We start from the raw sequence: 57,671 nt of genomic DNA, 5'->3' as shown, positions 1-57,671 counted from the left end.
AAAAATTCATTGTATGAGCGTAAAGGAAAAAAAATATTGAGTTATTATGTGGTTGGAAATGCACCTTTAGAAATGCAATTTAGTTGTAATGCTTCAACGATTGTAGATATGGAGCTACTAGAAAGTTCTTTTGATTTAATGTCAAACCCATTATTTGAAATAACTAAAAGAGAAAATTGGATGATGCCTACTCCTTTTGTTTTAAACGATGCGGTGGTTATTAGACAAAAAATAAAGCCAAGTACGGTAATTGTGGACAATCGCTTAAATCCTACTCCAGTAAATCCTATTTCAAAAGTTGTAAAAGACAGCCCAACAATCCAATAATTAAAGGTAATAATGACAAAAATTAGTATTCTGGGTTGCGGTTGGTTGGGTATGCCTTTGGCGAAAGCCTTACTGCAAAACAACTTTTTAGTAAGCGGATCAACGACCTCTGAGGATAAATTAAAAGTTTTAGAACATCAAGGAATCATGCCTTTCTTGATTGCGCTTTCAGAAAATGAAACTATTGGAAACGTGACTGCTTTTGTAGAAAATTCTGAAATTCTGATTATAGATATTCCTCCAAAACTTCGAGGTTCAGAGAATGAAAATTTTGTATCCAAGATTAAAAATATGATCCCGTATATAGAGAGATCGCTAATTAAAAATGTGATTTTTATAAGTTCAACTTCGGTTTACGGAGATTATCCTGCTCTTGTATCAGAAGAAACAGTACCTCAACCAGATACGGAAAGCGGCAAGCAATTACTGCAAACAGAACAACTTTTACAAAACAATAGCCATTTTAAAACTACAGTATTGCGTTTTGGAGGTCTAATTGGCGATGACCGTCATCCCATAAAATTTCTGGCGGGGCGCGAAAATTTAGACCAGCCTAATGCGCCTATAAATTTAATCCATCAAGAAGATTGCATTGGTGTCATTCAAAAAATTATAACTACGCATGCTTGGAATGAAACTTTTAATGCGGTGGCGCCCTTTCATCCCTCACGTGAGCAATATTACACACAAATGGCCGTTGATTTGAATTTGGCCTTGCCAAAGTTTACTTCTTCAACTAATTCAGTTGGAAAAATAATTTTAAGTGGTCGTGTAGAAACGGTTTTAAAGTATACTTTTGCAAAACCAAATTTGTAACGTGAGAACTAAAATTAAGAATGTTGTTTCGTCGAAAGTTAGCGCTATTGGATTGCCTATATTGGCTTTGTGCTGGGTTAGTTTTTTTTGGGGAACCACTTGGATTGCTTCCAAAGAAGGCGTAAAACACATGCCTGCCTTGCAACTTGTAGCCATTAGACAGTTTCTTGGCGGTTTCCTTTATATTGCCTATTTTCTACTTAAAAAAGCACCTTGGCCAAAAGGGAAGCAGTGGAAAACGATCATCATTTTAAGCATCCTTAATTTTGTATTAAGTAACGGTTTAAGCACTTGGGGAGTTAAATATATAAGCAGTGGTCTTGGTGCCATTATTGGCGCAATTGTTCCTTTATGGATTGTCATCATCACTTTTTTTAGAGGCGAACGCCTGTCTCGCCTGTCCGTTGTTGGTTTAATCATAAGCTTTAGTGGTGTTTGTGTCATTTTTTACGACCATTTAAGTGACTTTTTAATTCCAAGTTTCAGATTTGGGATTATAATTTCGATAATTTCCACCTTGACTTGGGCATTCGGAACACTTTATACCAAGAAAAAAGCAGCCACTTTTAATCCTTATTTTAGTTTGGGTTTACAAATGTTCCTATCCAGTATTCTAGTTTTTGCATACACTGGTGCCACCGGAATAGCCGTGCCTTTAGGCGAAATTCCTGCGATTTCGTGGTGGTCGATTGCCTACTTGGTAGTCTTTGGTTCTATTCTTACTTTCATCGCTTTTATTTATGCCCTTCAAAACTTACCTGCAGCAATCAGCACCGTATATTCCTATATCAATCCAATTATAGCTGTATTATTAGGCGCTTTAATCTTTGGGGAAACCCTGAATGCAGCTATTGCAATAGGAGGAAGCGTTACTTTATTTGGATTGTATTTGGTTAATTATTCATTGCGAAAAGCCCGTAAAACGAGTACTGAAACCCTATAAAAACAAAAATCCCATTCGACTCAAATGACCGAATGGGATTTTTTATTAGATTTTTAAAACTGATTACCAGATTCTAACTCTTTTTTCTGGTGCAATGTACATGCCGTCATTTGCTTTGATATCGAATGCTTTATAGAACGTATCTATATTTTGCAAAGGAACATAAGCACGATACATTCCAGGAGAGTGCGGATCTGTTTTTACCTGGTTTTTCAACGCTTCATCACGCATTTTTGAACGCCAGATAGTCGACCAAGAAATAAAGAAACGTTGTTCTGGAGTATAGCCGTCAATTAATCCGGGATTACCATTTTCTTTCAGGTACAATTGTAAACCATCGTATGCCGCATTTACTCCACCTAAATCACCAATATTTTCACCTAACGTAAATTTACCATCTACGAAAGTTCCAGGTATTGGTTCCAAAGCGCTGTATTGAGCAGCAAGTGCTCCAGTCAAAGCTGAGAATTGTTTCAAATCATCGGCAGTCCACCAGTCTACTAAGTTGCCTTCCGCATTGTAACGGGAACCTGAATCATCAAAACCATGTGATATTTCATGCCCAATAACCCCACCGATTCCACCATAATTTACGGCTTCATCTGCTTGGTAATTGTAAAAAGGCGGTTGTAAAATAGCAGCTGGGAATACAATTTCATTGTTAGATGGATTGTAATACGCATTTACAGTTTGTGGAGACATTCCCCATTTCTCCTTATCAACTGGCTTATTCAATTCGGCTATATTTTCATTGAAACGCCATAAAGCCATACTTTTTGAATTCTCAAAATAGGTTCCACCTTCTTTTGGACTTTTAATAGTCAAAGCTGAATAATCTTTCCATTTGTCAGGATATCCAATTTTAATTCTTGATTTATGCAATTTAGCAAGCGCACTTACTTTAGTTTCTGCAGACATCCAAGACAAATTATTGATTCTGTTTTCGAAAGCTAAGAAGATGTTCTTGATCATTTTCTCCGCTTTGGCTTTGGCTTCAGCCGGAAATTTTTTCTCCACATATAATTTACCTAAGGCTTCTCCAACCGTTCCGTTGATCGTTTGCAAGGCTCTTTCGTCACGTGGTCTTTGACTTACTGCACCGGTTAATGTTCTTCCGTAAAATTCCCAGTTGGCATTTTCAATCTCAGTAGACAGTTGACTAGAAGCTCTATTTAATAAACTCCAACGCATGTAGGCTTTCCAGTCTTCTACTTTATTTTCTTTGAAAATAGTTTCTAGCGCCGTCATGTATTTGGGTTGCGATACAATTACGGTATCTACTTTAGCCAAACCAATTTTTGTGAAATAATTATTCCAATTGATTGACGGAGTTAATTTACTCAAATCACTCAATGTCATAGGATTGTATGACTTACGACGGTCTCTGCGCTCAACTCTGTCTAACCTTGGTTTCGACATCTCAGTTTCAAGAGCTAGAATTTTCTCTGCGTTTACTTTAGCAACGGCTGGGTTATCGCCCAGATATTGCAACATTTTAGCCACGTGCAAAACATACTTTGCCCGTTTCTCTTTAGAATCGGCATCATCAGAAACATAATAATCTCTGTCTGGTAAACCTACGCCGCCAGGACCTAAGTTAATCACATTTCTACTGCTATTCTTCGCATCTGTTCCTACGCCAGCACCCATAAATCCGATGCCGCCAATAGGTTCCATTTCAATTAATAAGGCTTCTAAATCTTTAGCGTTTTTAACCGCGTCAATTTTCTTAAGATAGGGTTTCAAGGGAGCAATACCCATCTTATTTCTTCCTACAGTATCTAATATCGATTTGTACAAGTTAATTGCTTTACCCTGATCGGTATTCGATTTGTAGCTTGGATTTGTTGTGGCTTCTTTTAAAATTGCCAATGCATCCGCATCGGTTCTTTGACGTAATTCATCAAAGCTACCCCAACGGGTTCTGTCTGCTGGAATTGCTGTATTATCCAACCAAGTTCCATTTACATAACGGAAGAAATCATTACTTGGTTTTACCTTTTTATCCATGTAATTTACATTGATACCTGGTTCCTTAGCTGCAGGAGTAGTTTGCGCTTGACTCACCGCAAAACCCATGATTGCGGGAATCACAAAAAGCAGTCGCTTATTGCTGTTTTTCTTCATTTTTTTTAGTTTTTTAGTTAACCTCACAAAGCTATCAATAAATTATTAAAGTTTTTGTTAAATTTTGTTGTTCAAATATCGATTAATGGACATAATAAATCCCATTTGCTCGAACATTTAGAGCAAGTGGGATTTTTATTAATCTCGTTGACACTACTACCAAATTTTCACTCGTTTGTCTGGTTGAATGTACATTCCATCGCCTGATTTTACGTCAAAAGCATCATAAAAGGCATCTACGTTTTGCACAGGTACATACGCCCTGTACATTCCAGGAGAGTGTGGATCCGTCTTTACTTGGTTTTTTATCGCTTCATCACGCATTTTAGTACGCCAAACCGTTGCCCAAGAAATAAAGAACCGTTGTTCTGGGGTGTAACCATCAATTAATTCCGGCGTTTCGTTGGCCTTTAAATACATTTGCAAACCATCATAAGCGGCATTAACACCACCTAAATCACCTATATTTTCTCCCAAAGTAAATTTCCCATCAACATGAATTCCAGGTAGTGGTTCTAGGGCACTGTACTGGTCTGCCAAAGCGGTTCCTAAAGTTGTAAATTGTTTTAAATCCTCGGCAGTCCACCAGTCAACAAGATTTCCATCTGCATTGTAACGCGCACCAGAATCGTCAAATCCATGAGAAATCTCATGTCCAATGACAGCGCCAATTCCGCCGTAATTTACCGCTTCATCCGCCTGATAATTGTAGAATGGTGGTTGTAAAATAGCGGCTGGGAAAACAATTTCGTTGTACGAGGGATTGTAATATGCATTTACCGTTTGCGGTGACATTCCCCATTCTGTTTTATCTACTGCTTTGTACAGTTTATCCAAGTCTTCTTGAAAGGACCAACGAGAAAGATTTTTTACATTTTCAAAATAGCTTCCGCCCTCTTCTGTACTAGCAATTTTCAAAGCGGAATAGTCTTTCCACTTATCCGGATATCCAATTTTAATGGCAATTTTATTTAGCTTCTCAACTGCTTTCACTTTCGTTTGCGCTGACATCCAAGACAAATCATTTATTCTGTTTTGGTAAGCCAAAACTACATTTTTGATCATTTTTTCCGCTTTTACTTTGGCTTCAGCCGGAAACATTTTCTCTACATATAATTTTCCTAGCGCTTCTCCAATAGTACTATTTACGGTTTGTAAAGCACGGTCCTCACGCGGTCTTTGCTTGATGGCTCCAGTTAATGTTTTTCCATAAAAATCAAAATTAGCCACTTCTATGTTAGTTGATAACTGACTAGATGCTCCTCGCAACAACGTCCACTTCATGTATTCTTTCCAATCCTCAACTTTATTTTGTGCCAAAATAGTTTGCAAAGCTTTCATATATCGCGGCTCACTTACAATCACCGTATCTAGCTTTGTGAAACCAATACTTGTAAAATACTGCTTCCAATCCAGCGCTGGTGTTATTCTTTGCAAATCTGCAATGGTCATTGGATTGTATTGTAATCTGCCGTCCCTTTGTTCCACACGGTCCAATCTTGGTTGTGACATTGCCGTTTCCAACGCTACAATTTTACGAGCACTTTCCTTCGCTTTTGTTGGGTTTTCACCAATGAACTGCAGCATTTTGGCCACATGCAATTCGTATTTTTCGCGTTTCTCTTTCGAATCTTTATCATCCGCTGAATAATAATCTTTATCCGGTAATCCTAATGACCCTGTACCTACATAAAGCGAATTTTTACTGCTGTTCTTATCATCTGCTCCAACATAAATTCCAAAAAAACCAATACCGCCGACTGGTTCCATTTCGCTTAAGACTTTTTGCAAATCTTTGGTATTTTTGATAGCGTCAATTTTAGCCAAATATGGTTTCAAAGGGTCAATTCCCTGCTTGTCTCTGGCAACCGTATCTAAAATTGATTTGAAAAGATTGATTGCTTTTCCTTGATCTGTAGTGGAATTATAGATTGGGTTTCTAGATGCTTCTTTCAAGATATCCATCGCATCCTTATCCGTTTTTTTCAATAATTCGTTGAAACTTCCCCATGAAGTTCGATCACTTGGGATTTCAGTTTTGTCCAACCACGTGCCGTTTACGTATCTAAAAAAGTCATCGCTTGGCTTCACCTTTTTATCAATGTTCATTACATTAATACCCGGTTCTTTTGCAGCTGGCGTGGTCTGAGCTTCACTTATTGCAAAACCCATAATTGCGGGAATCACAAAAAGTAACTGTTTATTACTTATTTTCTTCATTATTTTAAATTATTTAGTTATCCTCACAAAGCTATTAATAAAAAAGCGATTAGTTATGTACTTTAGACACAATAAGATTGTGTTAATTTGAATTAAAAATAAATCCCGTTTTCGTATTTTTGCATCAAAATAGTACCATGTCCGAGTTTTTAAAAAAATACCGTCTTTTTTTAGGCGTTTTCATTGTTTTTTCAATCATTGTTTTGACTTTATTTTATTCGGCTTTAAAGCCAAAAAAAACACTTCCCATTTACAATCCCGCAGATGTAAATCCGGAATTAGTAGATAGTACTGTTCAGTACAAAAGCAAGTACCACACTATTGCTGATTTTTCCTTTATCAATCAAAATGGAAAAACCATTACCCAAAAAGATTATGAAGGAAAAATATATGTAGCTGATTTTTTCTTTACCACTTGCGGATCGATTTGTCCCAAAATGTCGACTAATTTGTCTGAAATCCAAACTGCTTTTACCCATAATCCAAAAGTAAAATTACTTTCACATACTGTTTTTCCAGAAACGGATAGCGTTCCAGTTTTGAAGGCGTACGCCAAGAAGTATAAAGTTGATGCATCCAAATGGAACTTAGTAACTGGCGACAAAAAAGAAATTTATACCATGGCTAGGAAATCTTATTTAGCTGTAAAACTGGGGAAACCGAGCGAACTGTACGATATGGTTCACACCGAAAACTTTGTTTTAGTAGACACTAAAAGGAGAGTTCGTGGTTTTTATGACGGAACAAACAAAGAGGATATGAAACGATTAATTGCGGACATTACTTTTTTGAGTAACGAATAGCCTAGTGCCACAATAGCTATCCTTGAACTCGGTTTTTGTAATGAAAACCCCTTTATTTTAAGCTTGATTCATTTGCTTTAATAACCGTATAAATGTGACATATATCATTTGTGTTTGTTTTAAAATGTGTATTTTTGCAATCTTAATTCAATCTAAATAAGTTTTGCAAACAACGATCCATTCTCTCAAAAAAGGTGAAAAAGCCATTATAAAAGACTTTGACATCGATGCCGTTCCTTTAAAATTATTAGAAATGGGATGCTTGCCTGGGAATTTAGTAGAATTACTTCAAATTGCTCCTTTTGGAGATCCTTTGTATTTGAACATTAATGGATCACATGTGGCCATTCGGGTAGAAACTGCAAAAGAAATTGAAGTTGATATTATAAAAACCAACTTATGGTAAGCAAACAAAACATCAACGTCGCTTTAATTGGAAATCCTAATGTGGGTAAAACTTCTGTCTTTAATCAGCTCACTGGATTGAATCAACAAGTGGGGAATTATCCTGGAATTACGGTTGAAAAAAAGATTGGTTTTTGCAAATTACCTAACAATATCAAGGCGAATATTCTGGATCTACCCGGAACATACAGCTTAAACGCCAGTTCAATTGATGAAAATGTAGTCATTGAATTATTGCTCAACAAAAATGACAAATTGTATCCTGATGTAGCACTTGTTGTTACCGATGTGGAAAATTTAAAACGGAATTTATTACTTTTTACCCAAATAAAAGACCTCGAAATTCCAACTATCCTAGTCATCAATATGGCAGATAGAATGAAGTTCAAAGGGATCACATTGGATATTCCGTATCTGGAAGATCATTTAAAAACCAAGATTGCGCTAATTAGTTCCAGAAAAGGATACGGAATTGACGAACTGAAAAAATTGATTATCAGTTACCGAACCATTTCAAACGAACCTTGTTTGAGTGCCTCCGTAATCGACCCAGATTACTTCAATAGTTTGCGCAAAGCATTTCCAAATCAACTGCTGTACAAGTTGTGGTTGGTTATTACGCAGGACGTCAACTTCCTGAATTTAGAACGAAATGAAATTAGAAGTTCTTTTACTAAATCACATTCCGATTTAAAGCGACTCCAACAAAAAGAAACTATAAAACGCTATCAATTTATCAATGATGTTCTAAAAGAAGGATTGAAAATTGATGCCTCCGTTGCTAGAGATTACCGCAGCAGATTAGATCGTGTGCTAACCCATAAAGTCTGGGGATATGTGATCTTTTTTCTAATCTTATTTGTTATTTTCCAATCTATTTTTGAATGGTCTAAAATTCCAATGGATTTTATCGACAGTACTTTCGCATCATTGAGCACAATAGCCGCCGAAAAATTACCAGCCGGTGTTTTAACCAACTTAATTTCGCAGGGAATTATCCCAGGAATTGGAGGGATTTTGATATTCATTCCACAAATTGCCTTCTTGTTTATGTTTATTTCGATACTCGAAGAAAGCGGTTATATGAGCCGTGTGGTGTTCCTAATGGATAAAATTATGCGAAAATTTGGTTTATCCGGTAAAAGTGTTGTACCACTTATTTCAGGCACAGCCTGCGCTATTCCAGCGATAATGGCGACCAGAAATATTGAAAACTGGAAAGAACGTTTAATAACTATTTTAGTAACTCCTTTTACCACCTGTTCTGCTAGATTACCCGTTTACGCCATTATTATTGCATTAGTAATTCCTGACAATCGTATTTTTGGATTTTTGAACATGCAAGGAATGACTTTGATGTTGTTGTATTTACTGGGTTTTGGAATGGCAATTTTTTCCGCTTATATTTTAAATAAAATTCTGAAAATCAAAAGGAAAACATACTTTGTAGTTGAAATGCCCAATTATAAATTACCGCTTTTCAAGAATGTAGGAATCAATGTGATAGAAAAAACCAAAGCCTTCATTTATGGTGCAGGAAAAATTATTCTTGCCATTTCTATCGTATTATGGTTTCTAGCTTCTTATGGCCCGGGAGCGAAATTTAACAATGCAGAAAAAATTGTTATTGAAAAAAACCAAAACAAGCCACTGCCGCCAGCCGATTTTGAAAATGCTGTCGCTTCGCAAAAGTTAGAAAACTCATACATTGGTATCATGGGAAAAGCAATTGAACCTGCTATTTCACCGTTAGGATACGATTGGAAAATAGGAATTGCAATCATAAGCTCCTTTGCAGCAAGAGAGGTTTTTGTAGGCACATTAGCAACAATTTACAGCGTTGGAGGAAGTGATAATGAGGTAACAATAAAAAATAAAATGGCTGCCGAGGTCAATCCAGTTACTGGAGAGAAAATTTTCAATTTCGCATCAGGAATATCCTTGTTGTTGTTTTATGCTTTTGCCCTGCAATGTGCCAGTACACTTGCCATCACTAAAAAAGAAACCAATTCTTGGAAATGGCCTGTAGGACAATTAATTTTCATGTCAGGTTTTGCTTATGTAGTCGCTCTCATCGCCTATCAGATTTTGAAATAATTGACCCATAGTAGAACACCTAACCGGTCAACAAACGTTAAATATAATAAATTCATTATTTTTAATTTGTCTAAATAAGATTTGTGCTTTACTTTTGCACCGTAGAATCAATCTAAATAAAAATGAAAAATAATTTAATTGTAGCTTCTTTATTAGTTACATCCGTTATGTTTGCGCAAGAAAAAAAACTTTCTAAAACCCAAAAAGACAGCATTGAAAGTTTAAAAGAAGTTATCATTACCACTGATGCTATTATAGGAAGTAAGTTCAAAGCTAAAAACAAAGCAGGCTCAACTTATTTTATTTCTCCAAAAGAATTAAAAACCTTCAACTACGACGATGTTTCCCGAATTCTAAGAACAGTTCCCGGCGTTACAATTCAGGAAGAAGACGGTTTTGGATTGCGACCAAACATCGGTATGAGGGGTACTAGCCCTAATCGAAGCGAGAAAATCACTTTGATGGAAGATGGGATTCTTATTGCACCAGCACCCTATGCTGCTCCAGCAGCGTATTATTTCCCAACCGTAAGCAGAATGCAATCCTTTGAGATATTAAAAGGGGGCAGCCAGATTCAATACGGACCATATACTACAGGTGGTGCGATTAATATGGTTTCAACGCAAATTCCAAACCGTTTTTCTGGACGCGTCATCGCCAGCATAGGAAGCTTTAACACTAAGAAGACCTACGTAAATATCGGTGATGAACATAAAAATTTTGGTTACGTATTAGAATACAACAACCGAAATTCAGATGGATTTAAAAAAATTGACAATAGCTCCCGAAATACAGGTTTTCAGGCCAATGATTACGTGGCAAAATTCAGAATTAATACTGATGCTGATGCTAAAGTGTATCAATCTTTGACCGCTAAAATTCAATATAGTGAAGACTTGGCTAACGAAACCTATCTTGGTTTAACCGATGAAGATTATGCTAAGGATGCTTATCGAAGATATGTAGGTTCTAATGAAGATTTTATCGATACAGAACACAGTCAAATTATGTTGACTCACTTTATCAAGCCTTTTAAAAACTTTAGTATAACAACCAAAGCGTATCAAAACGACTTCAAAAGAAATTGGTATAAATTAGACGCATTAAAACTAGGGACATCCAAAATAAGCATCAATAACATTCTTACGGATCCCGAAAGATACAATGCAGAATACCGCGCCATAACGGGAGCTGACAACACAATTGACAACGCCTTATTAGTAAAAGCCAATAACCGTAAGTATCAAGCAAAAGGGATTCAAACCGTTGGAAACTATACTTTTGAAACTGGAAAAGCGAAACACGATATTGATTTTGGTATTCGCTACCATGAGGATTATGAAGATCGCTTTCAATGGGTTGATGGATATGCCATTCAAAATGGGGTAATGAACAGAACCAGCAACGGAACTCCTGGAACTGACGCAAATAGAATCACAAAAGCAGAAGCTATTGCAGCTCATATACTTTATAATTTGAACATTGATAGATTTACTTTTACTCCAGGAATTCGTTATGAAGATATCAAATTAAATTCACTAAATTACGGTACAAATGATATTAATAGAGTTGGAACTACCTTAGCAAAAGCAAATAACAACATCAATGTATGGATTCCAGGAATGGGGATATTGTACAAAATAAATGATGATTACAACTTATTTACAAGTGTTCACAAAGGATTTTCGCCTCCTGGTGTATCTGCAGGAGAAGATGCTGAAAACAGTTTAAATACAGAATTGGGTTTCCGTTTTAACAAAAACGCATTGCAAGGCGAGATTATAGGATATTACAATAATTTTTCAAACCTTCAAGGATCGGATTCGATGTCAGGAGGAGGAGCTGGAACTGGAGATCTCTTCAATGCTGGAGAAGCGATCGTAAAAGGAATTGAAATATTGGCTACCTATGAGGTAATTAACAACCGAGAAAAAGGCTTTAAAGTACCTGTTACTGTTTCCTATACTTTGACGGATACAGAATTGAAAAACAATTTCAACAGCACCATTTGGGGAACTGTAGAAAGCGGTGATGAAATTCCATACATCGCCAAAAATCAGTTGGCTATAACAACCGCATTTGAAACGGAGAAATTCAATTTTGCCCTTAGCGGAAAATACGTAGATGCTTTTAGAACAGAAGCTGGCGTTGGAACTATTCCAGCAAACATCAGAGTGGCTTCTAATTTCATTATCGATTTTTCAGCAAAATACAACCTAAACCAGCACATTAGCTTAATGGGAAATATAATCAATTTGTTGGATAAGGAATATGCCGTTTCAAGAGTTCCTGCCGGATTAAGACCAGGACAACCTTTTGGAATCAACTTTGGAATTATGGCACAATTATAAAATATTGTCATTAGTTTAACTCAAAAAAGCAACCGATACCGGTTGCTTTTTCTTATTTTTACAGTATGGATATTCAAGAAATTATAGCCTTTGCCGCACTAGCAGTCGCACTCGCTTTTCTGATTAAAAAATTCTTTTTCAAAAAGAAAAAATCGGACAAAAATTGTGGAAGTGGCGATTGTGGTTGCAGTTAATCCTGTTTATAATAGCCAATTTTTAGGCAATACTCTTTGGAATTAATTTTCTTTCCTTCTTTAGGATACGGCAATACCTGCATGGTTTTTATCTTCTTCTGTTTCCTTGGTAAGTACTTAGCAAACCACTCTTTATTTTCTTTTTCATTTTTCATTGCAAATAGCAACGTTGCATCTTCAATTAATTTTGAATCTTTATACACCGAAACAATCGCGGTGACTTCTCCAGCCCAAATGCAAGTTAGCCCTTCCGGACAACGGGAGTCAGTAACAATCGATTTTAAAACTAATTGAAAATCTTTTTGATTGGAACACACTTTTTGATCTATAGTTACATAATTGATCTTTTGATCTTTCGGGCTTTGCGCCAAAGCAAAAGTACCGATAAGGATAAAAAAGAATCGTATTGACTTTTTCATAGGCAGTTTTTGAAATATAAAACTACGCTTTCTTTTACTGAGAATCTTAAAAAAAAGATTTCTAGCCTAAAGCAACATCCAACACCATCATCACAATGAACCCACCAACGAATCCAAGCGTGGCGATATCCGTGTTTTTATCTTGTTGTGTTTCTGGGATTACTTCTTCAACCACTACAAAAATCATGGCTCCTGCAGCAAAAGCCAATGCATACGGCAAGATTGGCGTAAAAAACGTAACTGCAAAAGCCCCTAAAACCGCCGCAACTGGTTCTACCAATGCGGAAGATTGTCCGTACATAAAGCTTTTCCACCTACTCATTCCCATGCGTCGCAACGGCATAGCGACCGCAATTCCTTCCGGAAAATTCTGAATTCCTATACCAATCGCTAAAGTGACGGCCCCAGCAATAGAAGCTTCAGGAATTCCAGCAGCGACACCTCCAAAAAGAACTCCAACAGCCAAACCTTCTGGAATATTGTGTAGTGTAATAGCCGAAACTAACAATGTGGTGCGTTGCCAAGGAGATTTCACACCTTCTGAAACTTTAAAATTGATATGAAGGTGCGGCAATACTTTGTCTATTCCAAAAATGAACAGCGCGCCAAGAAAAAATCCAAAAGCGGCAGGAATAACTTTTTCAAAACCTTCACCGCCCGTCATTTCTATGGCTGGGGCCAATAAACTCCAGAAACTTGCTGCAACCATTACCCCGCCTGTAAACCCGAGCATTCCATCGAGAACGGTTCTATTCATGGTTTTAAACATAAAAACAAAAGAAGCTCCTAAAGCGGTAAGAAACCAAGTGAACAAACTCGCATACAAAGCGGCTAAAATTGGGTCGATACTCGTGAAATAATCAACAATTGATTGATACATAATTACTTGATATATAGATTACTGGCTATTTTATGTGAAATCGTTATTTCTTTGGTCTCCACCCGAATTCTAAAAGAGGAATCAAAGCTTTCCTTTTCGATAATCTCAATGTGAGAACCCAAAGCGATTTCTTGCTTGTCTAAATACTTTAGAAAATCAGAAGAAGTGTCTTTGACTCCCACACAAATTCCTACTCGGTTTTTATCCATTTCTGAAAGTAGCTGTTTTTCTATTTTTGTAATTCTTCCATTAGCATCGGGAATAGCATCTCCATGAGGATCCTCTGTCGGATTTCCTAAAAAATCATCCAATTTATTGATCAATTTTTCTGATTTAATATGCTCCAGTTGTTCTGCAAGATCGTGCACTTCATCCCATGAAAAATCTAGTTTTTCGACTAAAAAAGTTTCCCAAAGACGGTGCTTTCTAACAATCATTTTGGCTGCTAATTGTCCTTTTTCGGTAAGAGATACCCCTTGGTATTTCACGTAGTTAACCAACTCTTTTTCGGCAAGTTTCTTAAGCATATCGGTAACAGATGATGCTTTTGTTTCCATTTTTTCAGCAATGGCGTTGGTGCTAATACCAGCATCCGACACTGCCATAAGGTGGTAAATGGTCTTGAGATAATTTTCTTCTGAAAAGGTCATAGTATTATTTTGGATATTTTCCCTACATCTTATAACGATGTAGAAAATAAAATGTGTTGCTAAAATTATTTAACAATTAAAATTGCAACATAACTTCAGCGACAAATATACACAAAAAGAATACCAAAAATATTTTTTAGTCTAGTCTAAAACAATTTTTCTTTCTATAAACAATTCGGGCACAAACCAGAAAGGGTAAAATTGACTTCATTAACCTGATAATTGGGTGGTAGATCAAAAGTAGGCTCAACATGCTCTAAGCAAGTTACCAAGTGGCATTTTTCGCAACTGAAATGAATATGATTGTGGCAATGCGGAGCAGTATCGTGAAGGTGATGGCAACTCGCATATTTAATTGTTCCGTCTAAATTTACAATTTTATGAATCACATCTTCAGTTACCAAACGATCTAAAACCCTGTAAATAGTAACGCGGTCACAAATATTTTGGCTTAAAGCCTGAATCTCAGTATGCGATAAAGCGACTTCAGAATTTTTTATAATTTCTAAAATGGTCGTTTTGGCGGTCGTATTTCGAGTTGTTTTCATAATCGAATAAAATTTAAACGCAACGTTGTTGCGATAACAAATATATTTCTATATTTGCAACTGAATTGCATTAAGCAAATATACAAGAAAATGAAGAAAACTACATCATTAAAAATGGATATTTTAGGGATTAGCAGTGCAGGATTATGCTTAGTCCATTGTTTAATTTTCCCCTTAATATCTATACTTCCACTAGGGCTGTCGCACAATCCGTATATCGATTTAGCTTTTGCTTCTATTGGATTATGGGCGGTTTTGAACATCATAAAGAAAGTAAGTTTACTCGTTGCACTATTGCTTTTAACCTCAATCACCCTAATCATCTTGAGTGTGTTTATTGAAGTTTTTTTGGATTATCACACTAGTTTAATTCTGCTGGGAGGCATAGGGATGATCCTCGGGCATTTGATAAACTACAGCAATCATAAAAACACGCACTAATGAAAAAATTACCCGTAACCGTATTATCCGGTTTCCTAGGAGCAGGAAAAACGACTTTGCTCAATCATATCCTGCACAATAAAGAAGGTTTAAAAGTAGCCGTAATCGTAAATGATATGAGCGAGGTTAACGTTGATACTAATTTGGTAAAAGCAGAAAACACTTTGTCTCGCACAGAAGAACGACTAGTCGAAATGAGCAACGGCTGCATTTGCTGCACGCTTCGAGAAGATTTAATGATTGAGGTCGAAAAATTAGCAAAAGAAAATCGCTTTGATTACTTGCTAATTGAAAGCTCCGGAATCAGCGAACCCATTCCCGTGGCACAAACGTTTTCGTTTGTAAATGAAGAAGAAAATATCGATTTGTCCCGATTTAGTTATATCGACACCATGGTGACTGTAGTAGATGCGTTCAACTTCTTTAAAGATTTTGGTTCAGCTCAAACCCTCGAAGAAATCAAAGCAACGAACATTGAAAATGACAATAGAACAATTGTGAACCTGCTGGTCGATCAAGTGGAGTTTGCTAATGTGATTATACTAAACAAAACTGATTTGGTTACCCAAAAAGAATTGGAAACCCTGAAGGCTTCCATCCAGAAACTTAATCCTGTGGCAACAATAATCACCTCGGTTCTAGGGAAAGTGCCGCCAAGCACCATTCTAAACACTGGATTATTCAACTACGAAGAAGCGGAATCTTCTGCGGGTTGGATGCGGGAATTGGAAGGAATTCATACCCCTGAAACCGAAGAATATGGAATTTCATCTTTTGTGTTTAGAGACGAGCGTCCGTTCCATCCACAACGTTTTTGGCACTACCTCACCATCAATTTTCCACAGAATGTGATTAGAAGTAAAGGTCTTTGCTGGATTGCTTCCAGACCCGAACAAGCAATTAACTGGAGTCAAGCCGGCGGATCCATGAAAGCTGAAGGTGCCGGCGTATGGTGGGCAAGTATGCCTCTTGGTGAACGGGTGACTTTCAATAATTTTGTCGAATACCAAGATAGTATTGAAGAACGATGGACCGATAATTTTGGTGACCGACTGAACGAAATCGTATTTATCGGCATGGCATTAAATGAAACAGAAGTTCGAAGCCAACTCGATAATTGCCTATGCACGGCCGATGAAATTATGAATTTACAAGATGGATTTTTCTCAAGCAAAGATAATTTTCCTATTCCAAGAGCAGCCGTAACCAATGCCCTAACGGCGCTATTAAACGAATTAAATTAGTTATAAATCCCGATTGTTTTGGTTAATTATTGGGTGCTTAAGCGGTTCATATTCAGGGTGAGCCGTTTTTATTTTATAGATAAATTGCTACTATTTTTAGAATGTCAAATATTTTTTTTAGATTTGTCTAAAATTTAATTTAAATTAAATGAAAAAAATATATTTATTCTTGCTTTTTTTGACTTTAAACTTTGGCTACAGCCAACAAAAAGCGAGTATTTCAGGCTTTGTTTCTTCTAACGAAACCAGAATTAAAGCGGCACGACTTCTTTTAATCAAAACTGATCATACTGCACAAACGGATAGTTTAGGACATTTTAGCATAGAAAATATTGAAGAGGGGAAATATAAACTTACTATTTCGGCTGAAGATTACCTATCTCAGAGTATAAACATCATCATTAAAAAAAATGAGAATCTAAATATTGACATTGAACTTTCAACGGTTCAAAATCAACTCAATGAAGTGGTAATTTCAGGAACGCTAAAACCAGTAAAACGTTTGGAAAACCCTGTTCCTGTTGAGATCATAACGGCAACGTTTTTAAAACAAAATCCAACCAGTACTGTTTTTGATGCACTGCAAAATGTAAATGGATTGCGACCACAAAATAATTGTAATGTTTGCAATACCGGCGATATACGCATCAATGGACTAGATGGCCCGTACACAATGGTTACTATAGATGGCATGCCCATAGTCAGCGCCCTTGGGACAGTATATGGGTTGTCAGGAATACCCACTTCGATGATCGACAGAATTGAAGTGGTCAAAGGCGCAGCTTCTACTTTATATGGCAGTGAAGCAGTGGGAGGACTAATCAATATTATAACTAAAAGACCTCAAGCTGTTCCTGTTTTTACAGCTGATATTTTCTCCACTTCGTGGCTAGAGACCAACATTGATTTGGGTTATCGAACTACCATTGGCAAAAAGACCGACGCCTTGATTGGGGTAAATTATTTTACCTACAACAACCCTATTGATAACAACAACGACAATTTTACAGATTTATCGCTACAAAACCGAGTTTCTATTTTCAGTAAATTGAACTTCAATAGAGAATCCAAAAAGGAATTTAGCGTAGTATCAAGATATTTATATGAAGATCGCTGGGGAGGAGAAATGCAATGGAACAAAAGTTTTAGAGGCGGCAGTGCCGTTTATGGTGAAAGTATTTACACTTCACGCTATGAATTTTTGGGCAAATATGAACTTCCCATTAAAGAAAAAATGTACCTGCAATTTTCATTAATTGGTCACGACCAAAACTCTGTTTACGGCAATTCCACTTTTCTAGCTAGTCAAAAAATCGCTTTTGGACAACTGCTTTGGGATAAAAACTGGAACAATCATTCGGTGCTTTTGGGTACGGCATTTCGATATCAATATTATAATGACAATACGACCGCAACCATCAACGCTGATCATTCTAAAATTTATAGTGCCTTCGTACAAGACGAAATTAAATTTAGTGACAAAACAAGTGCACTACTTGGTTTGCGCTATGATTATAATGCCGCTCATGGCTCTATCGTGACACCTCGTTTCGCTTTTAAATACAAGCCATCCACAACTGATATTTTGCGGCTTAATTTTGGAACTGGATTTAGAGTTGTGAATCTTTTTACTGAAGATCACCAAGCCTTATCAGGAGCAAGAACCGTTATTCTACTAGCCGACATACAGCCCGAAACATCCTATAATTTAAATTTGAACTATTTAAAAAAGTACAATCTTATAAACGCTGGTGTCATTAACTTAGAACTCTCTTCTTGGTACACGTATTTTACAAACAAGATTTTTGCAAATTATGATATAAATCCTAACCAGATTATTTATGACAATTTAAATGGTTATTCTAGAATTTTCGGACTCAGTTCTAATGTAGATTGGATTACACCATTTGGCTTGAAAGCAACCATTGGCGCAAGTTATTATGATCCAATAACGAAGCAAAACAAACAGAAGTTCGTACCCTTATTCACGGAAAAATTTTCAATCAATTGGGCTATTAATTATGAAATTCCTTCTTGGTTTTTAGCCATTGATTACACGGGAAACACCACAGGATCGATGCGCTTGCCGCTTCTTGGCGCACTAGATCCAAGACGTGAAAAGTCTCTGCCGTTTAGTATTCAAAACATTCAATTTACATTTAAAAAAATTCATAATTTAGAAATTTATAGTGGTGTTAAAAACCTATTGAATTGGACGCCCAATCGTGGCAATCCTTTTTTAATTGCCAGAGCAAATGATCCCTTTGACAAAAATGTGCAGTTCGACAACACTGGAAATGTTGTACCCACTGCTGACAACCCTTATGCCTTGACATTTGATCCAACCTACGCCTACGGTCCCAATCAAAGCAGGCGAATGTTCCTTGGACTGCGGTACCATATTGATTAAATAAATATCATTTCCTACCTTAATTTAACGCTGAGAAGCATGTGTTTTACTTTTACCTACATCAAATTGAAAACCATTTTCGAGTAACTATCCATCAAAATTATTTTGTTTCACTATATTTTGTTTTCAGAAAACGATACTATAAAATTTGAAATTTGGTAAGGAGTCGAAATTACTTGCTGTAACCTTATAAATCACTAGTTTTCAATATATAACTTTAAACTATTGAGAGTAAACGGTAGTTAAACTTATACAAACTGTAATAAGAGCGTTTTAGAAACATCGTATTTTTACAGGAAACAAAGTCACTATGAAAACAAAGAAAATTATTTCGTCAGCAATTCTAGCAATTGCACTTTTTACTGGTATTAGCTCTTTTGCACAAAACGTTGTAGAAGTAGCCGTAGGTTCTGAAAACCATACGACATTGGTAGCGGCTGTGAAAGCAGCAGGCTTAGTCGACACTTTAACAGGAGCAGGACCATTTACTGTTTTTGCACCTACAAACGCTGCTTTTGACAAATTACCTACAGGTACAGTTGCAAGTTTATTAGAACCAGCAAACTTAAAAACACTACAAGGCATTCTAACATACCACGTTGTTGCTGGTAAAATTGATAGTAAAGCAGTTGTTGCAGCTATTAAAGCAGGAAAAGGTAAAGCTGTTTTGACGACTGTTCAAGGCGGAACATTAACAGCGTCTTTAAAGGGTGAAAATGTAATTGTTACAGATGAAAAAGGTGGAGTTGCAACAATTACTGCTGTAGATTTAGATGCGTCAAATGGTATAATTCATGTAATCGACACTGTTTTAATGCACAAATAGTATTTACTTATTTTACAATTGATCAACAAACCACGCTTTGGCGTGGTTTATTCTTTTAATACTGTCTCTAAAAAATTATATTTGCAAAGTGAAACAGTATGATTATATTTTTACAGGCGCAGGACTATCGGCTTTGATGACCGTATATAAAATGGTGCAATCCGGTTCATTTTCCGATAGCAGTATTTTGTTATTGGATGAGAATACCAAAAAAACCAACGACAGAACGTGGTGCTTTTGGAAAACGCAGGACTCCCCTTGGGAACTATCTATCTCAAAAAAATGGGATTTAGCTTTGTTTGCCAATGAAAATTTTCGCCGTGATTTACACTTGAAACCGTATCAATACAATATGGTAAAAGGGCTTGATTTTTACAACCAAGTATTTGATTTGCTTTCAAGACAAGACAACATCACGTTCCTCCATCAGAGAGTAATGGCCATAGAAGAATCAGAGACCATAGTTCTAGTACAAACTGAAAAAGATAGTTTTTCGTGTTCCAAATTATTCAATAGCATTTATAACAACCAAAAAGCCGCAAGTCAGACTACATATCCTTTGCTTCAGCAGCATTTTATTGGCTGGTTTATCAAAAGCGAACAGCCTGCTTTTAATCCGGAGCAAGCTACTTTCATGGATTTTTCGGTGGAACAAAAAGGAAATACGCGCTTTATGTATGTGTTACCAACGTCTAAAACAGAAGCGTTATTTGAATACACCTTGTTTTCGCACCAGCATTTAAAAAAGGAAGAATACGAAAACGAGATCCAGCACTACATTGAAAAATTGGGTGTCACAAATTATGAAATTTTAGAAAAAGAACAGGGTAGCATTCCTATGACCTGTTATCCTTTTTGGAAGGCAAATACAAAAAACGTTCTCAATATAGGAACTTCTGGTGGATGGACCAAAGCAAGTACGGGCTATACTTTTAAAAATTCTGATAAAAAATCATCTGAACTCGTGGCCTTTTTACAAAGGGAAACTGACTTTAGAAAATTTCATAAAAAAACCAAGTTCTGGTTTTATGACCTGCTACTATTGGATATTTTAGACCGAAAAAATGAATTGGGTTCTCACATCTTTTCTTCTATGTTCAAAAAAGGCAATCCCAGCTTGATTTTTAAGTTTTTAGATGAAGAAACCTCTTTGATAGAAGACATAAAAGTGATTTTGAAATGTCCCAAAACACTATTTATCAAAGCAATTTTCCATGTCGTTTTCAAATCAATCAAACTATAACAAAACTTTATAATTCATCTCTAAATCTTGAAGGTAAACTTTGTAACTTTGCAACTCAAAATAGTATTTATTTAAAATATAAAAGATATGTATCCAGAAGAAATGGTAAAACCAATGCAAGCGGAACTAACGACTGCCGGTTTTCAAGATTTACATAGTGCTGAGGCAGTAGAAAACGCAATGAAATTAGAAGGAACAACCCTTGTGGTAGTGAATTCGGTTTGTGGTTGTGCTGCAAGAAACGCACGTCCAGGAGCAAAAATGAGTTTAGAGGGTGGTAAAAAACCAGACCATTTAATCACGGTTTTTGCAGGAGTTGACAAAGATGCTGTAGATGCAGCCAGACAACACATGTTCCCTTTTCCTCCATCATCGCCCGCTATGGCTTTGTTCAAAAACGGAGAATTAGTCCACATGCTAGAGCGTCACCACATTGAAGGTCGCCCAGCAGAACTAATTGCTGAAAACTTGAAAGATGCTTTCAACGAGTACTGCTAATTAAATAAAGAGTCAAACTAAAACCACGTTCATTCGTGGTTTTTTTATTTGGAGCTGTTTCCTGCTTTCCGTTGCAATCTTTTTTCCCGCAAAAGAAGCGGATAAAAAAGGATTTTCACTACAATCAGGGCTAGAAATGGTCTGGATTAAAATTACAAACCTTAATAATTCCTGCAATCCCTTGCTATAACTCCGTTTTACTAATCAACTTACCAAATAATAATTAGTATCAAAAAGAACTCTCTATTTAGTGGTATCTATACTTTATGCGCCAATTCGAACCGTATAATAATGAAAATTCTTTTTGTTTTTACCTTATTCATACTGGGAATTAATGTCATAAACGCACAGCACATATTTCACTTGAAACGAACGGAAACTTAGTATCTCCTATACCTGATAGAGTTTGTTTGTGATTTTTTGCGAAAAGGTTAAGCATCTCCCTCAAGACTTAGCCACAAAAAAACTAATAATTTTAAAAAGTACACTTCCATATCTAGATACTAAATAAAACACTGTTCAATCTTTACGAGCGTCAATTAAAAATCCGCGCTATCTTTGCGGTAACCAACTGGATAAAATATGTCCAGCCCGAACAAGAAAGAAAGCGAAACGATGGCGGAAAAGTTTTGACTGCCAAACGACCAGAAATAAAAAAGAAAGTCAAGCATGAAAATTACAAAAACTAAAAAAAGCTGGGGTATCATTCTGTTATTATTTGTATTGATTGCATTATTTGCTATTTTTCCAGTGCCTCCGCAGGCTCCCATCCAGTATTATGATAGGGAAACTGGGGTATTAAATACCGAAAAAGTGGCTGCCGAAAAATGGCTGGTTTGGTTGTATAATAATCCTGTGGGCGAAGCAACATTGTGGGCGTTGGTTAAAAGAAAGTTAGTTTCATCTCTTTACGGTAATAAGATGGATCGCCCGTCATCGGCGAAAAAAATACAACCCTTTATTGCAGAATTTGATATCGATAGGAGCTCCTTCCAAAAACAAGAGTTCCTCTCTTTCAATGATTTCTTTACCCGGAAATTAAAAAATAATGCCAGACCAGTAGATAGTACGCTAACTAGTATAGTCTCGCCGGCCGATGGAAAAATATTGGCCTATGCCGACATAAGCAATAGCGATTTTATCATCAAAGGGTACCGCTTCGACATTTTATCGTTTTTAAATAATGCTGAACTTGCTAAAAAATACATTGACGGTGGCTTGGTGATTATCCGGCTCGCTCCTGCTGATTACCATCGTTTTCATTTTCCCATTAGCGGAAACGTATCATCAAACACTCGGATTGATGGTGAATATTATTCAGTTAACCCACTTGCTTTACGCAAAATGACTGAAATATTCTGTTTAAACAAAAGGGAATTTACAATCGTTACGAACCCTTTGTTTGGAGATGTTGTCATAGCTGAAGTAGGTGCGACCATGGTAGGAAGCATAGTCCAGACTCATAAAGGCGATTTTGTAAATAAAGGGGACGAGAAAGGATATTTTAAATTTGGGGGATCCACGGTAGTACTGCTGTTTGAAAAAAATAAAATTAATATCGATGCCGATCTATTGCTCAATACTTTAAAAGGACACGAAACTTTTGTCAAAGTAGGAGAAAGAATTGGTGTTTCGATGACTAGACCCTAATTTCTAAATTTGGATTGTAATCGGTACCCAATGCGCGAATAGTGGCAAAACGGTATCGAAGAAAAATTTTTTTTTTATGTTTTCACTAGTTCTCCACAAAAAAAAGGTTTTAAAAAGCATTATTTCATAGTTTATCACCGCCCACCTTGAGGACTACCTTTCTTTTTTCACCAAAGATTTAAGAGGTTTTCACGAATTTCTCCAGTAATGCTAATTCACCTTTTCTTTAATCTGTGCAATCTCTGGCAAAAATTAGTATTTATATTACTTACGGATAGTCAGATTATAGTTAGATGCCGCTTAAATAATTAGCAGTCGCTCCGGATGCTGATTAAAAATCTGTACTATTTTTGGAGTAAGCAATTGGAACGAAAAAATCCAATCTGTCGTGCATTAAAATCGGTATCTTTACTTTTGTGTGAAGCAGCTAACGATAGCAACTTCCTTTTATCGCGACGATTCCAAAAAGGACTAGGAGTGACAAACCGCTTTTGTAAATTAAAAAAACAAGCATGGACAAATACTTACGACAATTGATTACAGTAGAGTTTGACGACAAAAAAGAAATTTTTAGTGGCTTTCTAATTGATTGGACTGAAGAATGGATCTTACTTAAAAATAATCCGATCGATTTTATAATTGATGGTTATACCATATTGAAAAACAAAAATGTAAAGGCTATTATCCAAGATAAGGATCACGAATTTACCGAAAGAGTAATTAAACTAAAAGGTTTAAAAACAAGCGCTTCCGAAATAATTCCGCTTAAAGACGTGTTTTCCATTCTCTATTTTGTAGCAAGTAAATATGAGATTTTTCAAATTGCAACAAAGTCTGAAAAAGCACTATATCTTGGCAAACTCATAGAAATGGATGAGGAAGAGGTCGTAATAGACTTTTTAGGAACCGAAGGAAAATTTGAAGGCGAAATGAGTTTTAAGCCCAGCAAAATAAGAGTCATAGAATTTGATACCGATTATATTAATTCTTTGAAACTAATTGTTGAAGAAGAAAAGAAAAAGTAAAGACCAAATCTCCTCGCTAAACAGACCGTCCCAACAATTAGAATACGGAACTTCAACCAGCGCAAAATTCATTTCTAATTCATTTTCTTAAGGTCAGAAAGGAATAATGGTTAAGTTAAAATTTTTATAAAAAGAGCACTTGTTTCAACGATCGTTATTAAATATGATACTTTTAAAAAATGAAAAAAAATCTAATATTGCTTTGCGTTTTGGCGACACTTTTATTCTCTTGTAACAAGAAAAAGGATAGTAATGGAGCAACCGTCAACAACGACACCCATGCAACCGAAAAAAAATTCTCAAAAGCAGATTCTATAATTAATAAAGCCATCGAAGCACACGGCGGAAAATTATATACTACCGCCAACTACTCCTTCATTTTTAGAGGTAAAGAGTACCGTTTTAAGAATAATGGAGCTTCCTATGAATATTCTTCTGAAATTCAAAAGGGAGATTCTCTTATCAAAGACCAACTAACTCCTGAAAAGTTTGAACGGTCTATAAATAGCAAGTTACAATCTTTATCCAAAGAAGATTCTGCGAAGTATTCAGAGGCAATAAATTCGGTTATTTATTTTGCCACGCTTCCCTACAAACTTCAAGATGCTTCCGTAAATAAAAAATTCATTGAAGAAATCACAATCAAAGGACAGAAATACCATGCAATAGGTGTAACTTTTGGTCAAGACGGTGGCGGCAAAGATTTTGATGATGAGTATCACTACTGGATCAATACAACCACGCATAAAATGGATTACTTGGCCTATAATTACCGCGTGAATGAGGGTGGTGTTCGCTTTAGAGTGGCCTTTAATACCCGTGTAGTTTATGGTGTAACTTTTCAGGATTACATTAATTATGAAGCCCCTTTACAAACTCCTTTGAAAGACTTACCAAAATTATACGAACAAGGAAAACTAAAAGAAGTATCTCAAATACTGACGGAGAATGTCGTTAATAATCAAAAGTAAGCAACTGGATTACAAAATTTATGACCATTAAAAATTTAAACCATATTGCGGGCGAATCTCTGTAAGATTCAAAACTCTTTTGCATCGCATTTGCACGCGTATTCTGCTAGTGACCACTTACCATTACATCAATTTTTTTACCCCCAATCTATCATTAAGAAAAAGGAAGGTTCTCCACATCTGCTGCGCAACGTTTCCAACTTTGAGGTGGCGTTAAAAGGTCTCCCGGCCTTTCTGAAAACTCTCATGCAAGCAGATGTTGCTCACCATATAGAGATTCTTCGTTCCTCAGAATGACAAAATAACCGCAAAATCTTCGATTAATCCCATCTACCCTAGCCCAGATTGCAGCGGCATCCTCTTATTGTAGCGATAGCGGAAACAAGAGATACAGCGAAAAGCTGGAAGTAGCTCCAAAAAAAACAAACCATAAAAATAGTAAGGCGAATTAAGCCTAAATTGTTGATCATTGTAGCCCTTAGTTCCTTCAAAACTTTGCTCCTCTGAACCTTTTTACCTACTTTTGCAAAAAATATATTTCTCAACTTAAACTGTTTATAGCATGCAACTGTACAACACCTTAAGCGCAGAAGAAAGAGCCATCATGATTGATGATGCCGGAAAACAACGTCTTACGCTGTCTTTCTATGCTTATGCGCAAATCTCAAATCCAACACAATTTCGTAACGAATTATTTCTAGCGTGGAACTCTCTTGAAGTTCTGGGTCGAATTTATGTAGCCCCTGAGGGAATCAACGCCCAATTATCGCTTCCTGCAGATAATTTCTACGCGTTTAAAGATACTATCGAAGTGTATGATTTCATGAAAGGAATTCGTTTGAATATAGCCGTAGAACAAGACGATCACTCATTTTTGAAACTAACGGTAAAAGTCCGAGACAAAATTGTAGCTGATGGTTTGGTTGATGAGACTTTTGATGTGACGAATATTGGAATTCACTTAAAAGCCAAGGAATTCAACGACTTGCTAGAAGATCCCAATACCATTGTGGTGGATATGCGCAATCATTATGAAAGTGAAATTGGACATTTTACCAAAGCTATAAAACCAGATGTGAATACTTTTCGTGAAAGTTTACCCATTATCGAAGAACAACTTGCTGAACACAAACAAGACAAAAAACTATTGATGTATTGCACCGGAGGAATCCGTTGCGAGAAAGCCAGTGCTTATTTCAAGCACAAAGGTTTTGAGAACGTGTACCAACTGGAAGGTGGGATTATAGAATACACGCGCCAAGTAAAAGCTGAAGGTTTAGAAAGTAAATTCATTGGAAAAAACTTTGTTTTTGATCACCGCTTGGGCGAAAGAATTACAGACGATATTATCTCACAATGCCATCAATGTGGCGAACCTTGCGATGTGCATACAAATTGCGTGAACGAGGGTTGTCATTTGCTTTTTATCCAATGTGATTCTTGCAAGGAAAAAATGGAAGGTTGCTGTTCTGCTGAATGTGTGCGTGTGATTCACTTACCAGAAGAAGAGCAAAAAGCCATCCGAAGAGGGGTTAAAAACGGGAACAAGATTTTCAAAAAAGGAAAATCAGATGTTTTGACTTTTAAAAACAACGAAGAAACGCATGGTATTTTTGTTGCTGAAAAACCATCCCGAAGCGCTGGGACTGCCGTTAAAAAAGAAGTAAAAGTTAAAAAACAATATATTGGAAAAGGGACGCATTTTTTTCCAAAACCAAGTATTGGTCAATTTCTAATTGAAGAAAACGAAATCAAAATTGGCGACACCATTTTGATAAAAGGAACTACAACTGGCGAACAAAAACTAGTAATTAGCGAAATGCTAGTAAATGATTTAGTGCAAGAAAATGCAATTGCTGGAGATACATGTACGTTTAAATTACCATTTAGAATTCGATTGTCTGATAAATTATATAAGATTTTAGACTAAAAAAACCACTTTAAATCACTTCAAATTAACCCATTACAAATCAAATTGTAATGGGTTTTTTTATAAAAAATTTATGATTTATTGGCTCGGATAGGCGTTGTTCCATAAAATTAAAAAATACTATCTTTACAAATTAAACTTTTTAAGAACTTAAGTTGTGCTCGTCGCAACACTACATATAAGATTATGGCATGTACAAGTTGTTCAACTTCTGATGGTGGCGCACCTAAGGGTTGTAAAAATAATGGGACTTGCGGCACCGATAGCTGCAATAAATTAACGGTTTTCGATTGGCTTTCTAATATGAGTCTACCTAACGGCGAAGCTCCTTTTGACTGTGTTGAAGTTCGTTTTAAAAACGGCAGAAAAGAGTTTTATCGCAATACCGAGAAGCTGACTTTAAGCATGGGAGACATTATAGCTACGGTTGCCTCACCCGGTCACGATATAGGAATTGTTACTCTCACAGGCGAATTAGTAAAAATTCAAATGAAGAAAAAAGGAGTAAATCATTTGAGCAATGAAGTTCCAAAAATCTATAGAAAAGCATCTCAAAAAGACATCGACATTTGGTCTACTGCTCGCGATAAAGAAGAGCCAATGAAAGTTAGAGCGCGGGAATTAGCCATTGCTCAAAAACTAGAAATGAAAATTTCGGATATCGAATTTCAAGGTGATGGATCAAAAGCTACTTTTTATTATACCGCAAATGACCGAATTGATTTTCGTGCTTTAATTAAAGATTTTGCAAAGGAATTCAGCACCAGAATTGAGATGAAACAAGTAGGTTTCCGGCAGGAAGCAGCTCGTTTAGGCGGAATAGGTTCTTGCGGTAGAGAATTATGCTGTTCTACTTGGTTAACGGATTTTAGAAGTGTAAATACTTCAGCAGCACGTTATCAACAACTCTCATTGAATCCACAAAAACTGGCTGGACAGTGTGGGAAATTAAAATGTTGTTTAAACTATGAGTTAGACACTTATATGGATGCGTTGAAAGATTTTCCAGATTTTGAAACAAAATTGGTCACGGAAAAAGGAGATGCCATTTGCCAAAAGCAAGACATATTTAAAGGATTGATGTGGTTTGCTTACACCAATAATTTTGCCAATTGGCACGTGTTGAAAATTGACCAAGTCAAAGAAATTGTTGCAGAAAATAAGCTAAAAAACAAAGTTTCTTCATTAGAAGATTTTGCAATAGAAATTCTTGTAGAGCCAGAGAAAAACTTCAATAATGCCATGGGACAAGAAAGCCTAACACGTTTTGACCAACCTAAAGCAAAGAAGAAACCAAATAAAAAACGCAAACCCGCTGGCGAAAATACTATTGTGGCTAATAACAACAAACCCGCAAACAATAACCGTCAGACTCCAAATGACAAGAAGCCCACGGAGCCAAGAAAACCAATAATTATTACTAAAAATGTGGATAAAAAATAGCGCTTTACTTCTTTTGCTCGTAATCCTCTTTTCTTCATGTGATAAAAAAAGAGTTTTTGATCACTATAAGTCTGTTGGGACCACTTGGCACAAAGACAGTATTGTAACCTTCAATTTACCTGAACTGGACTCGACAAAGCGATATGATTTATTTGTCAATTTAAGAGCAAACAATGATTATCAGTACAATAATTTGTTTTTAATTGTGGCTTTGGAATTACCAAATGGTTTTACAAAAGTGGACACACTAGAGTACCAAATGGCCGATCCGCAAGGAACATTATTAGGAGAAGGATTTTCAGATATTAAAGAAAGTAAACTCTTTTACAAAGAAAATGTTAGGTTCCGCTCTAAGTACAAGGTTCACATCAAGCAAGCGGTTAGAGAAAACGGGAAAGTTCCTGGCGTAAAAGCGCTAGATGGAATTACCGAGGTCGGTTTTAGAATAGAAAAAAAAGAATAAAATAGTATTATGGCTATCAAAAAAAATAATAACCCAGCAAGAGGTAATGGAAAAGACATTACACACTATCAAAAGAAATTTTGGAAAATATTCTTTATAGGCCTAGGAAGCGTCGGTTTGTTTTTCTTATTTGCTTCTTGGGGAATCTTTGGCTCCATGCCTTCCTTTGAAGATTTAGAAAATCCCGATTCCAATTTAGCAACTGAAGTTATTTCCGCTGACGGAGTCGTGATCGGTAAATATTTCGAAAAAAACAGATCGCAGCTAAAGTATTCAGACTTGCCAAAAAACTTAGTACAAGCATTAATTGCTACGGAAGATGCTCGTTTTTACGAACATTCTGGCATTGATGGAAGAGGTACTTTAAGAGCCATTTCGAGTTTAGGAACTAGCGGTGGTGCGAGTACATTGACACAGCAATTAGCCAAACAATTATTCCACGGGGAAGGGTCAAAGTTTTTACCTTTTAGAATTGTACAAAAAATTAAAGAATGGATCATTGCCATCCGATTAGAAAGACAATATACTAAAAATGAAATTATTGCCATGTATTGTAATGTCTATGATTTTGGAAATAATTCGGTTGGAGTAAGTTCCGCAGCAAAAACTTATTTTTCAAAAGAACCAAAAGACCTTACAATAAGTGAGTCGGCCATATTGGTAGGAATGTTTAAAAACTCAGGCTTATACAATCCAATACGAAATCCACAAGGAGTAAAAAACCGCAGAAATGTCGTGCTTTTACAAATGGAAAAAGGGAAAATAATTTCGAATGAGGAAAAAGAACGACTACAAAACTTACCTATCAAATTAAACTTTAAATTAGAAACACATAAAGACGGAACGGCAACCTATTTTAGAGAATACCTTCGTGATTACATGAAAAAATGGGCAGAAGAGAATAAAAAATCAGATGGCTCAGATTATGATATCTACAAAGATGGTTTGAAAATCTACACCACTATAGATTCTAGGATGCAGTTACATGCCGAAGAAGCCGTTACAGCTCACATGGCGAACCTTCAGGAGGAGTTTTTCAAGCAATCTAAAGGCAACAAAAATGCTCCTTTTGTGAACATTTCTGCGGTAGAAACACAACGAATTTTAAATCAAGCGATGAAATCATCTAATCGCTGGGCGGTTATGAAATCAATGGATAAAACCGAGGAAGATATTGTAAAATCGTTTAGCGAAAAAACAAAAATGACTGTCTTTTCTTGGAAAGGAGAGAAAGATACCATAATGACACCCTTAGATTCAATACGCTATTACAAGCACTTTTTACAGTCTGGATTAATGGCCATGGAACCACAAACGGGAAATGTAAAGGCATGGGTAGGCGGAATTAATTATAAATATTTCCAATACGATCACGTAGGACAAGGAGCAAGACAAGTAGGCTCTACATTCAAACCATTTGTTTACGCAACGGCCATAGAGCAACTCAATATGTCCCCTTGTGACTCGATTATTGATGGCCCGTTTATGATTCGCAAAGGACGTCATCACGTCACCGAAGATTGGGAACCAAAAAATTCAGATAACAGGTACCGCGGAATGGTCACTTTGAAGAGAGGTTTAGCTAACTCTATTAACACAATATCTGCCAAATTGATGGATAAGGTAGGCCCTGAGGCTGTGGTTGATCTAGCGCATAAATTGGGGGTAAAATCTGAAATCCCTTTGCAACCATCAATTGCTTTAGGAGCAGTTGAAATAACGGTTGAAGACATGGTTGCTGCTTATAGCACCTTCGCTAATCAAGGGGTTTACATGAAACCGCAATTTATATCTAAGATTGAGGATAAAAGTGGTGTAATCATCTACGAACCAATCCCTGAGTCGCATGATGTTTTAAATAAAGATATTGCTTATGCAGTTGTCAAATTGCTTGAAGGTGTAACCGAGGGTGGATCGGGAGATCGTTTGCGAACCACTGGTGGAGGAAGCGGAGACAACCGTTGGACTGGTTATCCATACCAATTCAAAAACCCTATTGCAGGAAAAACAGGTACAACACAAAATCAATCCGATGGTTGGTTTATGGGAATGGTTCCTAATCTTGTCACGGGAGTTTGGGTAGGATGTGAGGATCGTTCCGCTCGTTTTAAAAGCATTACTTACGGTCAGGGAGCTACAGCAGCACTGCCGGTTTGGGGTTATTTTATGAAATTATGTTATGCTGACCCCGCTCTTAAAGTTTCTAAAGCAAACTTTGAAAGACCTGCAAATCTCTCTATAAAAGTAGACTGCTACGTTCCTAAAAAAGTAATAGATACCACTGTTGTAGAGCAGAACACTGATGAATTTGAATTATAAACTCCCCATTTCTCGTAGTCAAAACAAGGAGGAATTTCAACAAATAATTTGATCCTTTTAAAATAAAATTGGACCATAGCAACTCATTTTTATGATTAACAAAAAAGTAAACAACGTTCAAGACGCCCTTCAAGGAATTGAAAACGGAATGACTATTATGCTTGGTGGCTTTGGATTATGTGGTATTCCAGAAAATTCCATCGCTGAATTGGTAAAAAAAGAAAATACGGATTTAACGTGTATTTCAAACAATGCAGGTGTTGATGATTTTGGTCTTGGATTGCTTTTGCAAAAACGACAAATTAAGAAGATGATCTCTTCCTACGTGGGCGAAAATGCCGAATTTGAACGCCAAATGCTTTCTGGAGAATTAGAAGTAGATCTTATTCCTCAAGGAACCTTAGCAGAACGTTGCCGTGCGGCACAAGCTGGAATACCTGCTTTTTTTACACCCGCCGGTTACGGAACTGAAGTAGCTGAAGGGAAAGAAGTTCGCGAATTCAATGGAAAAATGCATGTTATGGAACACGCTTTCAAAGCTGACTTTGCCATTGTAAAAGCATGGAAAGGGGACGAAGCTGGAAACCTAATTTTCAAAGGAACAGCCCGAAATTTCAACCCAAGTATGGCGGGAGCTGCAAAAGTCACTATTGCCGAAGTCGAAGAATTATTACCTGCAGGAAGTTTAGATCCTAATGAAATTCATATTCCAGGAATACTTGTAAATAGAATATTTCAAGGCGAGAAATACGAGAAAAGAATTGAACAACGAACCGTGAGAAAAATTTTCTAATTATGGCTTTAGATAAAAATCAAATTGCAAAACGCATTGCGAAAGAGTTAAAACACAACTATTACGTGAATCTAGGAATTGGAATTCCAACACTTGTAGCCAACTATATCCCCGAAGGAATTGACGTTGAATTTCAAAGTGAGAACGGCATTCTTGGTATGGGTCCATTTCCCTTTGAGGGCGATGAAGACGCTGATTTAATCAACGCAGGAAAACAAACCATAACAACACTTCCAGGAGCTTCCTTTTTTGACTCAGCAATGAGTTTTGGAATGATCAGATCACAAAAAGTAGATTTAACCATTCTTGGCGCAATGGAAGTTGCCGAAAATGGTGATATTGCTAATTGGAAAATCCCAGGTAAAATGGTCAAAGGTATGGGAGGAGCAATGGACTTAGTAGCTTCTGCAGAGAATATTATCGTTGCGATGATGCACGTCAATAGAGCAGGAGATTCCAAAATTCTAAAAAAGTGTAGTTTGCCATTAACTGGTGTGGGATGCGTTAAAAAAGTCGTTACCGAACTTGCCGTCATGGAAGTGACGTCAAAAGGTTTTAAGCTATTAGAACGAGCGCCAGGCGTTTCAGTGGAACACATCATCGCATCTACAGCAGCAGATTTAATCATTGAAGGAGAAATTCCAGAGATGATTATCGATTAAAAGTGTACTATAAAATACAAGAGAGTCGGAATTTCTACTATTGAAATTCCGACTCTTTTTTTAAATTACAATTGTGGACTTGCTCTTTGAAGATAAGTTGAAAGGAAATTACTATTTGATCCTGCATTAGCGCAAACTGATTCAATAAAATTGACTACAGATTTTGTTTCGAGTGCAATCACTCCAGTTATAAATTATGCGAAACAACGGCGTACTTAGACTACGCAATTGATTCTTATGCTGCTACTAAAAAAACCACGTGGCAACAAAAATTGCTGTAATGACACAAATCAAATCAACTAAAAGCATTGTTCCTAATGCATAACGGGTGTTTTTGATATTAACCGAACCAAAATAAACGGCAATTACATAAAAAGTGCTTTCGGCACTGCATTGAAAAATACTACTCAATCTTGCCGTTAAAGAGTCGGCTCCAAAGGTATTCATAGAATCAATCAAAAACCCTCTAGATCCCGCAGAGCTAAAAGGACGCAGTAATGCTACTGGCAAAGCATCCGTAATTTGCTTATTTACTCCCATATTAGAAAAAATGAAAGCAATCCAATTGCTAATAATTTCAAATAATCCACTATTTCTAAATAACGAAATAGCCACCAACATTCCCAAAACATAAGGAAAAATAGTCACGCCGGTTTTTACCCCGTTGTTAGCTCCTACTACAAAAGAATCAAACACCGTTGTATTAGCAGTAGTAAATTTCTTTTCGTTTAAGAATGAAAAAATCAAAGTAAAAGCAATAATTCCTATCAAAATTAAAGCCGAAAGATTAGACGTAAAATAGTTTTTCCCAATCAAATCAAGATGATTCACGTACATCAACAATCCAATTATTCCTGCTATTAATGTAATCAATACGAGTACCAAAGAAGCACTTTTGAAATTAATTTTCTGTTTGATCCCAACAATTAGAAAAGCGGCAATCGTACCAATAAAAGAAGTGATGATGCAAGGCAACATGACATCCGCCGGATTGCTGGCATTTGCGGCAGCGCGATACCCAATAATAGAAGTAGCAATCAACGTAAGACCCGAGGCATGCAAACACATGAACATAATTTGAGCATCACTGGCTTTGTCTTTATCTGGGTTTATCTCTTGTAAACTTTCCATGGCTTTCAGGCCAAAAGGAGTCGCAGCTGAATCCAATCCCAAGAAATTAGCAGCGAAGTTTAACGTCATATAAGATATGGACGGATGGTCTTTAGGAATACTCGGAAACACTTTAACAAAAACAGGACTCAATCCTTTAGCTAGCTTTCCAGAAGCTCCAGAAATGATCAAAAGTTCCATTAAACCGCAGAAAAAAGCCAAATAAGCAATAAGCGGAATGATTAAATCCAACAAAGTACTTTTACAGGTTGGCAACAAGCCATCTGATTTTTGAACGCCACTATAAATTTTTACCGTTTTGTTTTTATAAACATAAGTCGTGTCCGCATTTAGCGTATCGCGATTGATAATCATGGTTTGTTCTGGAACTTTTCTAATGCTGTCTCTAATAAAGGCCGGAAGTTCTTCTACGAATTTTTCGGAAATTAGTATAGGATCATCTTTCTTTCCATTCAAAACGTGGTCAATAGTATAACTCTCTCCGGAAAACAAACTAAACATTACAAATACAATTGCTGAAATAAAAATGACCAACCAAAATCTACTCAATACCATAACTTATAATTTTTGTAAATGTAAAAAATTTAACCGCAAAGTACGCAAAGGGATTCGCGAAGTACACTACCCTTTTATAACTTAAAAAGTTGCTGTGATTGAAATTGTTCTTATACATGAATAATCTCTTCCTCAATCAGCAAATCTTCTCTGCGCAGCCGTAGGAAAATTTGTGCCACAGCGATGGTATCTTTTTCACAATAATTTACGATTCGATCAATATCTTTATCTACATAAAAAACATGACCTACTTGACTGCCATCGATATCGCCTTTTGGAGAAGGAATTCCCAGGACTTTACACATCAATTTTAAGGAAGTGTAATGCTTGTAATCACCAAACTTCCATAATTCTAAAGTATCGAGATGCGGAATTTCCCATGGTTTTTTTCCAAATAAATTCAGTTTGTTTGGAATCTCAATTTGGTTGATAATCATACGTCGTGCGAGGAAAGGAATATCGAATTCCTTAGCATTGTGACCACACAAGACATGTTGCGGCTGGTTGAAATGATTATTTAGAAGATTATTAAAGTCAAGTAGCAATTTCTTTTCTTCTCCAAAAAAAGAAGTTACTCTGAAATTTCGGATATCGCCTTTAATCGTAAAATATCCCACTGAAATACAAATAATTTTACCAAACTCGGCCCAAATTCCCGCTCGATCGTAAAAATCTTCGGGTGTATATTCATCCTTGCGCTGGTATTGGGTTTTGTGCTCCCAAAGGTCTTTCATTTCAGTATCTAATGCATTAAAATCTTTGGCTTCTGGAACGGTTTCTATATCAAGAAACAGAATATTATTAAGGTTTATTTTTTCGATCATCTTTGCATATTTGACCACAAATTACACAAATTTTCACAAATTAAAATAGCTTAAACTTTATTTAGTGAAAATTCATGCAACTCGTATTTATTTTATTGAAACAAACTTTGTTGTGTAGTTGGGTTTTCATGTTCCAATAACCATTTCTTACGCCATAAACCACCAGCGTAACCAGTAAGCGAACCATCTGATCCAATGACGCGATGGCAAGGAACAACAATCCAAAGCGGGTTTTTACCATTGGCTGAAGCCACAGCCCGTATGGCTTTCACATCTCCTAAACCTTTGGATTGCTCCAGATAGGTTTTTGTTTTTCCAAAAGGAATGTTTACTAATGACTTCCAAACTTTTTGTTGAAATTCAGTTCCTTTGGGATTGAGTAAAAAAGTGAAATCGGTTCTTTTAGAATCGAAATATTCTTGGAGTTGCTGCACCGCAATTTGTAAAAAAAGAGGGATTTCAGTTGAAGCAATTCCTTCATCTGTAACTGAAATTATGGCTACTCCATTTTCATCGCCAGTAATTGCGGCTATTCCTAGAGGTGTTTTGATGTAGGCTGTTTCCATTTTTTAAAGGTAAAAAATTAATCTGCATCAGCTGAATTTGAGCATAAAAAAACCACTCGCAATGACGAACGGTTTTTCTATTTAGCCCCGATAAAGGCATGATTCTTTTGTGTCATTCCCTAAATCTTTGTAATGGGAAATAGCTCCTAAAAAAGTAATTTATTTTAAATGTGAATAGACGTAGGCTTCTAAAGCTTGTAGTTCTTCATCAGACATGGCTTTGGTAATCACGAAATTTGCTCGCATGACTTCGTATTGACTTGGATCGACAATGGGTTCACCTTCTCCTTTTAAAAACGCGACCATATTTGCATTTTTATCTTTGTAAATCTTGGCAATATCCTGCAAACTTGGGCCTATTAACTTTTCAGCACCTTTATGACAGGATACGCAATTTCCTTTACCATTAAAAATTTCTTCTCCTAATTGTACTGGAGTTTGAACCGGAGTTTGCACTATTTCTTCAGATGTGGTTGGGTACAAGGGTTCTTTTTTGACTTCTTCTTTTTTACAAGAAGCGAACGCTAAAAACGCAAATAAAAACAAAGTCTTTTTCATGATATTTTCTATTGATGATAGGCTGTAAGTTACAAAATAATTACCAACCTACATACTTTGGAGGTTGAATTTGATTGAGATTCAAATAAATCAAAATTTGCGCACGATGGTGCGTGACATGATCTTGCATGACATTGAGTATTTGCAATTTTGACTTTGGACCAGCAAAAAAGTCTACTTTTTGAGAAAGTTCAGCCTCTTTTGTGTTTTGGATCCGAGCTTTTGCAGCATCAAATGAAGCTATAATATTTAGAATTATTTGCGCTTTTGAAAACCCAATAACTACCTCTTTGCTATCGTATTTTATCCCAGAAAAATGCGTTATAATTAACCAATTCACATTGTCCTGAATATGAAATAATTGCTCTCTAAACGACATTTCGCGTGCTGTGGGCTTGTAATCGTATTTCTCTTCAGGTATGGCTTGAGCTACCGCTACAAGATAGTCCTTAGAATTATCCCATTTTTCAACAAAAGTGGAAACTACCTCAACTTGAGCAAAAATGAAGTTTGAAACCAATAAAATCAATAATAATATCGGCTTTTTCATGTTTATTTATTTAAAAGTACGGCGGCTTCCTTGGCAAAATAAGTTGAAATTAAACTAGCCCCAGCGCGCTTGATACACATTAATTGTTCCATCATAATCTGATCGTGATCCAACCAACCTCTTTCGGCAGCGGCTTTGATCATCGCATATTCACCCGAAACATGGAAAACGGTTACAGGCACATTTACCGCATTTTTAACTTCGCGTACAATGTCTAGATATGCAATTCCTGGTTTCACCATGACCATATCAGCACCTTCCTCGACATCCATTAACGCTTCTTTTATGGCTTCGATACGATTGGCATAATCCATTTGGTACGTTTTCTTGTCTTTGGGAATATCTGTAGAATCTACTGGCGCGCTGTCTAAAGCGTCTCGAAACGGTCCGTAAAACGCCGAAGCATATTTAGCGGAGTAACTCATGATGCCTACGTGATGAAAACCGGCAGCATCTAGCCCTTGGCGCAAGCGCAACACACGACCGTCCATCATATCACTTGGCGCCACAAAGTCGGCTCCAGCTTGTGCATGCGAAACCGCCATTTTCACCAAAGCTTCATTGGTGGAATCATTTTCTACATCTCCCTGCGATATAATTCCGTCATGACCATAAATAGAATACGGATCTAGAGCTACATCGGGCATAACGATCATTTCTGGACAAGCCGCTTTGATAGCACGAATGGCGTTTTGCATTAATCCGTGCGGATTCCAAGCTTCTTTTCCGGTATTGTCTTTTAAACTTTCATCAACTTTGACATAGATATTCACCGCACGAATGCCTAAAGCGTAAATTTCTTTGACTTCTTTAACCGTTAAATCAATTGAACGACGAAAAATTCCAGGCATGGAAGGGATTTCTACTTGATAGTTTTCGCCTTCAGCAATAAACATAGGAAACATGAAATCACTTGGACTTAAAGTCGTTTCACGAACTATGGAACGAATGGATTTGTTTGTTCTTAATCTTCTACCTCTGTGTAATGGGAACATATGATTTATGATTTTAGATTAGCGATTGCTGATTTATGATTTAAAACTAAATATTGATAACAGAAAATCTGAAATCAAAAATCGTTAATCATCAATCTGCAATCCAATTTTTTGGATTTTCTAATACGTTTACTAATTTTTCTTCTTCGCTTCCGGCTTCTGCGTGATGATCGTAAACCCATTGCACATGTGGCGGCAAACTCATCAAAATACTTTCGATTCTTCCATTGGTTTTTAGACCAAATAAAGTGCCTTTGTCATGTACTAAATTAAACTCCACATAACGACCGCGACGGATTTCCTGCCACGTTCTTTGCTCTGGAGTATACGGTAAGTTTTTTCGTTTTTCTACTATTGGAACATACGCTTCGAGGAAACTATTGCCGACTTCAGATACAAAGTTGAACCAATTCTCCATACTCATGTCATCTGTAGCTTTGCAATAATCGAAAAACAATCCGCCAATTCCGCGTGCTTCATTTCGGTGAGCGTTCCAGAAATAGGCGTCACATTGTTTTTTATATTTAGGATAAAACTCGGGATTATGTTTGTCGCAAGTGGTTTTACAAGTCTGATGAAAATGAATGGCATCTTCTTCAAATAAGTAATACGGTGTTAAATCTTGTCCTCCACCAAACCATTGCTGAATCACATTCCCGTTGTCATCGTACATTTCGAAATAGCGCCAATTGGCATGAACGGTAGGTGTCATTGGGTTTTTTGGATGCAATACCAAACTCAGTCCGCAGGCAAAAAAATCGGCTTCACCCACATTGAACATCTTTTGCATCGCTTCGGGTAATTTCCCGTGAACTGCCGAAATATTAACGCCGCCTTTTTCGAAAACTGTTCCGTTTTCTATCACGCGGGTTCTTCCTCCTCCGCCTTCCGGACGTTCCCAAAGGTCTTCACGAAATTTGGCTTGACCTTCAACCGCTTCCAACCCTTGACAGATTTGGTCTTGAAGGTTTTGTATGTAGTTGTAAAATTGTTCTTTCATTATAAATTTACTTTTCCAGCAGCTAACTTATTTAATTTGTCAAACGAAAACGTCTTGCTTTCCTGCAAGGTTTCCAAAACCTTGTGGGTATAACTAGTAATGATAACCTTAATCTAAACACAGCTACTGAGTTAAAAAAAGCTTGCAGGATTGCCACAATATTACTCAAATGTGTGTTTTTTAGTTAAAAGATCATTTTTTTGATTGTGACAAAAAATGAAATTTTCTGAACCTCCAAACAGCTTCAACACTTCTTCTTTCTCTATTTTTGTTTCTTTATTCGAAATAAAAGCTTGATATGATGAATACTTATAATCCTGAAATTTTAAATCTAAGTGATGCTTTGGATTCAAATGCACATACATTATCAATTGTTTCAAATAATTTTCATCGTTTAGCATTATCCTCTTAAAATGTTTTTCGAATAAGCTTCCAGTTCTGTCTATATGTTTATTAAAAGCTTTAGCATAAGAATTAAAAAAATTAGAAAATGCCTGTGTCACTATTTTAGCATCTTTATTTAATCGGATAATCAAATGAAAATGATTATCCATTAAGCAATATCCAAATATTGAGATTTTACCCAATAAATATTTTGAAAGTTGTTTTAAAAAGAAAATTTTGTTTTCATCATTTTCGAAAATAGGAGCCCCATTAATTCCTTTATTGTAAATATGATAATAGCAATCTTTTTCTAAAACTTCTAATTTCATATCATACATTTTAAGTTGATCCTGCAAGGCTTTTTTAACCTTGTAGGTATAAAACATGTGAACAAAATTTTAAAAAACACCTACAAGGTTCAAAAGAAACCTTGCAGGAAATATAGTAAAATAAATATTATTGATTGTATTCCTTCACTGCATCAATAAACGCTTTCGCGTGATCCACAGGAATATTTGGTAAAATTCCGTGACCTAAATTCACGATGTATTTGTCTTTTCCGAATTCGTCAATCATTTCATGTACCATTTTCTTGATAACCGGAATTGGAGACAACAACCTAGATGGATCAAAATTTCCTTGCAACGTGATGTTTCCACCTGACAAGTATCGTGCATTTCTTGGAGAACAGGTCCAATCTACTCCAAGTGCAGCCGCTCTACTTTTTCCCATTTCGCCTAAGGCGAACCAACATCCTTTTCCGAAAACAATTACCGGTGTCTCATCAGCTAATGCTTCAATGATCTGATTGATGTATTTCCAGGAGAATTCTTGATAATCTACAGGAGATAGCATTCCACCCCAAGAGTCAAAAATTTGAACGGCATCTACGCCCGATTTTACTTTTTCTTTTAGGTATAAAATAGTCGTATCAGTGATTTTTTGTAATAAAACATGTGCTGCTTCTGGATGTGAGAAACAAAATCCTTTGGCTTTATCAAAACTTTTAGATCCTTGTCCTTCTACTGCGTAACACATAATTGTCCATGGTGAACCTGCGAAACCAATTAACGGCACCTCATCATTCAACATTTCTTTAGTCAATTTAATAGCCTCAAAAACGTATCCTAAAGTTTCATGTACATCTGGAACGATTACTTTTTCTACATCCTGAATCGTACGAATAGGATTGGGTAAATACGGACCAAAATTAGGTTTCATCTCTACTTCAATTCCCATTGCTTGTGGAATTACCAAGATATCTGAGAATAAAATCGCTGCATCCGGAGCAATTCTACGAATAGGCTGAACCGTAATTTCGGCAGCTAATTCAGGGGTTTGACAACGGGTGAAAAAATCATATTTATCACGCAAAGCGATAAATTCTGGTAAATATCTTCCGGCTTGACGCATCATCCAAACTGGTGGACGTTGTACTGTTTCTCCTTTTAATGCTCTTAAAAACAAATCATTCTTTAACATAATTCTATCTTTTATATTCCCCATCGTAGCGAGGTTATTGGATTTTTTAATTTTCAGCTGTAGGCTCGATACTTTCTTCCGGGTTGTAATATTGAATCACTTCAATAATTACGTCTTCGATTGTTGGGATTTCGGCAATTACAATATTTTTAACTTTGTTTAATTCTAATGCTTTTGCAGTAGTATTCCCTACGCAAAAGCAGATTTCCTTTTTGATTTTGTTGTTTGTCAAATAACTCTCCACAGCAGACGGACTAAAGAACATTATTCCGTCAAAATTTTCCTGATCGGATATTTTGAAAGGCGCTAATGCAGTTTGGTACACTTCTATTTCATTAAATGTTATTCCTTCACTTTTTAAAGCTGCTGGCAAGGTTTCCTTACGTAAATTTCCGCTCAAAAAAGTATAACTCTCTTTGCCATAGATTAATGTAATTATCTCCGCTAATTCAGAGGCGTAATCCATATAGACACTAACCGTAAAACCATTAGCTTCCAGCAATTCTTTAGTTTTAATACCTACACAAAAGACCATTTTAGTCCTAAGAATTTCCCAACCGCTTTGTTCCATTAAACTCACAACAGCATTTTGACTACTAAAAATCAAATTATCGTTGAATTTATCTAACTGAAAAAGGTTGTTTTTAATTTCGATAAAATCTTGTTCTAAAAGATCGAAATCTGCGTCAAGAAATACTTGTCTTTGTTCTTCAGACAAGGTTTTGGTTGATAAAATGCTTATTTGATCCATTATTTCTTCAAATTATTTTTAATTTCCATCATTAATCTCGTTCCACCATTATTCAAAACTTCCTGAGCAGAATAGAAACCTAATTTTTTCCATTCTTCGATAGGAACTACTTTATCCACTTCTATTTTTTCTTTTCCGTCAAGCGAAAATAGAACTCCTTGAAAATGGAGGGTATCTTCCTTTTCATCATAAAGTGCCAAAGCTCCAATAGGTGCCGTACAACCGCCTTCCAACGTTTTTAAAAACTGACGTTCTATATACGTTACGATTTCGGTTTCAATATTATTTAGCTGTGATACAGCATCTAAGGTAAACGCATCGTTTTGCATGGCAACAACAAGCATAGCCCCTTGTGCTGGAGCGGGAATCATCCAGTCTAAATCAATGTAATTCTCCGGTTTTAAGTTGATTCTTTCTAAACCAGCCGCAGCAAAAATAGCTCCGTTCCAGTCTCCTTCGTTTAACTTTTTCATACGCAAATTTACATTTCCGCGTAAGTCAACTACTTTGTGTGTTGGGTATTTATTTAACCATTGTGCTTGACGACGTAAACTTCCCGTAGCAATGGTTCCTGATTCATTAAGAAAATCAAGATTGCCTTTATGCACTAAAATATCTAAGGTATTGGCTCTCTCTAAAACTGCTGCTTGAACAATCCCTTTAGGCAAAGCCGTAGGGACATCTTTCATGGAATGCACTGCAATATCAACATCGCCATTTATCATAGCCACATCGAGTGTTTTAGTAAAAATTCCTGTGATTCCTAATTCGTAAAGTGGTTTGTCAAGAATGATATCTCCTGTAGATTTAACCGATATAATTTGAGTTTTATACCCTAAATCGTTTAGTTTTTTTTCTACCGTATGTGCTTGCCAAAGTGCGAGTTCACTGTCTCTGGTACCAATTCGTATTGTTTTTTCAGCCATTTTTATATTTTGATTTCTTAATGGTTATAAAAAATTAAAAACCATTACGAAATTAAGATTCATTATGTTTTATATAAATTTATTTTGCTGCAAGTCCTATTTTGAAAACTTTCTCAATCCACTCGATACTTTCATCCACCATGGTATCATCGTCTTTTAAATGATTGGCAAAATGAGTGGTGATTTTTTGGATAATTCTATTACTGATGATTTCAGCTTGTTCTTCATTGAAGTTTGAAATTTTCCTGCTTTGGAAATCCAATTCAGAGATTTTTATTGCATTTAATTTTGCTTTCAATGCATGGATTGTTGGAGCAAATTTACGCCCTTTGGTCCAGGTGATAAATTCTTCTTTTATTTCTTCTATAATGGCTTCGGCAGCAGGAATGTGTTTTTTCCTATTTTCTAAAGTTTCGTCCGTTAATTGAGACAAGTAATCCATGTGAACAAGTGTGACACCTTCAATTTCTTCCACATTTTCATTTACATTTTTCGGAATAGATAAATCCAAAATCAATAGTGGTTTTTTCAGATTCAGAATAGCTTTGTCTATCGTAGGATTTTGAGCACCAGTAGCAACTACCACAACATCTGCTTTTTGAAGTTCCAAATGCAATTCCGAATAATCTTTTACAATTAAATTCAATTTTCCGGCTAACTTCTCTGCTTTTTCTTTGGTTCGGTTAATTAGCGTGATGTGTTCGTTTTTAGTATGTTTTACTAAATTTTCACAGGTATTTCTACCAATTTTTCCTGTACCAAACAATAAAATATTTTTGTTTCCTATGTCTTCAACATTTTTGAAAATGTATTGCACTGCTGCAAAAGAAACCGAGGTAGCACCAGAGCTAATCTCCGTATCGGTTTTTATTTTTTTACTGGCTTGAATCACAGCATTCACCAATCGTTCCATGAAAGCATTGGCTAAACCCAAAGATTTGGACTGAGAAAAAGAATTTCTTATTTGTGAAATAATTTCAAAATCACCTAGAATCTGACTATCTAAACCAGTTCCTACACGAAACAAGTGATTGATCGCTTCTTGGTTTTTATAGACAAAACCCACCTTTTGAAATGCTTCAACGGAGCCTTGACTATTCTCACAAATTAATTTGATTAATTGAAATGGATGTTCTGCATAACCATAAATTTCAGTACGGTTGCAGGTTGAAGTAACTATTAAACTCTCTATTCCTTCATTCTTAGCTTGTTCCAGTAAACGCGTTTTTGCAGCGGCATCTAAACTAAACTTACCTCTAATCTCAGCATCTGCTTTTTTATAACTCAATCCAACTGCGTAAAAATAGTGATGCTTTAATGTGTTCTTGTTTTCCATATTTGCACTTTTCCAGAAAGTGGAACAAAATTATCACTATAGTATTTATAAAAGTAACGCTAGAAGTTCTTTTTGTATCGCTACGTGATTTTTTAGTTCTAATTGCGTATTTTATGCTAAAAAATTCTATTTTTGTAGTGAAATCAAGTTGTTTGAATCAATCTATTTAGAGTTGTTCTAAATAAAAAGGTTTGGTAAATATCATTTTTATATTAAAAAAATATCGCTATGGGTTCTCAGGAAATTACAAAAATCGAGGATGATTTTACGCTCATTCGGTTTCAAAATGATGGAATTAATACCTTTATTGCCCAACGCGAAGTAGGCAGCGGATTAATTCAGTTTCACTTTGGTTTAAAAGGAAGCGCCAAATTCATCTTTAATCAAGGCAACTACGCTTTAGAACTGAAAGAGGAGAAATCACTACTGTTGTACAATCCACAAAAAGAACTACCCTTAAATCTAGAATTGGCACCAAATTCTTGGGTGATTTCTGTGATTATTTCCATCAAAAAATTCCACGCTTTATTTTCGACCGAAGCAGATTACATCACGTTCTTAAGCGCCGATAATAAAGATAAAAAATACTATAATGAGGGAAATATAAGTCCATCAATGGCTATTGTATTGTCTCAATTGTTTCATTATAGCTTGCATCCTTCCATAAAAAACCTGTATTACAAGGGAAAAGGATACGAGTTATTAAGCCTATACTTCAATAGAACCGAAGATCCCAACGCAGAACAATGTCCGTTTTTAATTGATGAAGATAATGTCATCAAAATTAAGAAAGCCAAAGAAATCATTATTGCTAACATGGCAGAACCTCCTGGATTACAAGAACTAGCTGATCAAATTGGTTTAAATTTAAAGAAACTAAAAATGGGTTTCAAACAGATTTATGGCGATACAGTCTATGGATTTCTATTTGACTACAAAATGGATTTTGCTCGAAAGTTACTCGATAGTGGTTCCTACAACGTAAACGAAGTAGGACTCAAAATTGGCTACAGTACCGGAAGCCATTTTATAGCCGCATTCAAAAAGAAATTTGCTACCACGCCAAAGAAATACTTGATGTCCATCAACCCAAATATGACGTAATCCATTGATTTCTTATATTAAACAATAAATAAAAAATAGTTAATCGGAATTTATAAAAAAGTAAGTTTAAGTACTTTTGTACCAAGATTCCTCATTCTTCGGACACGAGGGTTTACCCGAACTGGAGAAGCAATGACAATAATGAAAAAAATATCAATTATGAAAGGTGTATTATTAGTAAATTTAGGTTCCCCAGAAAGTCCAACAGCAAAAGACGTAAAACCGTATTTAGATGAATTTTTAATGGACAAGTACGTAATTGATGTTCCGTTTTTGTTGCGAGCCTTATTAGTACGTGGAATCATTTTGCAAACAAGACCTAAAAAATCAGCTGCAGCTTACGCCAAGATATGGTGGGATGAAGGGTCTCCACTTGTCGTTATTTCTAAAAGAATGCACGAGAAAGTACAAAAATTAGTTGATGTTCCTGTATCACTGGCCATGCGTTATGGAAATCCATCATTGCTATCTGGTTTACAAGAATTACATGATAAAGGAGTAACTGAAGTGTTGCTTTTCCCCTTGTATCCACAACACGCCATGGCTTCGACAACTACCATTTTAGAACTAGCTGAAGAGCACCGTAAAAAATATTTCCCAGAAATGAAATTTACAATTGTTCCTGCTTTTTATAATAAACCTGATTATTTACAAAACCTTGCCGACTCTATAAAAGGACATTTAGAAGGGTATGATTACGACCATCTTTTATTCTCTTACCATGGAATTCCAGAGCGTCACATTCGCAAAACAGATATTACCAAATCACATTGTAAAATAGACGGTTCTTGCTGCAACACGCCCTCACCAGCGCATGAATTTTGCTACCGCCACCAATGCTACGAAACCACCAAACAAGTAGTGAAATTACTTGGAATCCCAGAAGGAAAATACAGCCAGACTTTTCAATCACGTTTAGCAGGTGACAAATGGCTAACTCCTTATACTGATGTGGAAGTAAACAAAATGCCAGAAAAAGGAATTAAAAATTTGGCTGTTGTTACACCTGCTTTTGTATCGGATTGTTTAGAAACATTAGAAGAAATTGCGATGGAAGCCAATCATGAATTTAAAGTTCATGGAGGAGAAAACTTCAAAGCAATTCCTTGTTTAAATGACGGTGACGATTGGTGTAAAACAGTAAGCAATTGGATTTCAAATTGGTCGAATGCCTCTTCATCCATTAAAGTTGATGTTGAAAAAACAATCGCTTAAATGGCTGTTACCGCCGATGAGCTAGGTACTCAGGACATCAAAAAACTCTTGATCAAGCAAGCCGTTCCATCCTCCATTGGAATTTTATTCATGTCGGTTAATATTTTAATCGACACCATTTTTGTGGGACAATGGATCGGTTCATTGGCTATAGCTGCTGTAACCGTAGTTTTGCCTATCACCTTTTTGATTTCTTCACTAGGAATGGCGATTGGTGTGGGCGGAGGTTCTGTACTTTCCAGAGCATTGGGTGCCAATCACAAGGAAAAAGCATTACACACTTTTGGCAATCAAATCATGATGACTTTTTTATTGGCATCAGTTTTCGTGCTGTTTGGTCTTTTTTTCAGTGATGAAATGCTAATGCTTTTTGGTGCAAAAGGAGCCATAATGGAACCCGCAAAAGAATTTTTTACTCCCATAATCATTAGTGTTCCGTTTCTAGCTCTTTGTATGATGGGCAACAATGTGATTCGGGCAGAAGGCAAAGCCAAGTTTGCAATGGTCGCCATGATTATCCCTGCTTTTGTAAATATCGCATTGGATATTCTCTTCATCAAATACTTAGATTTAGGAATGTTTGGCGCTGCTATGGCAACAGCCATTTCTTATTTCACCTGCTTCCTGTTTGTACTTTGGTTTTTTATTTTTAAAAGCGACCTAACGCTAAAAATTAAACATTTTAAGTTCAAAATGCCACTTGTAAAGGAAATTTCGGAGTTGAGTTTTGTAACGTTATCGAGACAAGGCGTAGTGAGTGTTTTAGCCATAATTCTAAATCACACTTTGTATACCTATGGCGGTGAGCACTCCGTTGCTATTTATGGAATTATCAGCCGGATGCTGATGTTTGCTCTGTTCCCAATTCTGGGAATTACACAGGGATTTTTGCCCATTGCTGGTTTTAATTATGGCGCAGGAAATTATGATAGAGTCAAAGAAAGTGTGCTGCTTTCCATAAAATATGCTGCTATTTTAGCTTCATTAATTTTTGTGGTTATATTAATTTTTGCCAAACCTATTGTTGCTGTTTTCACCACAGATGCACTCGTAATTGACCAAACTCCAGAAGCGTTGCGCTGGGTTTTCGCTGCTTCGCCAATTATTGCCATTCAACTCATTGGTGCCGCTTATTTTCAAGCGGCCGGAAAAGCAAAAAAAGCATTGCTTTTGACGCTAAGCAAGCAAGGATTTTTCCTGATTCCGTTAGTGCTGATTCTACCAAATTTTTTAGGTATTTTTGGCGTGTGGATTGCATTCCCAATCGCGGATATTTTATCAACGCTATTAACTGGCTATTTTCTAAAAAAAGAAATGAATACAAAACTGATTCAAACTAACGATGGAATATTATAATTACCTTAAATCCTTGCACCTAATCTTTGTAATCACATGGTTTGCCGGATTATTTTACATTGTGCGCTTATTTGTTTACCAAATAGAGGCGGCTCAAAAACCTTCGCCAGAGAAAGAAATTTTACAAAAACAATACAAGATAATGACCTATCGCTTGTGGTATATTATCACTTGGCCATCAGCCGTTTTAGCCAGTATTTTTGCTTTCTGGATGTTGTTCTTTACTGATTTGGGCCAAGCGTGGTTAAAGATGCCGTGGATGCATGTAAAACTTGGCTTTGTATTTGTGTTGTATTTGTACCACGCCAAATGCCAACAAATATTCAAGCAATTACAAAATGACAAAGTAAAATACACCACAACTTTCATGCGCTTATGGAACGAAGGCGCGACAATTATCCTTTTTGCTGTCGTATTTTTAGTAATTTTAAAAAATGCTGTTAATTGGATCTATGGTGTGCTTGGCATATTCTTGTTTTCCATTTTGATTATGCTTGGGTTTAAATTTTACAAAAGAATTAGAGAAAGAAATCAATCTTAATATGTTTAAAAGCTTCAAAATAGCAACGCTATCGTTACGAATCAGGATTTTCCTTTCGATGATTGTATTGATATTAATGGCTTCTGTGATTCTTGCTTCCATTTCGATTTTCCAATTTAAAAATGAAGCCAAAGAATACCACCAAGAGCGCTTGGAACGAAATGAAAATGCAGTAAAGCAACACATTAACTTCATTTTATCCACCACGACTTATCCGCTGACCTCTGGAAATCTAGACCTTATTTTTAAAGATAAAATTCACGAATTAGCTCACATTCATAACATTGAAATCAACATTTATAGCTTGGAAGGACAGTTGCTAAAATCCTCTAAGGAATCCTTCTCTGTTGATAAAGTAGCACCCCCGATTCCAAAATACATTTTGAAACTCGTACGTTCTTCGATTGAAAAAAGATACGTAGATATCAAAACAATTGATGGTAAAAAAAATCGTTCCGCTTTTAGCCAAATTAAAGACGATAAATTTAAACCTTTAGGGATTTTAAATTTACCTTATGTAGAAGATGACGGCTACTATGAAAATGAATTGAAAAGTTTTCTAATTCGTCTGGGTCAAGTTTATACCTTCATGCTTATTATAGCTTTCGCGTTTGCTTATTTTCTATCGTCCTATATCACCAAGTCTTTAAAAACAATCTCAGACAAGTTGAGTGAAACAAGCTTGAATCAAAAAAACGAAAAAATCGTTTTGGAAGCCAGTAGTAAAGAGATCAATCTTTTGATCAATTCCTATAATGGGATGGTGGACAAGTTGGAAAAAAGCGCCATAAAACTGGCCCAAAGTGAACGAGAAGAAGCTTGGCGCGAAATGGCGAAACAAGTAGCGCATGAAATCAAGAATCCGCTTACACCAATGCGACTAACGGTACAAAGTTTCCAGCGAAAATTTGATCCAATGGATCCCAATGTGAAACAGAAAATGAACGACTACTCCGAAACTCTAATTCAGCAAATTGATACGATGAGTGCGGTGGCTTCCGCTTTTTCTAATTTTGCCTCAATGCCTGCACAGCAAAATGAAACCTTAAATGTGGTAGAAGTGGTAGAGCTGGCTATGGATATTTTCAACGAGGAATATATTGAATTTAAAAGTGATTCTCCCGAAATTATATCGATAATTGACCGAACCCAACTCATTCGAATTATTACTAATTTGGCAAAAAATGCCATTCAATCGATTCCAGAGCAACAAGAAGAAAAATCCGTTGTGGTACGCATTCGTAAAGACACGAACAATGTACTAATAACGGTTTCTGACAACGGAATCGGTATTCAACCTAAAGACATCAGCCGTATATTTGAACCAAAATTCACCACAAAAAGTAGCGGAATGGGACTTGGTCTTGGAATTATAAAAAACATTATCGAAAATTATAAAGGAACGATTACCTTTGAAACGGAATTTGGAAAAGGAACCACTTTTATTGTTTCGCTTCCCATAATTAACACCTAAAAATACACTTATGAACTACGAAAATATTTTAATTACAACTGAAAATAACATTGCAACGATTACCATCAATCGTCCTACGAAACTAAACGCTTTGAATGTTGCTACCATTTCTGATTTGAATAAAGCGTTTAAAAACTTAGGAAAAAATGATGAAATTCGTGTTATTATTTTAACAGGAAGCGGTGAAAAGGCATTTGTAGCCGGAGCTGATATCTCTGAATTTGCTCATTTTTCGATTGAAGAAGGAACACAATTAGCTTCAGAAGGTCAAGAAAAATTATTTGATTTCATAGAGAATTTAAAAATACCTGTTATTGCAGCAGTCAATGGTTTTGCATTGGGTGGCGGATTAGAATTAGCGATGGCGTGTCATTTCAGAGTCGCTTCGGAAAATGCAAAAATGGGATTGCCTGAAGTTTCATTGGGCGTAATTCCAGGTTACGGAGGAACACAACGTTTGCCACAATTGATCGGAAAAGGACGTGCGATGGAAATGATTATGACCGCAGGAATGGTAACCGCACAAGATGCTTATAGAACCGGTCTAGTGAATCACGTTGTACCTGAAGGTGAACTTCTTGATTATTGTGTGAGTGTAGCCAATAAAATAATAAAGAATTCTCCTTACGCAATTGGTAAAGCTATAAAAGCAGTGAATGCAAATTTCAAAGAAGGAAAAAACGGCTTTGAAACCGAAATAAAAGCCTTTGGAAAATGTTTTGGGACAGAAGATTTTAAAGAAGGAACAACGGCTTTCTTAGAGAAAAGAAAAGCAGTGTTTACTGGGAAATAAAAACAAAAGAGAGCCACATTGGTTCTCTTTTTTGTTTAAAGTATTTGGATATAAAATAATTTTCTTCAAAAAGAGATTGTTTGAATTACAACACTTAATTTTGCAATCCGGTTTCGGAATAAAAAATCTTATTAAAAATAAACTTATGTCATACCAACCTGTATTTGCTCTTTTTTGGGAGAGTGTAAAAAAAAGCATTCAAAATGGAACTTACGCCAAATTAACACTTGCCAAAACGATAGGTGACACCGACCTAAAAAACATTTATGTTCGTCCCGTTTTATTAGAAAATGATGTTTTCAGTCTTTCCCTTACTGCAAAGTACAAAACGGAAGAAATAGAGTCATTTCATACCTTAGACGAAGCTTTCATGATATTGGCCCCTTTTATGAATAATCCGTTCTTGACCGCATTACTATTTACAACAGAGAATGATATCACGTTTAAACTCAACAAAAAAAGAGTCGCAACCATAATAGAACAAGCGCCCACTTTTAAGAACGCATCAGATGTGATTTTAGAAATGAAAACAAAAGGGATTTCGATTTAAGATTGTGAATTAACGATTGCTGATTTTTGATTTAAAATCAGCAATCGAAAAAATATCTGAAATTTAAAATCGTTGATCCACAATCAAAAATCTTATTTCTCCCCTTCCCATTCCGCATAAAACTGGGCCAAAAATCCTTCCATGTACCGGTGTCTTTCTTGTGCAATTTGTTTTCCGGTTTGGGTATTCATCTTATCTTTTAAGAGTAATAATTTTTCGTAGAAGTGATTGAGCGTTGGCGAATCATTCTTTTTGTATTCTTCCTTGCTCATGCTCGATTTTGGCGCTATTTCAGGATCATAGAGCGTTCTATTTTTAAAACCACCATAATTGAATGTTCTGGCGATTCCGATAGCGCCAATCGCGTCTAAACGATCCGCATCCTGAACCACATTCAATTCTATGGAGGAGAATTTCTTTTCAAAATTCCCGCCTTTGTAGGAGATGTTTTCAATAATATTCACCACATGTTCGATTATTTCTTCATCAACATTTTCTGATTCTAAAAATTCACGAGCTACTCTTGGACCAACGGTTTCGTCACCATTATGAAACTTACTATCGGCAATATCGTGTAATAAAGCGCCAAGTTGCACAACTGCAGTATTACAAGCTTCATTTTTAGCAATTAACAACGTGTTTTTGTACACGCGCTCTATGTGAAACCAGTCGTGTCCTCCTTCGGCATTTTCTAATTTTTCTTTTACAAAAAGAATCGTTTTAGGTATTAAGTCAGGATTAATCATTTGTATTTTATTTAAAAAAAATGTTGAATTTCAAAGTTCTTCAACTTCAAAATCCAACATTTTTATTCTTTATTTAGAATTCAGAAATCTATCTTATTAAAGCAGGCTCCACCCATTTGAAAATATGGGATTCTTGTGGAATTACCAATCGTTCTGAAATTCTGGCCATTCTAGCTGGTAATTTCATCAGGTAATCACGTGCTTTTTCTGCTTCATCCGTCAACCCTGTAATTTTGTCAATTTCCCATTTCTCGATTAGTTTTTGCATGATATCCACATAATCGGCTGCGGTGTAGACTCCAATACGTTGAGCAGAATCAGAAAACTGTTCGAAAGCAGTGCTTATTTTCTCACCGGACTCTCTCAAGAAATGCGCAGGCATAACGATTTTTGCCTTCATCATGTATTGAAAAGCAAGCATCATTTCACTTGGATCTACTTGAAAAATACGTGTTACAAATTCGCTGTACGCATGATGATGACGCATTTCGTCACCAGCAATCATTTTGCACATTTTAGATAATTTGTTGTCTCCATATTTCTTAGCCATTTGCGCCACTCGGTTATGAGAAACGTACGTTGCTAATTCTTGAAAACTAGTGTATACAAAGTTTTTGTAAGGATCCCTTCCTGTTCCAATATCAAAACCATCGTTGATCAAGTGCTGTGTTGTCATTTCAACTTCACGCATGTTCACACGACCTGACAAATACAAATACTTGTTCAACAAATCACCATGACGATTTTCTTCACCAGTCCATTGTCTAATCCATTTAGACCAACCATTTCTTTCAACGTTATCAATTCCTTCGACATCCATTAACCAGGATTCGTAAGTTGGCAACGCTTCCTCAGTGATAGTATCTCCCACTAATGTTACCCAGAAATCGTATGGTAATTCTTTTGCAATTTCACGTAATTCTTTGACCTCATCAAAAAAAGTATCACTTTGAGAATTAGGCAAAAAATCAGTTGGTTGCCATATTTTTTCTACTGGAATAAGATACTGATCGACAAAGCTGTCTACGTTTTTTTCCAAAAACTGCATTACTTCTAATCGAATATTTTTTATTGACATTATATATAAATTAAATTTTTATTCCTTGAACTACTGCTGCTTCTGTCTTTTCCATTAACTCCGCAAAATCATACGCTGCAACCGCTAACGGTTTATGAACTACAAAGGTAAGGCGATTTCCTAGACCTAAGGGGAAAAACCCGTATTTAACTATTTTCCAAGAATTGTTTATACTTACGGGAACCACATATGCTGAGGGTGCGTTTTTGCACAATATTTTCAATCCCGTTTGAGAAAACTCTTTTGGCTTTCCGGTCTTACTTCGTGTTCCTTCTGGAAAGATAACGGCTGAACGGTTGTGTTTTTCAATATACTCTGCCAATCCTTTAATGGCAGGAATAGCTTGTTTGGGATCTTTACGATCGATAAGCACTGAACCTCCGTGACGCAAATTAAACGATACACTTGGAATACCGCTTCCTAATTCTTTCTTACTAACAAATTTACAATGAAAACGGCGAAAAAACCAAATCATAGCAATAATATCGTACATGCTTTGATGATTAGAGACAAAAATTAATGGTACATTTTTTGGAATACTTTCAATATTTCCAAACTTGTACGTTGTTCCTAACAGATTTGTGCACTTCACTAAGAAAAAGTTCAGATAATCAACACTTTTTTTATGGGCTTGGTAGCCAAAGCCGTGGAAACAAATCCACTGTATTGGATGAAAAATAACCAAAGTAAGACCGAAACATAAATAATAAATAACGGAAATAGGATACGAAATCAGTTTTTGCATGCTTAAAAATTTAAGGCAAAAGTAAGAAATATATTTTTAGCGGTATTTAAATCGGAAACAATATACCGACTCAACGTTTAATCGTAACTTTGCAAGTCAAAAACTACGAATTTTTTCTATAAAAATGAATTTCACTTACCCTAAAACCGAAAAGCTAAAAAGCAAAATTACGATTGGATTATTGTTTACTGAAGGGAAATCAGTATCCAAATATCCGTTGCGATTGGTGTATAAAGCAGGTTCTTTTGGTAAACCAGAATCCCGTCCAGAAGCAGCAGGATTGGGGACGGGAGAAAAAATAAAAATGGGCGTTTCGGTTTCTAAAAAGAATTTCAAGAAAGCTGTAGACCGTAATTATTTCAAACGTGTACTGCGCGAAACCTATCGTCTGAACAAACACCTATTGATAGACAATCTGGATCAGCCGTATTCCTTTATGTTTTTTTACCAAACAAAGGACCGATTGACTTACGAGGAAATTAATACCAAAACCATTCAATTGTTTGAGAAGTTTATTGCCCAAAACATTAAAAAACCAGCATCAGAAAGCGATTCTATTTCTGAAATTTAAACATTTGACTGATTGTAAATTGAACAAAGTTATCTTTAGATTACGTTCTGCACAATTATTTGGTGATTTATTCTTATTTTAGTGACTTCAAATTTAGTTAATTAAACTCATGAACTTCCTCAAAAAAAAATTCATAATTCCCGTTGTCGCTTCGGCATTTCTGTTTTTTGGAAGTAGTTTCAAAGATGATTTTTTCGAAATCGCCAAGCAAATCGAGATATTCACCACACTTTTCAAGGAATTGAACCGCAATTATGTGGATGAAACAAATCCTGGAGAGTTAATGGACAAGGCCATCAAAGGAATGCTGGCTAACTTAGATCCGTACACGGTATACTTTAACGAGCAAGACGTAGTGCGCTTCAAGATAAACAATACAGGTGAATATACGGGAATAGGCGCTTTACTGACTCGGAAAGAAGACAAATTAATCGTCAAGGAACCTTATAAAGATTTTCCTGCCGACAAAGCGGGTTTAAAAGCCGGAGATGAAATTATTCAAGTAGGCGATGTACTTTTATCTGATTTCAGAGACGAGGCTTCTCAGCTTTTCAAAGGTGCTAAAAACACAAAAATTGATGTCAAATACATGCGTCAAGGAAAAGTAAATACCACACAGATTATTTTGGACGAAGTCGAAATCAAATCGGTTCCCTTTTTTGCAAAAATAGATGACAAAACCGGTTACATTGTACTATCGCATTTCAACAAAAAAGCGTCCTTGGAAACTAAAGAAGCTTTGGAACAGCTAAAAAAAGAAGGTGCGGAACGCATTATATTGGATGTACGAGATAATCCGGGCGGACTCTTAAATGAGGCTGTGAATATTTGTAATTTATTTGTTTCAAAAAACGAGATTATTGTTACAACAAAATCTAAAATAGAGAAACACAACAGCACCTATAAAACAACCAAAGACCCTGTCGATACTGAAATTCCATTAATCATTCTAGTCAATGGTCGCAGTGCTTCGGCATCTGAAATCGTCGCTGGCGCACTTCAGGATTTAGATCGCGCTGTGGTGGTGGGAAGCCGCAGTTTTGGAAAAGGACTCGTGCAAAGACCGGTAGATTTAACTTTTGGAACGCAGCTAAAAGTAACCATTTCTCGCTATTACACTCCATCTGGCAGGTGTATTCAAGCATTAGATTATTCAAAAAAAGACAAAAATGGAATTGCCCTAAAAACGGAAGAGAAAAACTTTAATGCTTTTAAAACCAGAAAGGGAAGAACTGTATATGACGGTGGCGGAATCCAACCTGACGTGGAAATGGAAGAAACAAAATCGAGTCCTATCACAAATGCTTTGTTGCGTAACGACGGAATTTTCAACTATGCCACAACTTATTACTATAAAAATCCGAGTTTAGGAAATCAGATTCCGGTCCTCACTGATGCTGATTATGAAGATTTCAAACAATTCTTGAAAGCACAAAAATTTTCTTTTGACACCGAAACGGAGTTGGCTTTGAAAAATACTTTGGCTATAGCCAAAAAAGAAAAATTAGACGAATCTATTCAGCTAGAATACCAACAATTGCTTACTGCTCTTCAAAAAAGTGAAAATGCATTGTTGGATAAAAATCAAAAAGAAATCAAAAAATTAATGGTTGATGAAATTATTAAGAGATACCAATACCAAGAAGGATTGTATCAATATTACACCAAAAATAATTCAGAAATCAAAAAAGCAACCTCTATTTTGAGTACTAATGCGGCGTATCAATCTATTTTAAAAATGTAATGAAACAAGCATTTTCCATAGTATTACTTCTTTTTTCGAGCTATTTTTTCGCTCAAGCAAGACCTGTGGAAACAGTTTATTTTGAATTTGACAAATTCACTCTGTACGATGACCAAGTACAAACGATAATTGACTTTATAAAAAAAGCCGATACAACCAAAATCGAATCGATACAAATTTATGGCTACTGCGATGATCGAGGTGCCAACGATTATAATTTTGAATTATCAAAAAACAGGGTAATTACGGTTCAAAATATTCTTTCGAAAAATGGTTTTAACAAAAATAAGATTGTCATTATTGAAGGCAAAGGACGTGTAATTGTACAAAAAGATAGGGTGGAAAACCTGTCCGAAACGCGTTCAAAAAATAGGCGTGTCGACTTATATATTGTCAAGAAAAACAGTTTTGGTAAGGGTATTTATACTTCATTTCAGGAAAGCCATAAAGCAGGAGATCGTATTTATCTGGAAAAGATTCTTTTTGCCCTTGGCAGCAGTAAATTAACGGAACAGTCCAAGAAAGAATTGGATGCCATTGCACTACTTTTGCAACAGCAAAAAACAATGGAATTCGAAATTAGAGGACATGTATGCTGCACGCCTAGTCATTACCAAGACGCCATAGATAAAGACACACAGGAACGAAAACTATCTTTAAATAGGGCCAAAAACGTCTATCGCTATCTGATAAATAAGGGAATAAACAGCCTTAGAATGCATTATGTGGGAAGTGGAAACAAATTTCCTTTAGGCCAAGGAGAAGCACTGGATCGCAGAGTTGAGTTTGTAATTCTGAAAATCTAATTATTCTCGTTTCATTTCAATGTGTGGAATATCATCTTCCAGATACATTTCGCTAGTTTGCACAAAACCATGACTTTCATAGAATTTTTTCAGATACAATTGTGCTCCGATAGTGATTTTGCTTTCACCAAAATGATGCGCAATTCCAGCAATTGATTCCCGCATTAGGTCATGCCCCCATTTTCTGTCGCGGTAATTTGCATCAACAGTTACCCTCCCAATCGAGGCATTATCAAAACTGATTCCCGGTTTAAACAATCTGGAATGAGCGACAATTTTACCTTCAAACGAACCAATAAGATGCAATGCTACTTTATCTTTTCCGTCGAGATCCAAATAAACACAATTTTGTTCTACAACGAAAATTTCGCTTCTCAATCGCAGTAAATCGTAAAGTTCGTGAACAGAAAGTACATCAAATGCCTTTATTTCCCATTGTATAGCCATGCTTTGATATTTTTTATAAAATGCAAAGTAAAGAAATTTATGGCACTCTTTTAACAACTACCACTGATTTTATAATGGATTCGAGTTCATGCATTAAATCCCTTTTATCTTTTGAAGGCGCATAACAAAACCCTTCCAAAACCAAAACTCGGTTATAATCGGTGTCAATAATAGCATAATTGATAAAAGGTCCAGACATAAAATCATTGTTTAATTGCCAAGTCCCTTTGGTTTCATACGTATCTTTTCTGTCAAGATCGATCTTAAATAGATAAGGCGCGTAGGCCTCTTCCGTCATCATGTTAGTATCTGGTTCTTTTCCGCTTATGTACAGATGACCTATGGAATCCCGCATTTTTATAATACTGGTAATTAAATCAGTTTCTTTATTAATGGTATTCAAAGGAACTTGATAGAGCAATAAACTGGTATTCCCCCCTATGATTTCCTTTTTTAGCCACATAAAATTACTTTTTTGAAGCACATAGGCATATCCTGAGGGAACCTGCAGATTAATGTGAAACTTGTTCTCTATAATTTTAGGATCTATTAGTGACAGGCTGTTTATTCGTTGGCTCTCGGCAATTTCAGCTTGTTTAATGATTTGAACCATTTGCAGCGCATTTTTTTCAATGCAAGCGAGAATATCGGCATTGGTTTTTCCAGAAATATGGAATACATTTTGAGGAGAAGCGTATTGGTTTTTTCGAATTTCAAACTTGTTTTCTTCTGCCTTTTTCACCAC

At 36.1% G+C, this 57,671-nt stretch carries 56 protein-coding genes (2 of these 56 cut by a window edge); 33 read left to right on the top strand and 23 right to left on the bottom strand.

Annotation, left to right across the window (positions count from 1 at the left end; translation table 11 throughout):
• The 3 genes in view from BLS90_RS09945 to BLS90_RS09935 are tightly spaced (at most 12 nt apart) and all read left to right on the top strand, a layout consistent with a single transcriptional unit that may run on beyond the window.
• Positions 1–327, top strand: the 3' portion of a protein-coding gene (locus BLS90_RS09945; protein ID WP_091257488.1) for a M28 family peptidase. Its footprint begins 1,983 nt before the window's first position; only the last 327 of its 2,310 coding nucleotides appear in the window; its start codon lies beyond the left edge, outside the window; the stop codon is at positions 325–327.
• Between the two features lie 12 nt (positions 328–339).
• Positions 340–1,143 carry a Rossmann-fold NAD(P)-binding domain-containing protein gene (locus tag BLS90_RS09940; RefSeq protein WP_091257487.1) on the top strand — a complete coding sequence of 268 codons (804 nt, stop codon included), beginning with the start codon at positions 340–342 and terminating at the stop codon, positions 1,141–1,143.
• Between the two features lies 1 nt (position 1,144).
• Entirely contained in the window at positions 1,145–2,086 is a 942-nt protein-coding gene (locus tag BLS90_RS09935; RefSeq protein WP_245705083.1) for a DMT family transporter, read from the top strand.
• Positions 2,087–2,149: 63 nt separating this feature from the next.
• Here the strand turns inward: BLS90_RS09935 and BLS90_RS09930 are convergent, their stop codons facing one another.
• Together BLS90_RS09930 and BLS90_RS09925 are read right to left on the bottom strand one after the other, a co-directional pair.
• Positions 2,150–4,213: a M13 family metallopeptidase gene (locus BLS90_RS09930; protein ID WP_091257486.1), complete on the bottom strand. Its 2,064-nt coding sequence runs from the start codon at positions 4,211–4,213 to the stop codon at positions 2,150–2,152.
• 156 nt (positions 4,214–4,369) lie between these two features.
• On the bottom strand, positions 4,370–6,433 hold the full coding sequence (locus BLS90_RS09925; protein ID WP_091257485.1) for a M13 family metallopeptidase: 2,064 nt from the start codon (positions 6,431–6,433) through the stop codon (positions 4,370–4,372).
• 137 nt (positions 6,434–6,570) lie between these two features.
• Here BLS90_RS09925 and BLS90_RS09920 point away from each other — a divergent pair, with 137 nt between their 5' ends.
• From BLS90_RS09920 to BLS90_RS09900, 5 genes are all read left to right on the top strand, one after another.
• On the top strand, positions 6,571–7,236 hold the full coding sequence (locus tag BLS90_RS09920; RefSeq protein WP_091257484.1) for an SCO family protein: 666 nt from the start codon (positions 6,571–6,573) through the stop codon (positions 7,234–7,236).
• Positions 7,237–7,399: 163 nt separating this feature from the next.
• Positions 7,400–7,642, top strand: a complete 243-nt coding sequence (locus BLS90_RS09915; protein ID WP_073352424.1) for a FeoA family protein — start codon at positions 7,400–7,402, stop codon at positions 7,640–7,642.
• On the top strand, positions 7,636–9,738 hold the full coding sequence (gene feoB, locus BLS90_RS09910; RefSeq protein ID WP_091257483.1) for a ferrous iron transport protein B: 2,103 nt from the start codon (positions 7,636–7,638) through the stop codon (positions 9,736–9,738). The genes BLS90_RS09915 and feoB overlap by 7 nt, the downstream gene beginning before the upstream one ends.
• A 122-nt stretch (positions 9,739–9,860) precedes the next feature.
• Positions 9,861–12,089: a TonB-dependent receptor family protein gene (locus BLS90_RS09905; protein ID WP_091257482.1), complete on the top strand. Its 2,229-nt coding sequence runs from the start codon at positions 9,861–9,863 to the stop codon at positions 12,087–12,089.
• A 65-nt stretch (positions 12,090–12,154) separates the two neighbouring features.
• Complete coding sequence (locus tag BLS90_RS09900; RefSeq protein ID WP_091257481.1) at positions 12,155–12,283, top strand: FeoB-associated Cys-rich membrane protein; 129 nt, start codon at positions 12,155–12,157, stop codon at positions 12,281–12,283.
• Here BLS90_RS09900 and BLS90_RS09895 read toward each other — a convergent pair.
• From BLS90_RS09895 to BLS90_RS09880, 4 genes are all read right to left on the bottom strand, one after another.
• Positions 12,280–12,702 carry a hypothetical protein gene (locus BLS90_RS09895; protein ID WP_091257480.1) on the bottom strand — a complete coding sequence of 141 codons (423 nt, stop codon included), beginning with the start codon at positions 12,700–12,702 and terminating at the stop codon, positions 12,280–12,282. The two genes, BLS90_RS09900 and BLS90_RS09895, sit on opposite strands and share 4 nt — an antisense overlap.
• 61 nt (positions 12,703–12,763) lie before the next feature.
• Positions 12,764–13,582 (bottom strand): ZIP family metal transporter, encoded by an 819-nt coding sequence (locus tag BLS90_RS09890; RefSeq protein WP_073353233.1) that lies wholly within the window; start codon positions 13,580–13,582, stop codon positions 12,764–12,766.
• 2 nt (positions 13,583–13,584) lie between these two features.
• The gene (locus BLS90_RS09885) at positions 13,585–14,232 is read right to left on the bottom strand and encodes a metal-dependent transcriptional regulator (RefSeq protein WP_091257479.1); all 648 of its coding nucleotides are present in this window, start codon (positions 14,230–14,232) and stop codon (positions 13,585–13,587) included.
• 164 nt (positions 14,233–14,396) lie between these two features.
• Positions 14,397–14,780, bottom strand: a complete 384-nt coding sequence (locus tag BLS90_RS09880; RefSeq protein WP_091257478.1) for a Fur family transcriptional regulator — start codon at positions 14,778–14,780, stop codon at positions 14,397–14,399.
• A 90-nt stretch (positions 14,781–14,870) separates the two neighbouring features.
• Between BLS90_RS09880 and BLS90_RS09875 the strand changes: the two genes are divergently transcribed.
• The 15 genes from BLS90_RS09875 (at position 14,871) to BLS90_RS09805 (ending at position 32,698) form a co-directional block, all read left to right on the top strand.
• On the top strand, positions 14,871–15,221 hold the full coding sequence (locus BLS90_RS09875; RefSeq protein WP_091257477.1) for a MerC domain-containing protein: 351 nt from the start codon (positions 14,871–14,873) through the stop codon (positions 15,219–15,221).
• On the top strand, positions 15,221–16,465 hold the full coding sequence (locus BLS90_RS09870; protein ID WP_091257476.1) for a GTP-binding protein: 1,245 nt from the start codon (positions 15,221–15,223) through the stop codon (positions 16,463–16,465). The genes BLS90_RS09875 and BLS90_RS09870 overlap by 1 nt, the downstream gene beginning before the upstream one ends.
• A gap of 148 nt (positions 16,466–16,613) precedes the next feature.
• Entirely contained in the window at positions 16,614–18,875 is a 2,262-nt protein-coding gene (locus tag BLS90_RS09865; RefSeq protein ID WP_091257475.1) for a TonB-dependent receptor, read from the top strand.
• 310 nt (positions 18,876–19,185) lie between these two features.
• Complete coding sequence (locus tag BLS90_RS09860; protein ID WP_091257474.1) at positions 19,186–19,701, top strand: fasciclin domain-containing protein; 516 nt, start codon at positions 19,186–19,188, stop codon at positions 19,699–19,701.
• Positions 19,702–19,789: 88 nt separating this feature from the next.
• Positions 19,790–20,944: a lycopene cyclase family protein gene (locus BLS90_RS09855; protein WP_175455464.1), complete on the top strand. Its 1,155-nt coding sequence runs from the start codon at positions 19,790–19,792 to the stop codon at positions 20,942–20,944.
• Positions 20,945–21,031: 87 nt separating this feature from the next.
• Complete coding sequence (locus tag BLS90_RS09850) at positions 21,032–21,442, top strand: BrxA/BrxB family bacilliredoxin (protein ID WP_073353245.1); 411 nt, start codon at positions 21,032–21,034, stop codon at positions 21,440–21,442.
• Positions 21,443–22,111: 669 nt separating this feature from the next.
• Positions 22,112–23,092: a phosphatidylserine decarboxylase gene (locus tag BLS90_RS09845; protein WP_091257473.1), complete on the top strand. Its 981-nt coding sequence runs from the start codon at positions 22,112–22,114 to the stop codon at positions 23,090–23,092.
• Positions 23,093–23,604: 512 nt separating this feature from the next.
• Complete coding sequence (locus BLS90_RS09840; protein ID WP_091257472.1) at positions 23,605–24,117, top strand: hypothetical protein; 513 nt, start codon at positions 23,605–23,607, stop codon at positions 24,115–24,117.
• A 179-nt stretch (positions 24,118–24,296) separates the two neighbouring features.
• On the top strand, positions 24,297–25,088 hold the full coding sequence (locus tag BLS90_RS09835) for a DUF6503 family protein (RefSeq protein WP_091257471.1): 792 nt from the start codon (positions 24,297–24,299) through the stop codon (positions 25,086–25,088).
• A gap of 562 nt (positions 25,089–25,650) precedes the next feature.
• Positions 25,651–27,018 carry an oxygen-dependent tRNA uridine(34) hydroxylase TrhO gene (trhO, locus tag BLS90_RS09830; RefSeq protein ID WP_091257470.1) on the top strand — a complete coding sequence of 456 codons (1,368 nt, stop codon included), beginning with the start codon at positions 25,651–25,653 and terminating at the stop codon, positions 27,016–27,018.
• A 186-nt stretch (positions 27,019–27,204) separates the two neighbouring features.
• The gene (locus BLS90_RS09825) at positions 27,205–28,461 is read left to right on the top strand and encodes a PSP1 domain-containing protein (protein ID WP_091257469.1); all 1,257 of its coding nucleotides are present in this window, start codon (positions 27,205–27,207) and stop codon (positions 28,459–28,461) included.
• Positions 28,445–28,924 (top strand): gliding motility lipoprotein GldH, encoded by a 480-nt coding sequence (locus tag BLS90_RS09820; RefSeq protein WP_091257468.1) that lies wholly within the window; start codon positions 28,445–28,447, stop codon positions 28,922–28,924. The genes BLS90_RS09825 and BLS90_RS09820 overlap by 17 nt, the downstream gene beginning before the upstream one ends.
• A 9-nt stretch (positions 28,925–28,933) precedes the next feature.
• Positions 28,934–31,243 (top strand): penicillin-binding protein 1A, encoded by a 2,310-nt coding sequence (locus BLS90_RS09815; protein WP_091257467.1) that lies wholly within the window; start codon positions 28,934–28,936, stop codon positions 31,241–31,243.
• Between the two features lie 91 nt (positions 31,244–31,334).
• Positions 31,335–32,036, top strand: coding sequence for a CoA transferase subunit A (locus tag BLS90_RS09810; RefSeq protein ID WP_091257466.1), 702 nt, complete (start codon positions 31,335–31,337; stop codon positions 32,034–32,036).
• Positions 32,037–32,038: 2 nt separating this feature from the next.
• The gene (locus BLS90_RS09805) at positions 32,039–32,698 is read left to right on the top strand and encodes a CoA transferase subunit B (RefSeq protein WP_091257465.1); all 660 of its coding nucleotides are present in this window, start codon (positions 32,039–32,041) and stop codon (positions 32,696–32,698) included.
• A gap of 246 nt (positions 32,699–32,944) precedes the next feature.
• Here the strand turns inward: BLS90_RS09805 and BLS90_RS09800 are convergent, their stop codons facing one another.
• The 12 genes from BLS90_RS09800 to hemA all read right to left on the bottom strand — a co-directional run bounded on the left by BLS90_RS09800 (position 32,945) and on the right by hemA (position 43,756).
• Positions 32,945–34,384, bottom strand: a complete 1,440-nt coding sequence (locus BLS90_RS09800) for a nucleoside recognition domain-containing protein (RefSeq protein WP_091257464.1) — start codon at positions 34,382–34,384, stop codon at positions 32,945–32,947.
• 110 nt (positions 34,385–34,494) lie between these two features.
• Positions 34,495–35,208: a 3'-5' exonuclease gene (locus BLS90_RS09795; protein WP_091257463.1), complete on the bottom strand. Its 714-nt coding sequence runs from the start codon at positions 35,206–35,208 to the stop codon at positions 34,495–34,497.
• 92 nt (positions 35,209–35,300) lie between these two features.
• Entirely contained in the window at positions 35,301–35,774 is a 474-nt protein-coding gene (locus BLS90_RS09790; RefSeq protein ID WP_091257462.1) for a methylated-DNA--[protein]-cysteine S-methyltransferase, read from the bottom strand.
• 159 nt (positions 35,775–35,933) lie between these two features.
• The gene (locus BLS90_RS09785) at positions 35,934–36,332 is read right to left on the bottom strand and encodes a c-type cytochrome (protein WP_091257461.1); all 399 of its coding nucleotides are present in this window, start codon (positions 36,330–36,332) and stop codon (positions 35,934–35,936) included.
• Positions 36,333–36,372: 40 nt separating this feature from the next.
• Entirely contained in the window at positions 36,373–36,882 is a 510-nt protein-coding gene (locus BLS90_RS09780) for a DinB family protein (protein ID WP_091257460.1), read from the bottom strand.
• 2 nt (positions 36,883–36,884) lie between these two features.
• Positions 36,885–37,877 carry a porphobilinogen synthase gene (gene hemB, locus BLS90_RS09775; RefSeq protein ID WP_091257459.1) on the bottom strand — a complete coding sequence of 331 codons (993 nt, stop codon included), beginning with the start codon at positions 37,875–37,877 and terminating at the stop codon, positions 36,885–36,887.
• A 91-nt stretch (positions 37,878–37,968) separates the two neighbouring features.
• Positions 37,969–38,877, bottom strand: a complete 909-nt coding sequence (gene hemF, locus BLS90_RS09770) for an oxygen-dependent coproporphyrinogen oxidase (RefSeq protein ID WP_091257458.1) — start codon at positions 38,875–38,877, stop codon at positions 37,969–37,971.
• A gap of 161 nt (positions 38,878–39,038) precedes the next feature.
• Positions 39,039–39,647 (bottom strand): hypothetical protein, encoded by a 609-nt coding sequence (locus BLS90_RS09765; RefSeq protein WP_245705082.1) that lies wholly within the window; start codon positions 39,645–39,647, stop codon positions 39,039–39,041.
• 70 nt (positions 39,648–39,717) lie between these two features.
• Positions 39,718–40,743 (bottom strand): uroporphyrinogen decarboxylase, encoded by a 1,026-nt coding sequence (gene hemE, locus BLS90_RS09760; protein WP_091257508.1) that lies wholly within the window; start codon positions 40,741–40,743, stop codon positions 39,718–39,720.
• A 46-nt stretch (positions 40,744–40,789) separates the two neighbouring features.
• Positions 40,790–41,494 carry a uroporphyrinogen-III synthase gene (locus tag BLS90_RS09755; RefSeq protein WP_091257457.1) on the bottom strand — a complete coding sequence of 235 codons (705 nt, stop codon included), beginning with the start codon at positions 41,492–41,494 and terminating at the stop codon, positions 40,790–40,792.
• Entirely contained in the window at positions 41,494–42,420 is a 927-nt protein-coding gene (gene hemC / locus BLS90_RS09750; RefSeq protein ID WP_091257456.1) for a hydroxymethylbilane synthase, read from the bottom strand. Before hemC ends, BLS90_RS09755 begins: the two co-directional genes overlap by 1 nt.
• Positions 42,421–42,499: 79 nt before the next feature.
• Entirely contained in the window at positions 42,500–43,756 is a 1,257-nt protein-coding gene (gene hemA / locus BLS90_RS09745; RefSeq protein WP_091257455.1) for a glutamyl-tRNA reductase, read from the bottom strand.
• Positions 43,757–43,984: 228 nt separating this feature from the next.
• Between hemA and BLS90_RS09740 the strand changes: the two genes are divergently transcribed.
• The 7 genes from BLS90_RS09740 to BLS90_RS17395 all read left to right on the top strand — a co-directional run bounded on the left by BLS90_RS09740 (position 43,985) and on the right by BLS90_RS17395 (position 50,789).
• Positions 43,985–44,860, top strand: coding sequence for a helix-turn-helix domain-containing protein (locus BLS90_RS09740; RefSeq protein WP_091257454.1), 876 nt, complete (start codon positions 43,985–43,987; stop codon positions 44,858–44,860).
• 159 nt (positions 44,861–45,019) lie between these two features.
• Complete coding sequence (hemH, locus tag BLS90_RS09735) at positions 45,020–46,075, top strand: ferrochelatase (protein WP_073353347.1); 1,056 nt, start codon at positions 45,020–45,022, stop codon at positions 46,073–46,075.
• Positions 46,076–47,431 carry an MATE family efflux transporter gene (locus BLS90_RS09730; RefSeq protein ID WP_091257453.1) on the top strand — a complete coding sequence of 452 codons (1,356 nt, stop codon included), beginning with the start codon at positions 46,076–46,078 and terminating at the stop codon, positions 47,429–47,431. It begins immediately after the preceding gene.
• Positions 47,418–47,972: a CopD family protein gene (locus BLS90_RS09725; RefSeq protein ID WP_091257452.1), complete on the top strand. Its 555-nt coding sequence runs from the start codon at positions 47,418–47,420 to the stop codon at positions 47,970–47,972. Before BLS90_RS09730 ends, BLS90_RS09725 begins: the two co-directional genes overlap by 14 nt.
• A gap of 1 nt (position 47,973) precedes the next feature.
• Positions 47,974–49,446, top strand: a complete 1,473-nt coding sequence (locus tag BLS90_RS09720; RefSeq protein ID WP_394331028.1) for a sensor histidine kinase — start codon at positions 47,974–47,976, stop codon at positions 49,444–49,446.
• A 10-nt stretch (positions 49,447–49,456) separates the two neighbouring features.
• Positions 49,457–50,239 carry an enoyl-CoA hydratase/isomerase family protein gene (locus BLS90_RS09715; protein ID WP_091257451.1) on the top strand — a complete coding sequence of 261 codons (783 nt, stop codon included), beginning with the start codon at positions 49,457–49,459 and terminating at the stop codon, positions 50,237–50,239.
• A gap of 145 nt (positions 50,240–50,384) precedes the next feature.
• Positions 50,385–50,789 (top strand): hypothetical protein, encoded by a 405-nt coding sequence (locus BLS90_RS17395; protein ID WP_091257506.1) that lies wholly within the window; start codon positions 50,385–50,387, stop codon positions 50,787–50,789.
• 92 nt (positions 50,790–50,881) lie between these two features.
• On the opposite strand, the gene BLS90_RS09705 is transcribed toward BLS90_RS17395, so the two are convergent.
• The 3 genes from BLS90_RS09705 to BLS90_RS09695 form a co-directional block, all read right to left on the bottom strand.
• Positions 50,882–51,535 (bottom strand): HD domain-containing protein, encoded by a 654-nt coding sequence (locus BLS90_RS09705; protein WP_091257450.1) that lies wholly within the window; start codon positions 51,533–51,535, stop codon positions 50,882–50,884.
• 88 nt (positions 51,536–51,623) lie between these two features.
• Positions 51,624–52,613 (bottom strand): acyl-ACP desaturase, encoded by a 990-nt coding sequence (locus BLS90_RS09700; RefSeq protein ID WP_091257449.1) that lies wholly within the window; start codon positions 52,611–52,613, stop codon positions 51,624–51,626.
• 10 nt (positions 52,614–52,623) lie between these two features.
• A complete protein-coding gene (locus BLS90_RS09695) occupies positions 52,624–53,358 on the bottom strand; it encodes a lysophospholipid acyltransferase family protein (protein WP_091257448.1) in 735 nt (244 codons plus the stop codon).
• Positions 53,359–53,482: 124 nt separating this feature from the next.
• Here BLS90_RS09695 and BLS90_RS09690 point away from each other — a divergent pair, with 124 nt between their 5' ends.
• The 3 genes from BLS90_RS09690 to BLS90_RS09680 all read left to right on the top strand — a co-directional run bounded on the left by BLS90_RS09690 (position 53,483) and on the right by BLS90_RS09680 (position 56,479).
• Positions 53,483–53,929 (top strand): ribonuclease P protein component, encoded by a 447-nt coding sequence (locus BLS90_RS09690; RefSeq protein WP_091257447.1) that lies wholly within the window; start codon positions 53,483–53,485, stop codon positions 53,927–53,929.
• Positions 53,930–54,038: 109 nt separating this feature from the next.
• Complete coding sequence (locus BLS90_RS09685; protein WP_091257446.1) at positions 54,039–55,673, top strand: S41 family peptidase; 1,635 nt, start codon at positions 54,039–54,041, stop codon at positions 55,671–55,673.
• Complete coding sequence (locus BLS90_RS09680) at positions 55,673–56,479, top strand: OmpA family protein (RefSeq protein ID WP_091257445.1); 807 nt, start codon at positions 55,673–55,675, stop codon at positions 56,477–56,479. Before BLS90_RS09685 ends, BLS90_RS09680 begins: the two co-directional genes overlap by 1 nt.
• On the opposite strand, the gene BLS90_RS09675 is transcribed toward BLS90_RS09680, so the two are convergent.
• Positions 56,480–56,926: a GNAT family N-acetyltransferase gene (locus tag BLS90_RS09675; RefSeq protein WP_091257444.1), complete on the bottom strand. Its 447-nt coding sequence runs from the start codon at positions 56,924–56,926 to the stop codon at positions 56,480–56,482.
• A 37-nt stretch (positions 56,927–56,963) separates the two neighbouring features.
• Positions 56,964–57,671, bottom strand: partial view of a DUF4837 family protein gene (locus BLS90_RS09670; RefSeq protein ID WP_091257443.1) — the 3' portion only. Its footprint extends 276 nt past the window's final position; only the last 708 of its 984 coding nucleotides appear in the window; its start codon lies off the right edge, out of view; its stop codon occupies positions 56,964–56,966.

It is taken from the genome of Flavobacterium omnivorum (assembly GCF_900099915.1).
Lineage (GTDB): Bacteria > Bacteroidota > Bacteroidia > Flavobacteriales > Flavobacteriaceae > Flavobacterium > Flavobacterium omnivorum.
This window is presented reverse-complemented; position numbering and strand designations above follow the sequence as displayed.

Coding starts and splice junctions, on each gene's coding strand:
- BLS90_RS09940 (WP_091257487.1), top strand. CDS start 340: ATGACAAAAATTAGTATTCTGGGTTGCGGTTGGTTGGGTATGCCTTTG.
- BLS90_RS09930 (WP_091257486.1), bottom strand. CDS start 4,213: ATGAAGAAAAACAGCAATAAGCGACTGCTTTTTGTGATTCCCGCAATC.
- BLS90_RS09925 (WP_091257485.1), bottom strand. CDS start 6,433: ATGAAGAAAATAAGTAATAAACAGTTACTTTTTGTGATTCCCGCAATT.
- BLS90_RS09920 (WP_091257484.1), top strand. CDS start 6,571: ATGTCCGAGTTTTTAAAAAAATACCGTCTTTTTTTAGGCGTTTTCATT.
- feoB (WP_091257483.1), top strand. CDS start 7,636: ATGGTAAGCAAACAAAACATCAACGTCGCTTTAATTGGAAATCCTAAT.
- BLS90_RS09905 (WP_091257482.1), top strand. CDS start 9,861: ATGAAAAATAATTTAATTGTAGCTTCTTTATTAGTTACATCCGTTATG.
- BLS90_RS09900 (WP_091257481.1), top strand. CDS start 12,155: ATGGATATTCAAGAAATTATAGCCTTTGCCGCACTAGCAGTCGCACTC.
- BLS90_RS09895 (WP_091257480.1), bottom strand. CDS start 12,702: ATGAAAAAGTCAATACGATTCTTTTTTATCCTTATCGGTACTTTTGCT.
- BLS90_RS09890 (WP_073353233.1), bottom strand. CDS start 13,582: ATGTATCAATCAATTGTTGATTATTTCACGAGTATCGACCCAATTTTA.
- BLS90_RS09885 (WP_091257479.1), bottom strand. CDS start 14,232: ATGACCTTTTCAGAAGAAAATTATCTCAAGACCATTTACCACCTTATG.
- BLS90_RS09880 (WP_091257478.1), bottom strand. CDS start 14,780: ATGAAAACAACTCGAAATACGACCGCCAAAACGACCATTTTAGAAATT.
- BLS90_RS09875 (WP_091257477.1), top strand. CDS start 14,871: ATGAAGAAAACTACATCATTAAAAATGGATATTTTAGGGATTAGCAGT.
- BLS90_RS09870 (WP_091257476.1), top strand. CDS start 15,221: ATGAAAAAATTACCCGTAACCGTATTATCCGGTTTCCTAGGAGCAGGA.
- BLS90_RS09865 (WP_091257475.1), top strand. CDS start 16,614: ATGAAAAAAATATATTTATTCTTGCTTTTTTTGACTTTAAACTTTGGC.
- BLS90_RS09860 (WP_091257474.1), top strand. CDS start 19,186: ATGAAAACAAAGAAAATTATTTCGTCAGCAATTCTAGCAATTGCACTT.
- BLS90_RS09850 (WP_073353245.1), top strand. CDS start 21,032: ATGTATCCAGAAGAAATGGTAAAACCAATGCAAGCGGAACTAACGACT.
- BLS90_RS09845 (WP_091257473.1), top strand. CDS start 22,112: ATGAAAATTACAAAAACTAAAAAAAGCTGGGGTATCATTCTGTTATTA.
- BLS90_RS09840 (WP_091257472.1), top strand. CDS start 23,605: ATGGACAAATACTTACGACAATTGATTACAGTAGAGTTTGACGACAAA.
- BLS90_RS09835 (WP_091257471.1), top strand. CDS start 24,297: ATGAAAAAAAATCTAATATTGCTTTGCGTTTTGGCGACACTTTTATTC.
- trhO (WP_091257470.1), top strand. CDS start 25,651: ATGCAACTGTACAACACCTTAAGCGCAGAAGAAAGAGCCATCATGATT.
- BLS90_RS09825 (WP_091257469.1), top strand. CDS start 27,205: ATGGCATGTACAAGTTGTTCAACTTCTGATGGTGGCGCACCTAAGGGT.
- BLS90_RS09820 (WP_091257468.1), top strand. CDS start 28,445: ATGTGGATAAAAAATAGCGCTTTACTTCTTTTGCTCGTAATCCTCTTT.
- BLS90_RS09815 (WP_091257467.1), top strand. CDS start 28,934: ATGGCTATCAAAAAAAATAATAACCCAGCAAGAGGTAATGGAAAAGAC.
- BLS90_RS09810 (WP_091257466.1), top strand. CDS start 31,335: ATGATTAACAAAAAAGTAAACAACGTTCAAGACGCCCTTCAAGGAATT.
- BLS90_RS09805 (WP_091257465.1), top strand. CDS start 32,039: ATGGCTTTAGATAAAAATCAAATTGCAAAACGCATTGCGAAAGAGTTA.
- BLS90_RS09800 (WP_091257464.1), bottom strand. CDS start 34,384: ATGGTATTGAGTAGATTTTGGTTGGTCATTTTTATTTCAGCAATTGTA.
- BLS90_RS09795 (WP_091257463.1), bottom strand. CDS start 35,208: ATGATCGAAAAAATAAACCTTAATAATATTCTGTTTCTTGATATAGAA.
- BLS90_RS09790 (WP_091257462.1), bottom strand. CDS start 35,774: ATGGAAACAGCCTACATCAAAACACCTCTAGGAATAGCCGCAATTACT.
- BLS90_RS09785 (WP_091257461.1), bottom strand. CDS start 36,332: ATGAAAAAGACTTTGTTTTTATTTGCGTTTTTAGCGTTCGCTTCTTGT.
- BLS90_RS09780 (WP_091257460.1), bottom strand. CDS start 36,882: ATGAAAAAGCCGATATTATTATTGATTTTATTGGTTTCAAACTTCATT.
- hemB (WP_091257459.1), bottom strand. CDS start 37,877: ATGTTCCCATTACACAGAGGTAGAAGATTAAGAACAAACAAATCCATT.
- hemF (WP_091257458.1), bottom strand. CDS start 38,877: ATGAAAGAACAATTTTACAACTACATACAAAACCTTCAAGACCAAATC.
- BLS90_RS09765 (WP_245705082.1), bottom strand. CDS start 39,647: ATGTTTTATACCTACAAGGTTAAAAAAGCCTTGCAGGATCAACTTAAA.
- hemE (WP_091257508.1), bottom strand. CDS start 40,743: ATGTTAAAGAATGATTTGTTTTTAAGAGCATTAAAAGGAGAAACAGTA.
- BLS90_RS09755 (WP_091257457.1), bottom strand. CDS start 41,494: ATGGATCAAATAAGCATTTTATCAACCAAAACCTTGTCTGAAGAACAA.
- hemC (WP_091257456.1), bottom strand. CDS start 42,420: ATGGCTGAAAAAACAATACGAATTGGTACCAGAGACAGTGAACTCGCA.
- hemA (WP_091257455.1), bottom strand. CDS start 43,756: ATGGAAAACAAGAACACATTAAAGCATCACTATTTTTACGCAGTTGGA.
- BLS90_RS09740 (WP_091257454.1), top strand. CDS start 43,985: ATGGGTTCTCAGGAAATTACAAAAATCGAGGATGATTTTACGCTCATT.
- hemH (WP_073353347.1), top strand. CDS start 45,020: ATGAAAGGTGTATTATTAGTAAATTTAGGTTCCCCAGAAAGTCCAACA.
- BLS90_RS09730 (WP_091257453.1), top strand. CDS start 46,076: ATGGCTGTTACCGCCGATGAGCTAGGTACTCAGGACATCAAAAAACTC.
- BLS90_RS09725 (WP_091257452.1), top strand. CDS start 47,418: ATGGAATATTATAATTACCTTAAATCCTTGCACCTAATCTTTGTAATC.
- BLS90_RS09720 (WP_394331028.1), top strand. CDS start 47,974: ATGTTTAAAAGCTTCAAAATAGCAACGCTATCGTTACGAATCAGGATT.
- BLS90_RS09715 (WP_091257451.1), top strand. CDS start 49,457: ATGAACTACGAAAATATTTTAATTACAACTGAAAATAACATTGCAACG.
- BLS90_RS17395 (WP_091257506.1), top strand. CDS start 50,385: ATGTCATACCAACCTGTATTTGCTCTTTTTTGGGAGAGTGTAAAAAAA.
- BLS90_RS09705 (WP_091257450.1), bottom strand. CDS start 51,535: ATGATTAATCCTGACTTAATACCTAAAACGATTCTTTTTGTAAAAGAA.
- BLS90_RS09700 (WP_091257449.1), bottom strand. CDS start 52,613: ATGTCAATAAAAAATATTCGATTAGAAGTAATGCAGTTTTTGGAAAAA.
- BLS90_RS09695 (WP_091257448.1), bottom strand. CDS start 53,358: ATGCAAAAACTGATTTCGTATCCTATTTCCGTTATTTATTATTTATGT.
- BLS90_RS09690 (WP_091257447.1), top strand. CDS start 53,483: ATGAATTTCACTTACCCTAAAACCGAAAAGCTAAAAAGCAAAATTACG.
- BLS90_RS09685 (WP_091257446.1), top strand. CDS start 54,039: ATGAACTTCCTCAAAAAAAAATTCATAATTCCCGTTGTCGCTTCGGCA.
- BLS90_RS09680 (WP_091257445.1), top strand. CDS start 55,673: ATGAAACAAGCATTTTCCATAGTATTACTTCTTTTTTCGAGCTATTTT.
- BLS90_RS09675 (WP_091257444.1), bottom strand. CDS start 56,926: ATGGCTATACAATGGGAAATAAAGGCATTTGATGTACTTTCTGTTCAC.